A 56341-nucleotide genomic window follows, 5' to 3' on the forward strand; every position below is an offset into this window, starting at 1 on the left:
GCCACCGCCGCAAACCCCGCTCCCGCTCTGCGCGCAACAGCTTCGTCGCCTTTCTCAGCTTTTGTGTCAGTGGCGCGCTCGCCCTGGCGCTGGCGGCGGCGGGTGTCGTGTATTGGGGCAAGACCGAATTCGAAGGCGCAGGTCCCCTTCAACAGGAGGCGACCTATCTCGTCCCCAAGGGCGGCGGCCTTGACACCATCGCGAGCGGGCTGGAGCGCAAAGGCATCATCAGTGATGCGCGCATTTTCGAATATGGTGTGCGCTTCGAGCGGGCGGCGAGCCAGTTGAAGGCCGGTGAATACGCGTTTGCGCCCGGCGCCAGTATGCGCGACGTGATGGATACGATCCGGTCCGGCAATGCGATCCTTCACTCGGTGACCATCCCGGAAGGGTGGACGGTGGCGCAGATCTACGCGCGCCTTGCCGCTGACGATACGCTGGTGGGCGACCTGCCGCCGGTCGCGCCGGAGGGAAGCCTGCTACCCGAAACCTACAAGTTCACGCGTGGTCTCAGCCGCGCCGAGCTCGTCTCACAAATGTCCGCCGCCCAATCGAAGCTGGTCGCCGAAATCTGGAAGGGGCGGCAGGACGGACTTCCGGTCAAGGATATCGGGCAGTTCGTCACACTGGCGTCGATCGTCGAAAAGGAAACGGGCATCGACTCCGAGCGGCCTCATGTCGCCTCCGTCTTCGTAAATCGCCTGCGCAAGAACATGCGTCTGCAATCGGATCCGACGATCATCTACGGCATCTGGGGCGGCGCTGGGAAGCCATCGGACGAGCCGATCCGTCAATCCCATATCGCCAGCGACACGCCTTACAACACCTATATCATCCGTGGTCTGCCGCCCGGCCCGATCGCCAATCCCGGCCGCGCGGCGCTGGAGGCGGTCGCCCATCCGCTGGACACGGACGATCTTTATTTCGTCGCCGACGGCACGGGTGGTCATGCGTTTTCGAAGACGCTGGATGAGCACAATGGCAATGTGCGTCGCCTGCGCGAGATCGAGCGACGCTCTGGCGCTGTACCCGCGAGCGCTTCGACGGAATGATCGCTTCCAATCGCGGCGCAGCCGCTCTCCAGATCGGGAGTTGACGAATGCCCGTCCGAAGCATGACGGGCTTTGCCCGTTTCGAAGGCCTTGCGGACGGCGCGGGTTTCGTCTGGGAGCTGCGCTCGGTCAACGGGAAAGGGCTGGAATTGCGGCTTCGGCTGCCGCAAGGTTTCGAGCGTATCGAAGCGGATGCGCGCCGAATTCTGTCCAGCGCCTTATCGCGCGGCAATTTGCAGATTTCGCTGTCGCTGGATCGACCGGAGAATGCTCTTCCCGCCTTCAGCATCAACCAGACCTTTTTGAACGAAATCCTCCGTCTTTCAGACGAGTTGGTTCGCGCCGGACACGCCACCTCGCCGAGCGCCGACGGCCTGCTCGCGCTCCGCGGTGTGATCGAGGTGACGGACGAAGCGCATCAGCCGGAATGGTTCGAAGCGCGGGGACCCTCTGTTCTCGAGGGACTGAAAGCGGCCGTCGCGGCCCTTGTCGCGGCGCGGGAGCAGGAGGGAGAGGCGCTTCGCACGCTTCTCGTCGCGCGGCTGAACGAGATGGAAGCGCTGGTGGGGCAAGCGCTCGAGGATCCTTCACGCGCTCCCGAGGCGCTGGCCGCACGCCTGCGGCAGCAAGTGATGGACCTCCTCGGCGCAGACGCCTTGCTGGATACCGCGCGTCTCCATCAGGAAGCTGCCGTGATGGCGACCAAGATCGACATTCGAGAAGAGATCGACCGTCTCACGACACATATCGCTGCCGCGCGCGGTCTTCTGGCGGATGGTGGCGCCATTGGTCGCAAACTGGATTTCCTGTCGCAGGAATTTAACCGCGAATCGAATACGATTTGCTCCAAATCTCACGCGGCCTCGCTGACCGCCATCGGTCTGCAACTAAAGGTCGTCATTGATCAGTTTCGCGAACAGGTTCAGAATATCGAATGAAACCGCTTTTGGATGTCGAAACCAGCCCCTCGATCGCTCGGCGCGGTCTGATGCTGGTTATTTCCTCTCCGTCCGGCGCCGGGAAGTCGACGATCGCTCGAACCCTTCTCGATCTCGATCCGAAATTTTCCTTGTCGATCAGCGTGACGACGCGCAAGCGCCGGCCGAGCGAGATCGATGGCGTCCATTACCATTTCATCACGGTAGAAGAGTTCGAGCGACTTCGCTCGTCCGACGCGCTTCTCGAATGGGCCGAGGTCCACGGCAATCTCTACGGCACGCCGCGCGCGTCCGCCGAGAAGGCGATGCGTGAGGGGCGGGACATGCTCTTTGACATCGACTGGCAGGGCGCGCGTCAGTTGCAGGAGCAGGCCAAGACCGACATCGTGTCGATCTTCATCCTGCCGCCCTCGATGGAGGAATTGGCACAGCGTCTGACGCGGCGTGCCGAGGATTCCAAGGAGACCATCGCGATGCGGCTGAAAAACGCCTGCGTCGAGATCGAACGCTGGCGCGACTACGAATATGTCGTGATCAATGACGATCTGGATCGTGCCTTCTCGGCGGTTCTCTCGATCGTCAGCGCGGAGCGTCTGCGCCGCGACCGCCGCCCCGGCCTGTTCGACTTCACCGCGCGTCTTTTGGAAGAAGCCAACCGTGAAGCGGGCAATGAGGCTTGAGGTTTAAACCACGACCCGCTTCGCGTGAGGGGTCGTTCAGGACAGCGCGTTCGCCAGACGAACGAATTCGCTGACATCCAGCGTTTCGGCCCGCCGTGTCGGGTCGATACCCGCGCGCGAGAGAAGCGCCTCGCCGCCGACCGGCTTTAGGCTCTGGCGCAGCATCTTGCGGCGTTGGCCGAAGGCGGCCGCTGTCACCCGTTCTAGAGCCTCCATCGAAACCGGCAGCGGCTCGGCGCGAGGGGTGAGCTGAACGATGGCCGAGGTCACCTTGGGGGGCGGCGTAAACGCTTCGCGCGAGACATCGAACAGAATTTCGGCTTGGGTTCGCCAGCCGGCGAGGACTCCCAAGCGGCCATAATGATCGTCGTCCGCACCTGCGACGATGCGCTCGGCGACTTCCTTTTGAAACATCAAGGTCAGGTCGAGCCAGCGGGGCGGCCAGGTCGGAACCGTGAGCCAGTTCAAAAGGAGCTGCGTGCCGACATTATAGGGCAGGTTGGCGACGATCTTGAACGGCCCATCCGTCAGGCTCGCCGGGTCGACCTCCAACGCATCGCCTTCCACTAGATGGAAGCGGCCGGGATAATGCGCGCCGATGGCCTCCAGGGCCGGGCGACAACGCGGGTCCTTCTCGATGGCGATCACGCGTCCGGCCCCATGGGCGAGGAGCGCGCGCGTCAGGCCGCCGGGGCCGGGACCGATCTCGATGACCGTCTGCCCTTCCAGCGGCCCGGCTTGGCGCGCGATGCGGCCCGTCAGGTTGAGGTCGAGCAGGAAGTTCTGACCGAGCGCCTTGCGCGGATCGATCCCGTGGTCGGCGAGAACCTCGCGCAGCGGCGGCAAACCGTCAAACGCGAGCGTCACGGTTTAGGGGCTTCCATAGCAACGTCAGTTTCGCCGGCGATTTTCGACATGCGCGCCGCCAAACGCAGTGCGGCAATGAAACTGTTCGGCCGCGCCGTGCCGGTGCCTGCGATGTCGCCGGCTGTTCCGTGGTCGGGAGAGGTGCGAATGATGGGCAAGCCCAGCGTCACATTCACCGTCTCGTCGAAGGCCAGCGTCTTGGCCGGGATCAGAGCCTGATCGTGATACATGCACAGCGCCACGTCGTAGCGCCGCCGCGCTTCCGGGTGGAACATCGTATCGCCGGGTAGGGGGCCGACCACATCGAACCCTTCCGTTTGAAGCATCGCAACGGCGGGTCTGATGACGGCTTCGTCTTCGCCGCCGATCGCGCCGCGCTCGCCCGCATGGGGGTTAAGCCCGGAAATGGCGAGTCGCGGCGTCTCAAGACCGAAGCGCTCGCGCAGATCATTGATCACGATCCGCGCCGTGGAAACGATCAGATCCGTCGACAGCGCCGCCGGCACCTCAGCCAGAGGAATATGGATCGTGACGGGGACGCAGGAGAGTTCAGGCCCGGTCAGCAGCATCACTGGCTGCAAAGACGTGTTGGTCAGCGTGCCGCAGAGTTCGGCCAGATATTCCGTATGGCCGGGATGGGCGAAGCCGGCGTCGTAGAGCGCCTTTTTGTCGATCGGATTTGTGACGATCGCGGCGGCGTCTCCCGACAGAACGAGGCGCGTCGCCCGGTCGATAGCCTCGATCGTGCCAGCCGCATTGGCCGGATCGAGGTCGCCGGGCGTGTCGACATGCTTGTTGACGAGCGGAAGCACCGCCATCTCTTCGGCTGGAACCGAAGCGATGTCTGCCAGGCGCGACAGGGTATGGACCGTGACATCAATCCCCAGCCGCGTCGCGCGCGAGCGGATCATCTGTGGATCGGCCAGAAGCACGAACCGGGGAAGATCCAGAAGTTCCCGATCACGGAAGGCGAGCAGGGTGACATCCGGCCCGACGCCGGACGGCTCACCGACAGTGACAAGGAGGATAGGGCTGTCCGGCCCGGCAGTTTTGCTTGGCATAGGGTCCGGATTATCGACGGATGATCGCCGCTTTGTCGCGCAGCTTCTTCAGAAAAGCCTTGTCGGGCTCCTTCTTGCCCATGGCTTCCATTTCGTTAGCCTGGAAGACCATGGCCGCCGTTTGGTCATCCGAGACGGAGCGGCTGTCGCAGATAGCGACGAACTCGACGCCGCGCTCGGTTTGCTGGGCCTTGGTTGTCTTGCCGCGCGCAGCGTTGACGATCTCGTCCTTCCAGCGTGGCGGCAATTCGGGCTGCGGAATGCGGCCGAGATCGCGGACGGTGACGTCCCGCAGCCCCTTGGCGATGTCGTAGGTCGCGGGGCAGCTCGTGAAACGCTGGCGCAGCAGATTGGCTTCGCTCATACGGCGCTCCATCTGCGACCCACGCTTGTCCTGCGGCACGACGAAAATGACCTGCTGAAGCGTATATTCTGTCGTGGTCGGCTTCTTGCCGCCCTGCTGGATCATCCGCTGTACGGCATCCTGCTCGGTGATGCGCTCGGTTTGGCGCACATTGGCGACGACGGCCTGACCCCAACCCATCTGGACGCGAATGTAGTCCTTGAAGCCCTTGGCCGAGAAGCCCGCGCGAGCCAGAACTTCCGAAAGCTGCGCTTCCGTGAGTTTGTTGTCGCGTGCGAAGCGGGCAAAAGCCTCGTCAACGGCCGCATCGGGAATCTGAATGCCGCGCCGACGCATTTCCTGCGTCTTCAGAGCCTCGTCGATCAGCTCATCGGTCGCGGCCTGCGTACCGCCCGGCGCACGGCGCAGCTTCAGGAAGGCGGCGCGCTGCTGGATCTGATAGCTCGTGATCGCCTGCTTGTTGACGATCACCTTGATCTCGGACGCAGCCTGAGCGGGGGCGGCGCTGAGCCCGCAAGCGATTACAAAGGCTGCCAGAGCCGAGCAGAGGGCGAACTGTCGGGCAAGCTTGCGTGCGGTCATCGTATGCCTATCTCCCGCTCCTGAGCGGCCGAACATCGGCCGCCCACGCCGCGCTTATCAGGCGGCTTTGGCGAAACCATGGTCTTTTTAACAGATCAATTGGTCGAGCCAAGTCCATAGCTGTATCCGACCTTTCCAAGGGTGCGGAACGAGAGGGTGAGCATGACGCTCGTCCGAGCTTCGGTCAGTCGATATTGATCGTCGGTGTTTTTGTATTCGGCCAACAGACTGAAGCATTCGTCGGCATAGCCCACGCCGAATGTCTTGCTGATGAACGTCTCGTTCTCGATATCGTAGGCCAGCGAGCCGACCGTCCTGAAGTTCTCGTTGATCTTGTAGGACGCCGACGCCGTAACCTGTTTTCGATCCACGGGCAGACTGTAGATCGGCTGAGCGGCGATCTGTGAATACATCAGCGACGTATCCAGCTTTCCGTAGCTGAAACCGCCCATCAGGTCGGTTCGCTTGACCTCGAAGTTGTCCTTATCGAAGCGGCCCTGTGCGCCCAGGCTGATCCCCAGAGGCGTCGCCAGAACGATGGACGAAACATAGTCGGAGCGATCCGATTCCAGTCCCGATTCGTATCCGACCAGCGCGAGGTCCGGCTGCGCGAACGGGTTCTCGCCCGCCAGATGAAAGGACTGACCGAACACGGCGTCGATCGCGTAGCCCGCGCCGAAGACGCCGCCATACTGGACGCCGAGATTGGCCCGCGTGCCGCCTTCGATCCGGTCGTAGCCCGAAAACTTGTCGGCTTCGAAAAGGTTGGCCGCATTGAAGACGAGGCTCTGCGCGTCTTCGTTCGGCAGGCGGCCGGACTTCATTTCGTCCGGGCGCACGAGCAATTGAGCGATCGGGGTGATGACGTGGGAGGCGGTCGCCGTTTCGATCAGATAGGGGTAGCGCACGTCCAGTCCGGCCGTCGCCATGCCTCTGGCGCCGGATTCATCGACGTCGATACCGCCGAGCCCGAGGCTCGAAGTGGTTGCGGCCGGGATGCCCTGCGCTTCCATATCGGCGCGGTAGAGATCGCCCCGAAGGCTGGCCGACGGCGTGATCTGCAGGCCCTCGTCCGTGGTCAGCGTCCGCTTCCACTTCGCCTCGGTGGTCACGCGACTGTAGTCGCCTTCCAGCACGTTGCGCCGGAAGACATCCGTCCGATACGGAAAGCCCTGCGACGCATTGCAGGCGCCCTTGATGAAGCGCGAGGGGTCGCACAGGAGAAGATAGCCGGGGCTCGTCGCGTCGCGGCGAATATTGGTCAGATTGGCATCGAGTTCCAACTGCCCGCCGAGCACCGGGTTCTCGTTGATATATTGATAGTCGAGCGACGGCAGGACAAAGGGCTGAACCTTGCCGGTCAGCGTGTTTTCGGTCTGAACGTCGAAGCTCTGCCCGCGCAGATCGAAGAAGCTCTGGTCACCCAGACCCGTCAGATAGATCTCGTTGGTGCGATAGATCTGATTGAAATTCTCGATCTGATAGACACGGCTGAAATTGCGATCGCTTTGCGCCAGCAAGTCCCAGCCGAAGGTCCATTGCTCGTTGAGCGCGAAGCGGCCCGTCGTCCCGATCATGCCCCGATCGCGATCGACGCTGATCGGATTGGTGATCGCGTTGTCGGAGCGGAAGTCGCTGAACCGCTCGGGGTTCAGCTGCGAGATTCCCGCCGTCTGGAGCGTGAAGTAGCCGTTCTCGAACGCCTTGCGATATTCGGCCTCGGCGAGGAACCCCTGACGCGTGAAATAGGTGCCCGCGACCGTCGCGTCTGAGCTTTCGTTGATGGCGAAATAATAGGGAACGCGCACGCCCACGCCGAGCTTGGAGTTCGACTTGAAGCTTGGCGGCAGGAGGCCGCTCTGTCGCTTCACCGTCGGATCGGGCGAGGCGAAATAGGGGAGGTAGGCCAGCGGCTTGCCGAACAATTCGAAGCGCGCGCCGTAATAGCGCACGACCTTGTTCTTCTGGTCCCACACGATGCGGCGCGCCTTCACCTGCCAGAGAGGCGCGCGTTCGGGATGCTTTTCACAGGCCTCGCAGGCGGTATAGACGCCGCGCTCGAATGTCGTCGTGTCGCCGTTCTGGCGCACGGCCTGGCCTGCCGCGAAGCGCGTGTTATCCGGCGTCTCGATCCGCAGCGCCTGGATGAAGCCATTGGCGAAATCGTCGGTCACATCGATCGAGTCGGCGTAGACCTTATTGCCCGAGGGCTCCACCAGCTCGACATCGCCGGAAGCAACGAGGCGACGCGACGCCTGATCGTAAACGATGTCGCGGGACACGAGCTTATAGCCGCCATAGTCGATCTGGATCCCGCCCTTGGCGGTGACGACCTGCTTGTCGCTGTCATAGGTAACGGTATCGGCCTCGAGGAACAGCTGCGTTCCCTCGGGTACCGAAACCGAAGCGCCGAGATCGCCGAGCGACGTCTGGGCATGGGCGGCGACGGCTGCGACCATCATGGCCGAAAGCGCGACGCCGGTCAGGAGAGCAGCCTTGAAAACGGGCTGAGCACCCGTCCCCCATCGGCGCGAGATCCCCCTCGCTGTCATTCTAACCATCCTCCTGATGGAGCAGGATTGTCGTCCCGAACAAACCCGCCGCCACGACCGGGAACCAGGCTGCGACCACAGCCGGAATCACGGAGTTGCTTCCCAGCGCTTGGGCCAGGAACGTTATCACGTAAAGCACGAAGCCCGCCGCGACGCCACCGACGATCGTGCCGCTCGATTGTCCCAATCGCGTGTAACGCACAGCCACGGTGGCCGCGACGAGCGTCATGGCCACGAACAGGGCGGGACGCGCGATCAGGGCGTTGAACCGCATGGCGAACGCATCGGCATTGTAGCCGAGGCTCCGCGCCACCTCGATCTTGCCGCCGAGCTCCCAAATGGAGATCGCATCGGGATTGGCGAGGCGCTGTTCGATAAATTCCGGAAGAAGCGTCGTTGGGATAGTGACGCGGGACTCGCGAACGGGCGGTGAGCCGACGCGGGTCACAAGCGGGTCTTCGATCACCCATTCGCCGTTCTCAAGCCGGGCCTGCGCGGCGTCGATCCGTTCCGACACGACGCCCTCCTGGCGCATGATGAAGGCCGTGACGCCGCCGAGCGTCGCACCACCATCGGATACCGCTTTAGCACCGATGATCGATTCCACGCCTTTGCCCGTCTGGCGCAGCCAAGGCGAGCGGTCGTTGCTTTGCGTCACGACGCCGGCCGTCGCCGTTTGCAGCCGCGCCGACTGCGCCTGCGCCGCAGCCGCGATCGGGTTGTAAAGGCCGACCGACAGGACGCCGATCAGAAAGGAACCGAGGGCGAAGGGCGCGATGATCTGCCAGACCGACATGCCGCCGGCGCGCGCGATCACGAGTTCCAGTTTGCGGTTGAGCGAAACCAGCGTGAAGATCGACGAGAACAGGATGATGAAGGGGAAAGCCTGCTCGATGAAAGCCGGAACCCGAAGCGCCGAGATGGTCGCAATCGTGGCGAAGGAGACGTCCTGCGACGCGCCCCGGCGGCTGACCTCGATCATGTCGATAAGATAGGTCAGAGCGAAAACGGCGATCAGCGTCGAGATGAAGCTGACGACGTAGCGCCGCAGAAAATAAAGATTGATCGTCCGCCGGGTCATGCGCGGCCTGCCCCCGAGGTCGAACGGTCCGAGGGAAGAAGTCGCGCCAATTGCCCGCCGACCCAGCGGAAGCCGTCGGTGATGCGGCGCACGATCGGATGCTCGATCACGTTCACGTCCCGCCAGAGAAGCCAGATGTCGAACAGGATCGCGGCGGCGGGGAGGGAATAGATCACGACGGCGTAGCGCGGATTCTTGCTGATGAGCGAAAGCGACACGAAGCCGATCGCCTTCAAGGACAGCGCGCCGGCCAGCCCCAGCGCCATGGCCGGTCCCGGTCCTTGCCGGTTGGTGCGCGGATGGGAGGCGATGACCAGGGCCCACAGAGCAAAGGCGATCGGGAAGAGCCAGTCGGTGCGGCGTTGCGCTAGCTCCTCCACGAACTGGTTGGGATGCAGCTGGAACACCTTATCGTTCGGATCGGGGTTCAGAAGCTCGCGGGTCGAGCGCTCCGACATGCGGATCCAGTCGCCCGTTTCGACCGGCCGCAGATTGGCGAGATCGAACGCATAGGTCTGGAACTCGATGATCGAAACCGTTCCGTTCGTGTTGTTGCGACGATGCAGCTGACCATCGTCCAGAACCAGATAGGACTGACCCTCGCGCTCCACGATCTGTGCTTCGCGGGCGAAATAGGTGAGGTCGAGCGCCGGGTCGCGCGTATCCGATAGGAAGAGGCCGCGCACATTCGAACCGCGCGCCTCGTCGATGCTCATCACCAACCCGTCCTGCACGCGCTCGAAGCGGCCGGGCTGAAGAAACAAGCTGATCGCATCGGCATTGATGGCGCGGATGCCGTTCTGAAACGCGCTCGACGCAGCCGGACCGATGAAGTTGGAATTGATGACGATGATCGCCGCCGCGCCGAAGGCGAGATAGAGAATCGGTTTGAAGATCACCTTGCGCGATCCGCCGGCCGCCGCGATCACCGCGCGTTCGGAATCGGCGTTCAACGAGTTCAGCGCCTGAATCGCGCCGATCAGAAGCGCAAAGGGAATAACGCCGGCCGCAAGATCCGGCATCAGCATGAGGGCGATCCAGATGATGTTGCCGGCGGCGGTCGCGCTGGTGCGCACGATGTCGAGCCGTTGCAGAACCTGGACGATCCAGACGATCATCACGAGCGCGGCCAGCGAACCGACGCTGTAAACGGCGACGCGCTTGAAGATGTAGCGTTCGATAAGCTTCATGCGTTTTGCGGTTCCGGCGATCCCGTTGCGGGCGCCGGGGGCTCGGCGCAGCGTTCGAACCCGATCGTTCGACATATCTGGCTGCGGTAGACTGCTCCAGCTTGGCTAAAGAAGGGCGAACAAAGATGGTTAGCCTTTTCTTAATGCCGTGGCCACCCTTGCAATCGCTTCCTCCACGGCCAAGATGCGCCCTAAGCAACGCCGCTTCGCGCTGCTGTCCGATTTTCCGAGCCCTTGGGCTCTCTGCCTTCTCATCGGGGTCTTCATGTCCAGTCTGCCGACCATCCAATTCGCTGCGCCCGCGCTTCCCTCGTCCGGTGTTCTGGTGCTCGTCACCGGCCGCGACGGCGCGTTGCCGGACGGTCTGCCGGAGGCGGTGAAGAGTGCGGCCGAGCGCGCGGCCTCGCTCGGCAAGTTCAAGGGCAAGGCGCTGGCGAGTGTCGACACGATCGCGCCATCCGAAAGCGGGCTGGATCGCATCCTTTTGATCGGCGGATTGGGCGAGGAGGCTTCGCGCGAGGAAGAATGGCTGAAGCTCGGGGGCGCGATCGCCGCCAAGCTCTCGGGCGCGACAGAGGCGACGATCTGGACAGCGGGCGCCACCACCGTCCCGAACGCACGCGAGGCGGCCTCGATCAGCCTCGGCGTGCTGCTGCGCCTCTACAAGTTCGACCGCTACAAGTCGAAGAAGGTCAAGGAAGGCGAGGACGACGCAGCTGACGCGCCTCTGTCCGTCACCATCGCGGTTTCGGAGCCCGAGGCCGCTAAAGGCGCGTTCGAGGAGCTGGAGGCCGTTGGCGAAGGTGTTCGGCTGGCACGCGATCTCGTCAACGAACCCGCCAACATCCTGACCACCACGGAATATGCGGCTCGCATCGAGGCGCTTCGCGCCACCGGGCTGGAAGTCGAGACGCTCGACGAAGACCAGATGCGCGCGTTGAAGATGTTCGCGCTGCTCGGCGTTTCGCAGGGTTCTCCGACGCCGGCGCGTCTCTGCATCATGCGCTGGAACGGCGGCGCGGAGGGCGAGGCGCCTGTCGCCTTCGTCGGCAAGGGCGTGGTGTTCGATACGGGCGGCGTGTCGATCAAGCCGGCGGCCGGCATGGACGAGATGAAGGGCGACATGGGCGGCTCCGCGGCCGTTGTGGGCCTCATGCGCGCGCTGGCAGGACGCAAGGCGAAGGTCAACGCGATCGGCGTGGTCGGCCTCGTGGAAAACGCCGTTGACGGCATGGCCCAGCGTCCGGGCGACATCGTGACCGCCATGTCGGGCACGACGATCGAGGTGCTGAACACCGACGCCGAAGGCCGTCTCGTTCTGGCCGATGCGCTTTGGTACACGCAGGACCGCTTCAAGCCGCGCTTCATGGTGAACCTCGCGACGCTGACGGGTGCCATCATCGTCGCGCTCGGCAACCAACATGCCGGCCTGTTCTCCAACAATGACGAACTGGCCGAGCGGCTTCATTCGGCAGGGCTGGAGACGGGCGAGAAGGTCTGGCGGATGCCTCTCGGCAAGGACTACGACAAGATGATCGAGGGCAAGTTCGCCGACATCAAGAATGTCGGCAACGGGCGCTCCGCCGGCTCGATCACCGCCGCGCAGTTCCTTCAGCGCTTCGTCAACGACGTTCCCTGGGCTCATCTCGACGTCGCGGGCACCGCGATGGGGTCGCCCTCGAACGAGTACAACCAGTCCTGGGCCTCGGGCTTCGGCGTTCGCTTGCTGAACCGTCTGGTGGAAGAGCATTACGAAGCCCGCTGATTTGGCAGAGGTTCTTTTCTATCACCTGACGGAAAGCCGTCTCGAGGAGGCCCTGCCAGACCTTCTCGAGCGCTCGCTGGCGCGCGGATGGCGCGCGATCGTGCAGACGGTGACGACCGAGCGGCGGGACGCGCTGGACCAGCATCTCTGGGTCTATCGGGAGGATAGCTTCCTGCCGCATGGCACGGATGCCGATAGTTCAGGCGCGCTTCAGCCGATTCTTCTGACCACCGAGCCCGAGCAGCGGGCCAACGATCCGCATGTGCGCTTCATGGTGGAAGGGGCGGTGCCCGCCAGCCTCGACGGCTGCGAGCGCGGCGTCTATCTCTTCGACGGACATGACGGCGAACAGGTGGCTTCCGCCAGAGCGCGCTGGACAGCGGAGAAATCCGCCGGCCATACGGTCACTTACTGGCAACAAACGGAAGATCGTCGTTGGGTAAAGAAAGCGTAGCCTGACGCACGGTCCCGAACTGGATCGGGTCGTGGACGGGCGCGTCATGCTTGTCCACGAAGGCCAGAACCGCTTCGGCATAGCCTTCCGGGTCTTCCAGCGGGGCGGAATGGCCGACATCGGGCAGGACGACCAGGCGCGCGCCGGGAATGGTGCGCGCCAGATATTCCGTGTGCCGGCGGCTGATGGCCTCGTCATGATCCCCGATCACGATTTCCGTGGGAACACGGATCGACCGCAGATCATCCGCCGTGAAGTTCGGCTCGTTGGCCCAGAGCGCTTCGATCTCGTCCGAAATATCGTCATAATGCTTGAGTTCGGGCACAACGGCCGTCGCGGGATCGTAATCCTTCACGCCGTCCGGCGTGGCGTTCGCAGCCTGAATGAAGATGCGCGACAAACGCTCGGGATGCTTCATCGCGAGATCGAGCCCGATAATGCCGCCGTCGCTCCAGCCGACGAGATCGGTGCGCTCGATCCCGAGCGCATCCAGAAGCTCGAGATAGTCCTCCGCCATCAGATCGTAGGTGATGGGATCGCTGGTGCGCGTCGAGCGGCCCTGGCCCCGGCTGTCGGCCAGAATGATCATGTGATGGGCCGACAGAGCTTCGATTTGCGCGCGCCACACACGACTGTCTGACAAGCCGCCATGGATGAGCAGGATCGGCGAGCCGCGTCCATAGACGCGGAAGAACATCTCGATGCCGTTCACCGCCGCATAGCCCGTCTGATTCGGCATCGGTCCGTTGACGAACGGACGCGGCGCGCTCGTGGCCGGAACGGCTGCGACAAACAGGGCGATCGAAAAGGTCGCTATGGATCGAAGCATGGCATAACCCCGAGTCGACCGCGCCACCGAGGCATGTCGTACGGGCGCTGAACGGGAGAATTAAAGGGCGGTTCCCTCCCGCTCAAGCTTTAGCAACCAGAGCTTGCCTTAACTTTTCGCAACTTAGCCCTTGTTAAGGTTTTTACCCATCTGCCATCGCAGCGTCATGTTCGCTCGAAAGCTCGAGCCATTCGCCCTCGCATTTCTCCAGCGTACGCTCGGCATTGGCTTTCTGCTTGGCGAAATCGGCGGCCTTGGCCGGGTCCTTGGTGTAGAGCGCGGGATCGCCCAGCCTGCCGTCGAGCTCGGCAATCGTCTGCTGCAAGCGGCCCATCTGGATTTCCAGAGTGGAGATCTTCTTCTTGAGCGGCTTCAGGGCTTCGCGCTTTTCGGCCGCCGCGCGGCGCTGGTCCACCTTCGAGACGGCGGCTGGCGCATCCACGACGGCGACAGGCTCTCCCTGATTTCCGCCTGCCGTCCGCGCGCCGGAGAGGATCAGCTTCTTGTAGTCTTCCAGATCGCCGTCGTAGCGTGAGACGGTGCCGTCGCCCACGATCCAGAGCCGATCCATCGTCGCCTCGACCATGTGCCGGTCGTGGCTGATGAGGATGACCGCGCCTGAATAGTCGTTCAAGGCGTGAACGAGACTCTCGCGTGCTTCGATGTCCAGGTGGTTGGTCGGCTCGTCCAAAATCAGAAGGTTCGGCGCGTCCATGGTGGCGAGGCCCATGAGGAGGCGGGCCTTCTCGCCGCCCGACAGGCTGTCGGCCACCGTGTCCATCTTCTGCGTCGGCAGGCCCATCTGCGCGACGCGCGCGCGGACCTTGGCTTCGGGCGCATCGGGCATGTGCCGGCGCACATGCTGCACGGCGGTCTCGTTGGGGCGCAGATCGTCGATCTGATGCTGCGCGAACATCGCGATCTTCAGGCCGGGGGCGCGTGTGATCGACCCGCTCTGTTCCCTCAATCGATCGGCGATCAGCTTGGCGAAGGTAGATTTGCCGTTGCCGTTCGCGCCGAGCAGCGCGATCCGGTCGTCCGCGTCGATCCGCAGGTTCAGATTTCGCAGGATCGAGCGCTCGGCCGAATAGCCGACCGAGACGTTCTCCATCCGAATGATCGGGGAGGCGAGGATCTTCTCCGGCTCGGGAAAGACGAAGGGCGTCACATGCTCTTCGACGATCGCTTGTAGCGGCTTCATCCGTTCCAGCGCCTTGAGGCGGGATTGGGCCTGACGCGCCTTCGTCGCCTTGGCGCGGAAGCGCTCCACGAAGGCTTCCATATGCTTGCGGGCCGCGTCCTGCTTGACGATGGCCTTTTGCAGAAGCTCCAGCTTCTCGGCGCGCTGGCGCTCGAAACTGTCGTAATCGCCGCGATAATAGACCAGCTTCTTCTGGTCGAGATGCACGATCGCGTTGACGGCGTTGTTCAGAACGTCGCGATCATGGCTGATGATCAGCACCGAATAGGGATAACGCGAGACGAAATTCTCGAGCCAGAGCGTGCCTTCGAGATCGAGATAGTTGGTGGGCTCGTCCAGAAGCAGAAGGTCGGGCCGCGAGAAGAGAACGGCCGCGAGCGCGACGCGCATCCGCCAGCCGCCCGAAAAGCTCCCCACGGGGCGCGCCTGCGCCTGCGCGTCGAAGCCGAGGCCCGACAGGATGGAGGCGGCGCGCGCTTCGGCCGAATGGCTTTCGATGTCGGCGAGCCGCAGGTGAATGTCGGAGATGCGGTCGGGATCACTGGCCGTCTCGGCCTCGGCCAGAAGCGCCACGCGTTCTTCATCGGCCTTCAGGACAATTTCGAGAAGCGACTCGTGCGTGCCCGGCGCTTCCTGCGCCACCTGGCCGATCCGCGTTCCTCGGGGGATCGAGACGCTGCCCGTCTCGGAGGCGAGTTCGCCGGTGATGACGCGAAACAAGGTCGACTTGCCTGCGCCATTGCGGCCGACGAGCCCCACCTTGGTCCCGCTCGGGATCATCAGGCTGGCATGGTCAATCAGAAGGCGTCCCGCGACGCGGGCGGACAAGTCGTTGATCTGAAGCATGGGGCGCTTTTGCCATGTTTGGCGCCCCGGCGAAAGAGTCCCTCAGTCCCGCCCGGTTTCGCGCAGGAAGGCGATCAGATCAAGGCCGGGCGCCTCCAGCCCAAAGCCGGTGAGAACGGCATGGGCCTGCCCGCGATGATGGGTCTGGTGGTTGAAGAGATGAAACAGCGCCGGGCCGAGCCGGCCGGAGATCTCTACCGGCCGTGTGATCGGCGTGTAGCGGAACTCACCGGCCAGCCGCGCCTCGTCCAGAGAAGCGATATAGCGTTCGATCCTGGCATCTTCGCTCAAGCGCGCTTCGTGCAGCGACTCGAACTTTTCGAAGAGAACCGCGTCGAGCCGATCGGGCGCGTCCCCTTCGCCGGTGAAGCGACGCATCCAGATGCGGTCGGTGGCGAGAAGATGATTGAGCGTCCCCCGCATGGAGCGAAAGAACACGCCACGATCCTCGGCGAAGCGCTCCGGCCCCAGCGCCGCGGCGGCCTCGAACAGGCGCGCATTGGCCCAGCTGTTATAGGCGGCAAACGTCATCAGCTGTTCGTGATACATAGGCTGATCCCATCCCGGAGGCAGGCTATGGTTCTAGCACTTTACGAACTTGTCGGGCGCGATTCGCAGCGGCCCTTCTCCCCTCATTGCTGGAAGGCGCGCCTGGCGCTGGCGCACAAGGGACTGTCGTTCGAGAGCCGCCCTGTGTCGTTCACCGAGGTCGCGTCGGTCGAGAGCGGGACCGGACGCACCGTGCCCGTGCTGCGCGACGGTGACGAGGTGGTGCAGGACAGTTTCGCCATCGCCCTTTATCTCGACCGCGCCTATCCCGACCGTCCGTCGCTGTTCGGCGGCGAAGCCGGCGAGGGCGTGACGCGCTTCGTGGAAAGCTGGTCGCAGCGCACGATCCACCCCTATATCGCCTCGGTCGCCATTCTCGACATTCACGATGTGCTGGACGAGGAGAACCGCGCCTTCTTTCGCGCCAAGCGCGAAGCCGCTTTCGGTCGGCCGCTGGAGGCGGTGCAGGATGGGAGAGAAGCCGAGAAGCTCGCCGCGTTCCGTCGCTCGCTGGAGCCGCTTCGCGCCACGCTCCAGAAGCAGCCCTTTATCGGCGGGGCCGAGCCGCGCTTTGCCGATTACATCGTCTTCAGCGCCTTCCAATGGCTCCGTATCGTTTCGACCTTCCAGGTGCTGGAGGCGGGCGATCCCGTGGCGGACTGGTTCGAGCGCTGCCTCGATCTGCATGGCGGGGAAGGGCGCTCGGTTTCGGCCGCGTGACGGCGCGTCCTTGCCGAGGCGCGGGGCCGCCGCTATAGAGCGGCCGATCCTCCAACTCCCCAGGGAATAGAGCCGATGGCGATCGAACGTACCTTCTCCATGATCAAGCCTGATGCGACCCGTCGCAATCTGACCGGCGCGATCACCAAGATGCTGGAAGAGGGTGGCCTTCGCGTCGTCGCTTCCAAGCGCGTGTGGATGAGCCGCCGCGAGGCGGAAGGCTTCTACGCCGTCCACAAGGAACGCCCCTTCTTCGGCGAGCTGGTCGAGTCCATGTCGGCCGGCCCGACGATCGTGCAGGTGCTGGAAGGCGAGAACGCCATCTCGCGCAATCGCGAGCTGATGGGCGCGACCAACCCGGCCCAGGCTGCCGAGGGCACGATCCGCAAGGTTCATGCGCTGTCGATCGGCGAGAACTCGGTGCATGGTTCGGACGCCGCCGAGACCGCCAAGGAAGAAATCGCCTACTGGTTCTCCGAGACCGAAATCGTCGGCTGATCCAGCCCGAACGATCCGTGTTCAGGACGCCGGCCTTCGGGCCGGCGTTTTCGTTTGCTTCGGTCAGTCGTCAGAGGCGATGCCAGCGGTCGGCGGCGTGGTCGTCGGTGTCCTTTGCCTCGACCCAACCGCCCGTCGTGCCATCCTTCAGATGCTCGCGTTTCCAGAACGGGGCGCGCGTCTTCATGAAGTCCATCACGAAGCTCGCCGCCTCGAAGGCTGCGCCGCGATGGGTCGAGGCGCAGGCGACGAAAACGATCTCCTCGCCGGGGCGAACGAGCCCGAAGCGATGGATGCAGGCGATACGCGACAGGGACCAGCGCTCGCGTGCCTCAGCCGCGATCCGCCCGATCTCGCGTTCGGCCATGCCCGGATAATGTTCGAGTTCGAGAGCGGAGAGGCGTCCCCGCTCATCCCGGCAATAGCCCGTGAAGGTCACGACAGCGCCGGCATCACCATCGGGCGCGAAGGCGGCCATTTCGGCCGCGAGGTCGATTCGCTCCGATCGGACGGAAACCGCGACCGCACTCATCTCAGCCGCCCGTCATGGGCGGGAAGATCGCGACCTCGCTGCATTCGCCGAGCGGTTCGGAATGCTCGGCATGTTCCTGATCGAGCGCCACGCGCACGGTTTCGGGTGCTTGAAGCGCATTGGCGTAGTTTTCGCCGCGCCCTTTGAGCCAGTGCAGAAAATCCTTCACCGTGACCACACCGGCGGGAAGCGCGATCTCCTCCTCGTCGAGACCGACGCGCTCACGAATCCAGGCGAAATAAACGACTTTCATGTCCCATCCTCGTTCTGGCCGCCGGAGGCCGGAAGGGCCTTGGCGAGGGGTTACACGTCGATATGGCGCAGCCCCGCGCGAAAGTAATCGTAGCCGGTGTAGAGCGTGATGATCGCGCTGATCCAGAGAAGCACGATGCCGGATTTGGTGATGAACGGCACCAGCGCGTCGCCTGCGGGGCCGGCCAGCAGGAAGGCAATGGCCACCATCTGCGTCGCGGTCTTCCACTTGGCGAGGCGCGTCACCGGGACGGAGACCTTCAATTCTGCCAGATATTCGCGAAGGCCTGAGACAAGGATTTCGCGGCAGAGAATCACGATCGCCGCCCAGATCGTCCATCCCGCGATCGTGCCGTCGGCGGCCAGCAAGAGGAGGGCGGCCGCCACGAGAAGCTTGTCGGCGATCGGGTCCAGCATCCGGCCGATGGTCGAGGTCTGCTGCCAGGCGCGGGCGAGATAGCCGTCGAGCCAGTCCGTGACGCTTGCGACAACGAAAAGGCCGAGCGCCCACCAACGTGCGGCGTCCGAACCATGCAGCTTTCCTTCCACGAAGAAGCAGAGAACCACGAGCGGCACGGCGACGATTCGCGCGTAGGTCAGGATATTGGGAAGGTTCAGCGCCTTGGAGGCCATGAGTTCGGTCCGGTTCGGATGGGCGGCAGAATGCGAATGCGGCTGCCAGGGGCTTGCTGATCGCCTGTTCAAACGCGGCGGCGGGCCTGCGTCAACATCGCCGCCCGCCTTTTGCGGCTGGATCGGTCGATTCCCGGCCGCGATCCCTCATTGTCGCTCGTGGAAATGATCGTAGATCGTCTTGGCCATGGCCGCCGAAATACCCTCGACCTTCAAGAGATCGTCGAAGGCGGCGCGCGACACGGCCTTGGCGGTTCCGAAATGATGCAGAAGCGCGCGCTTGCGCGAGGGTCCGATGCCGCCGATCTCGTCCAGCGGATTGGCGGTCAGTTCCTTCTTGCGCTTGGCCCGGTGCGTGCCGATGGCGAAGCGATGGGCCTCGTCGCGAAGCCGCTGCACAAAATAGAGAACGGGGTCGCGTGGGGGCAGGGAGAAGGGATCGCGGCCCTGAACGATGAAGCGCTCGCGCCCGGCATCGCGATCGACACCCTTGGCGACGCCGATCGTCGTCACCTTGTCGGCGATGCCGAGTTCGTCCAGAATCTTGCGAACGGCCGAGATCTGCCCCTTGCCGCCGTCCACCAGCACGAGGTCGGGCCAGGCGGGCATCTCGGCGCCGGCCAGCGCTTCTTCCGCGCTTTCGCCCTCACTCGGTTGGGCCGCAGGCGCGGGGCCTGTGTCGCCATGCTCCTTCAGAAGGCGCGAGAAGCGCCGGGTCATGACCTCGCGCATCATGCCGAAATCGTCGCCCGGCGTGATGTCGGTGCCTTTGATGTTGAACTTGCGATACTGATTCTTCGCAAAGCCCTGCGGTCCAGCGACGATCATCGCGCCGACGGCGTTGGTGCCCATGATGTGGGAATTGTCGAAGACCTCGATCCGGCGTGGCACCTGTTCAAGGCCGAATGTCTCCTTCAGGCCCGCCAGAAGCCGCGCCTGAGAGGAGGTCTCGGCGAGCCGTCGGCCCAGCGCCTCGCGCGCATTCGCGGTCGCGTGGTCCACCAGGTCCTTCTTCTCGCCGCGCCGGGGCACGGCGATTTGAACCCGGCGGCCGGCCTTGGTCGCCAGCGCCTCGGCCAGCACCGGGCCATCCTCCACCTCCACCGGCAGAAGAACCAGCGAGGCCGGCGGTTTGTCGTCGTAGAACTGCGACAGAAACGCGCCCAGAACCTCGCCGGGCTCCAGGGTGGAGTCGGCCTTCGGGAAATAGGCCCGGTTGCCCCAGTTCTGGCCGGTGCGGAAGAAGAAGACCTGAATGCAGGTCAGGCCGCCTTCCTGATGAATGGCGAAGACATCGGCTTCCTCGACGCCATGCGGGTTGATGCCCTGATGGCCTTGGATATGGGCCAGCGCCGAGAGACGATCGCGGAACACCGCCGCGCGCTCGAAATCGAGGTCTTCGGCCGCTTCCTGCATCGCGCCGGCAATCGCCTGCTTTACCTGATTGGAGCGCCCCGACAGGAAGCCCTTCGCATCAAGGACAAGGCTCGCATAATCCTCCAGCGAGACTTCGCGGGTGCAGGGGCCGGAGCAGCGCTTGATCTGGTAGAGCAGGCAAGGGCGCGTGCGCGTTTCGTAGACCGAATCCGTGCAGGTGCGCAGGAGAAAAGCGCGCTGGAGCGAGGCCACCGTTCGCCCGACCGCTCCACCCGAGGCGAAGGGTCCGAAATAGCTTCCTTTTCGCGAGCGCGCGCCGCGATGCTTGAAGATGGCCGGCGCCTCGTGATCGTCGGACACGAGGATGTAGGGGAAGGACTTATCGTCCCGCATCAGGACGTTGAAGCGCGGCCGCAGGCGCTTGATCAGATTGGCTTCGAGAAGCAGCGCCTCGGTCTCGGTGCGCGTCGTCACGAATTCCATGTGCCGGGTCGCGCGGATCATCCGCATGATCCGGTTGGTATGGCCGGCCATCCTCGTGTAGCTCGCGACGCGCTTCTTCAGCGACTTCGCCTTGCCGACATAGAGAACCTCATTGGCCTCGTCGAACATGCGATAAACGCCGGGGCTGTTCGGCAACTGCTTCTGGAAGGCCGCGATCAGATCGGCGCCGACCAGCGTCTGATCGACGTCGCGCCCTCCATCGTCCCATTCGATCGCGGCGACGAGGCTGGCGGCCGACGAAGGCTCGGCCGCGATCTCCGCGTCCAGCTCTTCGCCAAAACCGTCCTCGTCGTCGTCGTCGATCTCGGGGGTCAGATCATCCATCATGTCGTCTTCGCTGCCAAAGCGCGGTGCGAGCCCGCGCCCCTTGTGTCGCATGGCGGTGCGCCATCGCCGCCGGGTTCGGCCGTTCGGCACGCCGTCTCCTTATATGATTCCTCGCTTGCCCAATGGGAGGGGTATGATGGCGGCTTGAGGGCGACGAGGGATCCCGTTTGTGGCGACCGTCGTGTCGGATATGCCGGAGAGTGTCACCCCGCTGCAATTGGCGGCAGCGCCGACTCGCGCTTATATCGTCTGGAGCGGTACGGCAGGATGTCAATCGTCCGGCTGCGGCATTTTGGCGAAACGCGAAGTTCGCTGAAACGCGAAGTTTGCTGAAACGCAAAGTTTGCCGGGACGTGAAGTTTGGGAACGCGCCGTTCAAGCAGGCGTTGGCTCAGGCAAGGTCGATCAATCGGTGGCGATGAAGCCGCCTGGGATGGAGTGGGTTCGATGAAGGTGTTCGGCGCCTTTGCGCTTGGCGCGACGCTGATGATCCTGACCCCGGCGGCGCAAGCGGCCGATGCGGTGCTGCCCGAGGCACCGGCGCCCGCCGCGCCGGCTCCTTCCGTCTACACATGGTCCGGTCCTTATGCCGGCGGTTTCGTCGGTTACAATTTTGCCCATTTCGACCAGACCGGCGGCGCAAGCTACAATGGCGAAGGCGCGGTCGGCGGCGTCTATGCCGGCTATAGCCTTCAGACCGAACGCTTCGTCTATGGTCTCGAAGCCGATATCGGTGCATCGGATGTAAACGCGGGCGGTTTCAATGTCGCGACGGGCGTTCCGATTTCGAGCGACTCCACGGCGTTCGGCTCGCTGCGCGCGCAGGTCGGCATCGCCTATGATCCGATCCTGCTTTTCGCGACCGGCGGTCTTGCGGTCTCGAATCAGGAATTGACCCTTCGCGGGCTGACCGACGATCAGACCCATCTGGGATACACGGTCGGCGCGGGTGTCGAGGCCAAGCTCGCCAAGGGTGTCACCTCGCGGGTCGAATATCGCTATTCCGACTTCGGCGAGAAGACCTACGATCTCGGCAACGTTGCGATCTCGTCGGGCTTCGACGAGCACTCGATCCGGGCCGGCCTCGGCGTGAAGTTCTGAAAATCCACGCACTGGAAACGAAAACGGCGCCGAAAGGCGCCGTTCGCATGTCGGGGGTTTCGTAACTCAAGCCGCAGGTTTCATCGCTTCATAGGCCGGGTTCGCGGCGTAGAAGGCTTCGAGCCAGCGCACGAGCCCCGGGTTCTTCTCTTCGAACGCGCCGGGATAGCGAAGCTGAATCCAGCCGAGATCGCTCGCGATCGCGAAATGCGCCAGACTGGGCTCGGCCGGCAGATGGGCGAGGTCGCCCTCCAGAACGTCCAGGGCGCGGTGCGCCCGGCGCCATTGCTTGTCGACCCAGGGCTGATGCCGCTTCTCTTCCGGGCGATAGCGCACTTCATAGAGCGTCGCCATCACGGCTTCGGTCAGCCCGTCCGCCAGCGCCTCGATACGCTTGCACAGCGTCCAGGCTTCCAGCCCTTGCGGAATCAGGAGATTGCCGCTCACCCGGTCGAGATACTCGCAGATCACGCGGCTGTCGTAGAGCGTCGAGCCGTCGTCCAGTTCCAGCGCCGGGATCTTGCCGATCGGATTGGTGCGCAGAAGGTCGTCGCCCTCAGCACTCGTATCCGTCGAGACGCAGTCGAGTTCGATCCCGCACAGATGCGCGGACATGCGAACCTTCGACGAGTAGGGCGAAGGCTTGGAGTAGAGAAGGCGCATGGGAGCTCCCGTTAGAAGCGGCGAAGCGATTCACAATTCGCGCCGTACACCTTCCAGGGGTCGAGGCCAAGGAAGCAACCTTCCGCGCGCCAGCTGACGCCGGCAAAACCCATCGGATGTTCGATGACATAATAGATCGTGCGGCGCTCGCCCGACGAGATCAGCGCCGTGCCCTGGCAGTAGCGGCGCTCGATCAGCTTGTGGCCGCCCTTGGGCTGGTAGGACTTCTCGAACAGATTGGAGAATTCCACGACCTGAAGGGCCGCGTGCACTGTGTTCGGCGTGCCATATTCGAACTGATCTTCGACCTGCGCCAGAACGCTCGGGTCTTCGCAGCTTGGCACGAGCGCCGTCGTCGTCACGACCACGGGGGGCGCTTCGACATAATCGGCAGCCAACGCGGGGGCGACGCCGGATGTGGCGACGGCGAGGCTGAGAGCGGCGGAAAGGCGTCGGCGCATGGTGCGGCTTCCTCGAATGCGGGCGGAGTGGCGCGCGAGAATCATCGTTTGGCCACCATATTGCACCGAATCACTCTTCGGCCAGCACACGGACGCCACATTCCGCTTGTGTCGAGGTTTGCAGGACAGGTTGAAGCAAGCTCATGAGCGCCTTCGCCTCTTCGGCAAAGGTGAAGGGCGGGTTCACCACGACGAATCCGGTACCGACGAGTGGCTCGTCCGGCGCGAAGGGCTCGCGCCAGAAGTCCGCCGCGACGATATTGGGTATGCCGCTGCCCCGCAGCAGATCGTGAAAGCGCCCGTACTGCGCCGGACGCTTCAGCGGATACCAGATGGCGTAGATGCCGCCCGGCCAGCGCGCATGGGCGCGCTGCAACTGCTCGACGATCGTCTCGATCTCGTCCGTCCGCTCGAAGGGCGGATCGATGAGGACGAGCCCGCGCTTTTCTTTCGGCGGCACATGGGCGCCAAGGGCCAGCCAGCCGTCGAGTTCGATCGTCTTCACCTGCACATCGCCTGCGAACTGCTCGGCGAGAGCGGCGGCATCGACCGGGTGAAGCTCGTAGGCGCTGAGCCGGTCTTGCCGACGCAGGAGATGACGCGCGATCAGGGGTGAGCCGGGATAGGCGTCCGGTCCGAACCGCGCCCGCGTGTCCTCCACGGCCGCGCGATAGTCGGCCAGAAGCGGATCGTCCCAGGCGGGCGAGGCGATCAGGCGATCGATTCCCTCCGCCCCTTCGCCGGTGCGCCGCGCCTCGTCGCCCGACAGATCGTAGAGCCCGCGGCCGGCATGGGTGTCCATGACGCGGAAGGGCTTCTCCTTGCGCTGGAGATAGCGGATCAGCGAGCAGAGCAGGGCGTGTTTGACGACATCAGCGAAATTGCCGGCATGAAAGGCGTGGCGGTAGTTCACGTCGATTTCTTTCGCGTTTGAGGACGCTCTGTTCACCCGTTCGATGCCGCGATGCGGAACCCGAACACCTATCTCGCCGTCTGGTACCTGAAACTGCGCTCTGCGCAAAATTCCAGACAAGGAACCGTCGATGGCCCCGTCCAAGATTTTCGAACCCTTCGACCTCGGTCCGCTGCATCTTTCCAACCGCACCGTCATGGCGCCGCTGACCCGCTCGCGCGCCACCTCCGACGGCGTGCCCAAGGAGATGCATGTCGAATATTATCGCCAGCGCGCCGGGGCGGGTCTGATCATTTCCGAGGCGACCAACATCTCCGTCGAGGGCCGCGGCTATGCCTGGACGCCCGGCATCTATTCGGACGAGCAGGTCACGGCCTGGAAGAAGGTGACCGACGCCGTTCATGCCGAGGGCGGCAAGATCGTGCTGCAGCTCTGGCATGTCGGCCGCATCTCGCACCCGGACCTCCAACCGAACGGCCAGCTGCCGGTCGCACCGTCCGCCGTGAAGCCGAGCGGCAAGGCCTTCACGGAGGAGGGCTTTAAGGATCATGTCGAGCCGCGCGCGCTGGAGGAGAGCGAACTCCCGCGCCTGATCCAGGACTACGTGCGCGCCACCCGCAACGCCCGCGCCGCCGGCTTCGACGGGGTCGAGGTGCACTCGGCCAATGGTTATCTGCTGGACCAGTTCCTGCGAGACGGCACCAACACGCGCACGGACCGCTACGGCGGCTCGATCGAGAACCGGATGCGCTTTCCGCTCGAGGTCGTGGACGCCGTGGTGGCGGCTTGGGACAAGGAGCATGTCGGCATCCGCATTTCGCCGGTCACCGTCATGGGCGGCTCCAGCGAGAGCGATCAGCAGGGCCTCTTCAATGCCTATGTCGAGGAACTCGACAAGCGTGGCCTTCTCTATCTCCATGTGATCGAAGGCCAGACCGGCGGCGACCGCGACAAGGACGGCTTCGACTATCACGCCCTGCGCCAGCGCTTTCACGGCACCTATATGGGCAACAACGAGTATGACATCCCGCTCGCCCAACAGCGTCTCGAGGCCGGCGAGATCGATCTCGTGTGCTTCGGAAAGCTGTTCATTTCCAATCCCGATCTCGTCACGCGCATCCGCCTCGGCGCGCCGCTCAACGATTGGGACAAGGACACGTTCTATGGCGGCGACGAGCACGGCTATACGGACTATCCCTCGCTGACCCCCGAGGAACAGGCGCGCTACGGGCAGGCGGCCTGAGGCAGGCTCCGAGGTCGGCCCATGGCGGGCCGGCCTCACGCAGTTTGATGCCTCGCATGTCGAAAATGAATTGGGGCCGGGCTCGGTGCGTGCGATAGGATCGCGCCATGAACCAGCACGTCACGCCCCGCACCGGCTTCACCGCCTGCCCGCACGATTGCCCCTCGACCTGCGCGCTCGAAGTGGAAATCCTCGCCCCCAACCGCATCGGCCGCGTGCGCGGGGCGGAGGGGAACAGCTACACGGCCGGCGTGATCTGCGCCAAGGTCGCCCGCTATGCCGAGCGCGTGCATCATCCCGACCGCCTCCTAAAGCCGCTTCAGCGTGTCGGCGCCAAGGGCGACGGTCAATGGCGCGAGATCGGCTGGGACGACGCGCTCGACCTCGTGGCCGAGAAGTTCTTGGCGGCCGAGGCGCGCTATGGCTCGGAAGCCGTCTGGCCCTATTATTACGCGGGCACGATGGGCCTCGTGCAGCGCGACGGCATCAACCGCCTGCGCCATGCCAAGCGCTATAGTGGCGAATTCGGCTCCATCTGCACCAATCTCGCCTGGACCGGCTTCGTGGCGGGTACGGGTCGGCTCGCGGGCGTCGATCCGCGCGAGATGGCCCAATCCGACTGCGTGGTGATCTGGGGCACCAATGCGGTGGCGACGCAGGTCAACGTCATGACCCACGCCGTTCGCGCCCGAAGGGAGCGCGGCGCGCCCATCGTCGTGATCGACATTTACGACAACCCGACCATGAAACAGGCCGATATGGCGCTGAAGCTGCGGCCCGGCACCGACGGCGCGCTGGCCTGCGCCCTCATGCATATCGGCTTTCGCGACGGCACGGCCGACCGCGCCTACCTCGCGCAGTATGGCGACGATCCGGCCGGGTTGGAAGCGCATCTTCAAAGCCGCACGCCGGAATGGGCGAGCGCCATCACCGGGCTTTCGGTCGAGGAGATCGAGGGTTTCGCCGCCCTGATCGGGCGCACCAAGCGCACGTTCTTCCGGCTCGGCTACGGCTTCTCGCGCCAGCGCAACGGCGCGGTCGCCATGCACGCGGCGCTGTCAGTGCCGACCGTCTATGGCCATTGGCAGCATGAGGGCGGCGGTGCCTTCCACAATAACGGTGCCCTCTGGCGCTTCGATAAGGCGTTGATCGAAGGGTTGGGGGACGAGGACCCGTCCATCCGCTATCTCGACCAGTCCCGCATCGGCGCGGTTCTGACGGGAGACAAGGGCGCGCTGGCCGGCGGGCCGCCGGTGACGGCGATGATCGTGCAGAACACCAATCCGGCCAATGTCGCGCCTGAGCAGCGCGATGTCGTGCGCGGTCTCCTGCGCGAGGATCTCTTCGTCGCCGTCCACGAGCAGTTCATGACGGATACGGCGCGGCTGGCTGATCTCGTGCTGCCGGCGGCGACCTCGATGGAATATGACGACATCTATCGCGGCGGCGGACAGAGCCATATCCTGTTCGGGCCGAAGCTAATCGACGCGCCCGAGACCGTGCGAACAAACCATTTCGTGGTGGAGGAACTCGCCAAGCGCCTCGGCGTCGCGGATCGGCCGGGCTTCGGTATGAGCGAGCGCGAGCTGATCGACGATCTTCTGCGCCGTAGCGGCTATGAGGGGCTGGCGCATCTGGAGGCCGAACGCTGGCTCGACGTGCAGCCGGGCTTCGAGGAGGCGCATTATCTCGCCGGCTTCGCGACCGCCGACCGTCGCTTCCGCTTCCGCGTCGATTGGGCGAGCCTTTCGGCGCCGGACCGCCCGCCGGAGAGCATGGGATTGCTCGGGCCGGTCGAAAAGCTGCCGAGCTTTCCCGACCATGCGGCCTTGATCGAAGAGGCCGACGCGGAGCACCCGTTCCGGCTGGCGACGCCGCCGGCCCGTCAATTCCTGAACTCCACCTTCGCGGAAACGGAAGGCTCGAGAAAGCGCGAGGGCAAACCCGAACTCAAGATCCACCCGGACGACGCCATGCGGCTTGGGCTGGCGGATGGTCAGCGCGTCGAGATCGGCAATCGGCGCGGCGATATCGTGCTTGCGCTCAAGATCGACGCGGCGACCAAGCCCGGCGTTCTGATCCATGAAGGGCTTTGGCCGAACGGGGCTTTCGAGCGCGGCGAAGGGATCAACGTGCTGACCGGAGCGGACCCGGCCGCGCCCTTCGGAGGCGCGGCCTTTCATGACAATCGCGTCTGGCTGCGAGCGCTTTAGACGCTGGGCAAGGTCTTGCGGGCGTCGAGGGCCGACATCAGGAGGCCGACGCCCGACGAGAGAAAGGAAATGCCGAGGAACACACCGATCGCCCAGACGGCCGTTCCCGGCAGACCCAGAACGATCATGAGAGCGAGCGCGACATTGAGAACGCCCGAGGCGATCAGGAGCACATGCCGGCTGGTCGAATCTCTGACAGCGCCGGCGATCGAAAAGCTCGCGATGCTCACCAACAGGAAGTAGAGAGCCAGCACCCACGTCAGCGTGACCGCGCCGGCCATCGGGTTCCAGAGAATGACCCCGCCGAGCAACACCGACAGCGCGGCCAGCAGAATGTGGGACCAGAAGCCCGGCGCGTTGCGGGCGCGGATGGCGGACAGGAGGCCCACCGCGCCGCCCAGCAGCATCAGCCACCCGAAGAAGATCGTCGAAGCCAGCGTCGCGGCCAATGGCACGACGAGCGCGAGGATGCCGACGACACAAAGCAAGCCACCTTGGAAGGCGTAGAACTTCCAGTGATCATGCAGGAAGCGCTGCATCGGCGCGGTGTCCTGGCGGAATGTGCCGGACGAGGAAAAGTCAGGGAGCGAAACCATGTGAACCTCCTTTGTGCGACATCTCGACGCATAAATGGAGTGCCGGCCAAGGAGGTTCCGCCCGGGCTTGTGAAGCTTTGTTAATGCTCCAGCAGAAGGGCTTGGCCGCCGACCGAGAGAAGCGCCGGGGCTTTCGCATCACTGGGCTTCGGCGTGAAGTGCGAACTCGCGCCGTCCATGGAGACGCCGCCTGAGGCGAAGAGCGCGAGGCTCTCGACATAAAGCCGATGCTCGACCGGGATCAGCCGCGCGGCGAGGTCGTCCGGCGTATCGCCGGGTCGCACCGGCACGACGGCCTGCCCGATGATCGGACCTTCATCCATGATTTCGGTGACGAAATGGACGGTGCAGCCATGCAGCCGGGCACCCGCTGCAATGGCGCGCTCATGCGTGTGCAGGCCAGGAAAGAGCGGCAGGAGCGAGGGATGAACGTTGATCATCCGCCCGGCCCAGCGCGCCGTGAAGGCCGGCGTCAGAAGTCGCATATAGCCCGCAAGGCAGATGATGTCCGGCTGCGCGCGCTCCAGCGCGGCGTTGACCTCGGCCTCGTGCGCCTCGCGTGACGAGAAAAGCTTGTGATCGACGGCCACGGCCTCGATGCCCGCCGCGCGAGCGGTCTCCAGCCCTTGCGCCTCGGGGCGGTTCGACAGGACAAGAACGATCTGGGCGGGGTAGTCGGGGCGTCCCGCCGCTTCGAGCAGCGCCTTCATGTTGGAACCGCGTCCTGAGATCAGGACCGCGACCCGCTTGCGAGCCCCTTCGGTCAAAGCGCCAGCCCGCCGTTGAAAGTCACCGGCTTCTCGCTCCCACGTGCCAGAATGCGGCCGAGCGACACGACGCTTTCGCCTTCGCTCTGGAGAATGGCCGCGACCGAGGCGGCTTCCGCCTGCGACACGACGACGATCATGCCGATGCCGCAATTGAAGGTGCGCAGCATCTCGGCTTCGGCAACACCGCCCTGCTGAGCGAGCCAGGCGAAAACGGGCGGAACCGCGACGGCGTGAAGATCGATATCGGCCCGCAGATGATCGGGCAGAACGCGCGGAATGTTCTCCGGGAAGCCGCCGCCGGTGATGTGGGCGAGCGCCTTCACGCCGTTGCCGGCGCGGATGGCCGCAAGCAACGGCTTCACATAGATGCGCGTCGGCTCAAGCAAGGCTTGTGCGAGCGTGCGGCTTGTGTCGAATGGGGCAGGGGCGTCGTAAGCTGCGCCAGCCTTCTCCACGATGCGGCGCACCAGCGAATAGCCATTGGAATGGACGCCGGAGGAGGCGAGGCCGAGAATGACGTCGCCCTCGGTCAGTTCGGCGCTCGGCAGAAGTCGGCCGCGCTCGGCCGCACCCACGGCGAAACCGGCGAGGTCATAGTCCTTCTCGGCATAAAGGCCGGGCATCTCAGCCGTTTCGCCGCCGATCAGCGCGCAGCCGGCCTGACGGCAGCCCTCGGCGATGCCGGCGACGATCGCTTCGCCCTGCGCGGGGTCGAGCTTTCCGGTCGCGAAATAGTCGAGGAAGAAGAGCGGCTCCGCACCCTGAACCACGAGATCGTTGACGCACATGGCCACGAGATCGATGCCGATCGTGTCGTGCAGGCCGGTGTCGATCGCGATCTTCAGCTTGGTGCCGACACCATCATTGGCCGCAACCAGAACCGGATCGGTAAAGCCCGCCGCCTTCAGATCGAATAACCCGCCGAACCCGCCGATTTCGCCGTCGGCGCCTGGACGCCGCGTCGAGCGGACCAGCGGCTTGATGCGCTGAACGAGTTCGTTGCCCGCGTCGATGTCGACGCCGGCTTCGGCATAGGTCAAACCGTTCGTGGTCTCGGCGGTCATGGCAGCGGTTCCCGTTTGGGGCGAGTTCGCACAGTCGCATCGCGCGGGCAAGACTTTCCATGCGCAAGATGGCCACGAATCTCGCCCGAAAGACGCGGTTCGTGCGCGTGGCGGCGAGGGATAGGGTTGAGGAAGGGTGAAGAACTCGTCTGCCGGGGCTGTTACGCCCCACGCATCGTTCGAGTTTTCCCCTTTGTGCACATGCTGTCAGGCAGGGCTTGACCCGTCTTGGAGGGGCTGCCTATCTCGACAGTCGAGCGCGCCCGCCCGCCCTCTCGTCCCCGCGCGCCCCGGAGCTTCGCATCGATGGTTCATGATCGCACCAAGCTCCTGAAACGGCAGGTGCTTTTCTGGGGGCTCTCGGCTCTCGTGCTGGGTATCTGCCTTTGGCTCTTTCGGGGCATTCTTCTGCCCTTCGTCCTCGGAATGGTCATGGCCTATTTCCTGGACCCGATCGCCGATCGGTTGGAGCGCTGGGGTCTGTCGCGGCTCGCCGCGAGCCTCCTGATCCTCGTGGCCTTCGTGATCCTGATCGCGCTCGTGATCCTAATCGTGGTGCCGGTCATCAGTTCGCAGGTCGCGAGTTTCGCCGATCGCCTGCCGCAATATCTCGGACGGCTTCAGGAACTGGCGCTGGAACTGCGCACGGGCTCGCTGTCGCGTTTCTTCAACGGCGACGATCAGACCCTTCGCCAGGATTTCCAGACGCTGGTCCGCCAGCTTTCGGGCTACACGACGGCGCTCGTCGCCTCGCTCTGGTCGTCCAGTCTCGCGGTCGTCAATTTCGTCTCGCTCTTCGTCGTGACCCCCGTCGTCGCCTTCTATTTGCTGCTCGACTGGGACCGGATGATCTCCAAGATCGACGGTCTGGTGCCGCGCCAGCATGTGGCGACCGTGCGCCGTCTGGCGCGCGAGATCGACCGCGCCGTTGCCGGCTTCGTGCGCGGGCAGGGCAGCGTCTGCCTCATCCTCGGCACGTATTATGCAGTGGGCCTGACGCTGGTCGGGCTGAATTTCGGGCTCCTGATCGGCTTCTTCGCCGGCATCATTTCCTTCGTGCCCTATGTCGGCTCGGCCATCGGTCTGATCGTGGCGATCGGCGTCGCGCTCGTTCAGTTCGCGCCGGACTGGATTTGGGTCGCGGCCACGGCGGGCGTTTTCTTCACCGGTCAGTTCGTGGAGGGCAACATTCTCCAGCCCAAGCTGGTGGGCGCCTCGGTCGGGCTGCATCCGGTCTGGCTGATGTTCGCGCTCTTCGCCTTCGGCGCGATCTTCGGTTTCGTCGGGCTGCTCATGGCTGTACCGGCCGCCGCCGCCGTGGGCGTCCTCGTGCGCTTCGCCATCCATAAATATCTCGAGAGCGAAATGTATTTTGGGCGTACGATCGAGATGTCCTCGCCGCGAGAGATCGAAAGCGGCGGCCTCGATCTCGCCCTGAAGAACCAGTTCGATCCGAAAACGGGAAAGTCCGGTTGATCGTGCGTCAGCCTTCACAGATTCCATTCGACCTCACGCCCACGCCCTCGCTCGCGCGGGACGACCTGATTGTCGGCGAGGGAAACGCCCTTGCCGTCGAGGCGATCGACCAATGGCCGCATTGGTCTCATCCGGTGCTGCTCGTGGTCGGCCCCATCGGCTCGGGCAAGACGCATCTGGCGACCGCATGGGCCGAAGCGTCCGGCGCAAGCGTGCTTCGGGCGGGCGAGCCGGCGTCGGACCTCATCAGCCAGGCGCCTTTCGCGGTTCTGGCCGAAGATATCGACCGGGCGGGTTTCGAGGCGGAGGAGCTGTTCGCGCTTCTGAACGCCGCGCGCCTTGGCGGCGGCACCGTTCTGTTGACGTCGCGCAAGCCGGTTTCGGCCATGCCCTTCGCGCTGCCCGATCTCTTGTCGCGCCTACGCGCGGCCACGGTGACGGACCTGAGCGCGCCTGATGAGGCGCTTCTTTCGGGCGTCTTGATGAAACTTGCGGCCGATCGACAGGTCGAGTTCGATCCTCGCCTGATCGACTATGCCGTCGCGCGCATGGAGCGCTCGATGGAGGCGGCGGCCGAGCTGATCCGGAGGCTGGACATGGAAGCGCTGGCGTCGAAGGAGCGGATCACGAAAACGCTGCTGCAACGCATACTCGCGGAAATGGACGTGGAAAGAAGTCGCGCGTCATGAAACAGTCGTGCGCCGCCCCTAGGGCAATCTCCGACACCTCTTTTTGACGACGGCTGACATGAGCGATTCGACCATCTCCGACAAGACCAAGAGCCGGAGCACGGTTCGCTCGCCGCGCCGCCGGAGCCCGGCGGGTGGCGATGCTATTCAGCGCGCAGACCCCGTAGATTCCGACCTCGCGGTTGCCGACGAAAATATGGTCGATGGCGGCTTCGACGACGAGCCCATGCCCGATCAGCCCTTGATGGAGGCGATCGGCATCGTTCCGGTCACGCAACCGGAGGCGCCGTCCGTTCAGAGCGAATTGCCGGCCGACCGCTATGTGAACCGGGAAGTTTCCTGGCTCCAGTTCAACCGCCGCGTTCTGGAAGAAGCGCAGAATCCCGCCCATCCGCTTCTGGAGCGTGTGCGCTTCCTGTCGATCTCGGCCGGCAATCTGGACGAATTCTTCATGGTGCGCGTTGCCGGCTTGGCCGGGCAGGTGCGCGAGAAGGTGGAGGTGCGCAGTGTCGACGGGCTTCTGCCGCAGGAGCAGCTCGACCGGATTCTCGCCGAGGTTATGGCCCTTCAGGAAGAACAGCAGGCGTCTCTGGCCTCGCTGGTCAAGGATATGAAGGCCGAGCGCATCGCAATCGTGGGCGCCGGCGATCTCAAGCGCGACGATCGCGCTTGGCTGGAGCGCCATTTCAACGAGTCGATCTTCCCCGTTCTGACGCCGCTGTCGGTGGACCCGGCGCATCCGTTCCCCTTCATTCCCAATCTCGGTTTCACCATGGCCCTGTCCATGGTGCGCGAGCGCGATTCGCAGGGGATGAACGCGCTTCTGCGCCTGCCCGTCGCGCTGCAGCGCTTTGTCGAGATGCCGCCGACCGAGGCGGGCGAAGCGCGCTTCGTGCCGCTGGAAAGCGTCGTCGCGACCTTCATCTCCAAACTCTTCCCCGGCTATCGGGTGAAGGGGCAGGGCACGTTCCGTATCATCCGAGACTCGGACATCGAAGTCGAGGAAGAGGCCGAAGACCTCGTGCGCCTGTTCGAGACGGCGCTCAAGCGCCGTCGGCGCGGGTCGGTTATCCGCATCGAGTTCGACCATGTGATGCCCGAAAGCTTGCGCAATTTCGTGGCCGGCGAACTCGGCGTCGCGGAAAATCGCATCTCGGTGATGGACGGGCTGCTGGCGCTCGACTCGGTGTCGCAGATCGTCAAGCTGCCGCGCGACGATCTGAAATTCGATCCCTATATCCCGCGCTTCCCCGAGCGCATCCGAGAGCATAATGGCGACTGCTTCGCGGCCATCCGCGAGAAGGACATCGTCATCCACCACCCCTATGAAAGCTTCGACGTGGTGGTGCAGTTCCTGCGCCAAGCTGCGCGCGACCCCGACGTGGTGGCGATCAAGCAGACGCTCTACCGCACCTCGAACGACTCGCCGATCGTGCGCGCCCTGATCGACGCGGCAGAGTCGGGCAAGTCGGTGACGGCGCTGGTGGAGCTCAAGGCACGCTTCGACGAGGAAGCCAACATCCGCTGGGCGCGCGATCTGGAGCGCGCGGGCGTTCAGGTCGTTTTCGGCTTCATCGAGAAGAAGACCCACTCCAAACTTTCGCTCGTGGTGCGTCGCGAGGAGGGCAAGCTGACCTCCTTCGTCCATGTGGGGACGGGCAACTACCACCCGATCACGGCGAAGATCTATACCGATCTCAGCTATTTCACGACCGATTCCGACATCGCCTATGATGTCGCGCATATCTTCAACTACATCACCGGCTATGCCGAGCCGACCGAGCTTCGCAAGCTCGCCATGTCGCCGCTGACGCTGCGCAAGCGCATCATCCAGCATATCGAGGAAGAGATCGAGCACGAGAAGGCGGGTCGTCCGGGCCAGATCTGGATGAAGATGAACTCGCTGGTCGATCCGCAGATCATCGACGCGCTCTACCGGGCGAGCCAGGCGGGCGTCGAGATCGATCTCGTGGTGCGCGGCATCTGCTGCCTCAAGCCACGCGTGCCGGGCCTGTCCGACAATATCCGCGTGAAGTCGATCGTGGGCCGCTTTCTGGAGCACAGCCGCATCTTCTGCTTCGGCGCGGGGCACGGCTTGCCTTCGGAAAAGGCGATCGTCTACATGGGCTCGGCCGACATGATGCCGCGCAACTTGGACCGTCGAGTGGAAACCTTGATTCCGATCACCACGCCGACCGTTCACAGTCAGGTTCTGTCGCAGATCATGCTCGCCAATATTCTCGACAATCAACAAAGCTGGTCGGTTCTGGCCGATGGCACGTCGCGCCGCATCGAGCCGTCGCAAGGCGAGCAGCCGTTCAACGCCCAGCGTTATTTTATGACCAACCCGAGCCTCTCGGGTCGGGGGAAGGCCCTGAAGTCGAATGCACCCAAGCTCATCGCGAGGCAGCGTGCCGAGCACTCACGCTTCGATTGATCTCCTGCATCCGAACGGCCGGATTCCCGGCCGTTCGCCCGTGGCTGTCGTCGATATCGGATCGAACTCGGTTCGCCTCGTGATCTACGAGGGCAATGTTCGCGCCCCCACCACCCTGTTCAACGAGAAAGTGCTGAGCGGTCTCGGGCGCGGCATTGCTCAGACCAACCGCTTGGACGACAAATCGGTCGCCAGCGCCATCAGCGCGCTCAAGCGCTTCCGCGCGCTTTGCGACCAGAGCGGGGTGGAGGAAATCCATCCGATCGCGACGGCCGCCGCGCGCGAGGCGATCAACGGGCCGGACTTCGTGGCCGCCGCCGAAGCGGCCCTGCGTTGTCCCATCACCATCCTGTCGGGCGCGGATGAAGCGCATTATGCGGCCGAGGGCGTCATCGCCGGCTTCCATGCGCCGAACGGCATCGCCGGCGATCTGGGCGGCGGCAGTCTGGAGATCGTCGAAGTCGCCGACGGGCGCATCGGCAAGGGCATCACCATGCCCCTCGGCGGCCTTCGCTTGCAGGACATGTCGGGCAACGACGTGACCAAGGCGCGTGCCATCGCCGAAAACTATGTGGCCGGATCGGACTTCGCAGCGGTCGCCGCCGGCCGCCCCTTCTACGCCGTGGGCGGAACCTGGCGAAACCTCTTCAAGCTGCATATGGAGCAGTCGGGCTATCCCGTTCATGTGATGCATGGCTACCGAGCCAAGGTGGCCGAGATCGAAGTCTTCCTCGCCAATGTCGCCAAAGGCGACCCCGACAAACTGCCCGGCATTGCGACCATCTCGCGCAACCGTCGCTCGCTTCTGGCCTTCGGCGCGGTCGCGATGCAGGCCGTCATCTCGCAGTTGAAGCCGTCCGAGATCGTGCTCTCGGCCTATGGCGTGCGCGAGGGCTACCTCCATTCGCGCTTGTGGGACGAGGAAAAGGCGCAGGATCCGCTTCTGGAATCGGCGCGCGAGCTTTCGTTTCTGCGCTCGCGTTCCCCAATCCACAACGAGGAACTGGTGGATTGGTCGACGCGCACCTTCGAGGCGCTGTCGATCGGCGAAACGCCGTCCGAAGCGCGGCTGCGCAAGGCAGCCTGCCTGCTGACCGATATTTCCTGGCGCGCGCATCCCGATTATCGCGGGCGCCAGAGCCTGTCGATCATTGTCAACGCCAATATCCCGGCGGTGGATCATCCCGGCCGCGTCTATCTCGCGCTCGCCAATTACTATCGCTACGAGGGCGAGTTCGACACGAGCATTCTGGACGGCATGGGCAGCGTTGTGGAGCCGAGGCTTCTCTATCTCGCGCGCGTCCTCGCCTCGCTCTTCCGCGTCAGCTATCTCCTGACCGCCGCTATGCCCGGCGTTCTTGGACGGCTGCAATGGAAGCAGGATCCGCGCGGCGGCTTCTCGCTGGTGATCCCGCGCGATCTGGAGCCGCTTCTGGGCGAGCGTCCGGAGGCGCGCCTTCAGGCCTTTTCCAAGATCGTGGAGCGCACGCTCCGCTTCGACGTCCGCTGACGCTGATTGGTTCACAAAAAAGGCGGCTCCCGGAGCCGCCTTTTTTGTGGGGATCAGAGCGAGACGATCTCGACCTTTCGATTGCGGTAGACGAGAGCCGTCTTGCCGGCCAGAAGTTGAAGCGCGCGTTCGCCGAACAATTCGCGTCGCCAGCCTTGCAGGGCCTGCACATCGGCCTTCTCGCCATCGACCGCGAGCTTTTCCAGATCATCGCTGGAAGCGATGAGGCGCCCCGCGACGCCCCGCTCTTCCGTCACGATCTTCAGGAGAACGCGCAGGAACTCCACCGCCGCCGCCGTGCCTTCGGGCAGGGTCGGGGGCTTCGGAATGGGCGGAAGGGCCGACTTCGGAATCGCATGGGCGCGCGCAACGGCGGCAAGCAACTCGCGGCCCGCGCTGGAACGCTCGAAGCCCTTGGAGACCGTGCGAAGGCGCGAAAGAGCCTGCTCGTCGCGCGGCTGCTGCTGGGCGATCTCGTAGAGCGCGTCGTCCTTCAGGATGCGCGAGCGCGGCTGGTCCTTGGCGCGGGCTTCACGCTCGCGCCAGGCGGCGATCTCCTTGAGAACGGCAAGTTCGATCGGCTTGCGGATGCGCAGCTTCAGACGCTTCCAGGCATCGTCCGGGTGGATATCATAGGTCGCGGGGTCGCCGAGCACGGCCATCTCGTCCGCCAGCCAGTCCTCACGGCCTTCCACCTCGAGCGCCTTGGCGAGAAAGCGGTAGGCATCGCGCAGAAAGGTCACGTCGCCGAGCGCATAATCCAGCTGCTCCTGCGACAGGGGGCGGCGACGCCAGTCGGTGAAGCGGGAGGTCTTGTCGATGCGCCCCTTGGTGGTGCGCGCGACAAGCTGGTCATAGGCGATCGACTCACCGAAGCCGCAGACCATGGCTGCGACCTGCGTGTCGAACAGCGGCTCGGGAATCAGGCCGCCGAGCTTGTGGATGATTTCCACGTCCTGGCGCGCGGCATGGAAGACCTTGAGCACCGAGCGGTCGGCCATCAGTTCGAAGAAGGGCTGAAGGTCCATGCCCTCGGCCAGCGGATCGACCAGAACGGCCAGATCGTCGGAAGCCATCTGGATCAGGCAGAGTTCCGGCCAGAAGGTCGTCTCGCGGATGAACTCCGTATCGACGGTGACGAATTCGGCCTTGGCCAGGGTGCGGCAGGCATCGGAAAGGGCGGCTGTGGTCGTAATCGGCTCCATGCTTCGATCCATAAACGAAGCGGGCGCGCAAAGGAAAGCGCGCGAACCCGCCAAACCTTGACAGGACGGGTGCTTGATGCGCTTTTCCGCGCAAAAATGGGCTGTGCCGTCGGGCGCGGTCCCCCGGCGCCTCGCGGGATCGGAGGCTGATGTAAGGGATCCTCATGCACCGCTATCGTAGCCATACCTGCGCCGCTCTCCGCCCCTCCGAGGTCGGCCAGACCGTTCGCCTGTCGGGCTGGGTCCACCGGGTGCGCGATCATGGCGGCCTGCTCTTCATCGACCTGCGCGATCATTACGGCCTGACGCAGATCGTGGTGGACCCCGAGTCCCCCGCCTTCAAGACGGCCGAGACCGTGCGCTCGGAATGGGTCATCCGCATCGACGGCGAGGTGAAGGCCCGCACGCCCGATACGGTGAACGCCAAGCTGCCGACGGGCGAGGTCGAGATTTTCGCGCGCGAGATCGAAGTGCTGGCGCAGGCACAGGAACTGCCGCTGCCGGTCTTCGGCGATCTGGAATACCCCGAAGACGTGCGCCTCAAGTACCGCTTCCTCGATCTGCGTCGTGACACGCTGCACAAGAACATCGTCAAGCGCACGCAGATCATCGCCGCCATGCGCCGAGAGATGACGGGCGCGGGCTTTGCCGAATACACGACGCCGATCCTGACGGCCTCCTCGCCCGAGGGCGCGCGCGACTTCCTCGTGCCGAGCCGCATCCATCCCGGCAATTTCTACGCGCTGCCGCAGGCCCCGCAGCAATACAAGCAGCTTCTGATGGTGGCGGGCTTCGACCGGTACTTCCAGATCGCGCCCTGCTTCCGCGACGAGGACCCGCGCGCCGACCGCCTGCCGGGTGAGTTCTACCAGCTCGACGTCGAGATGAGCTTCGTCACGCAGGACGACATCTGGACCACCATGACCCCGGTCATGACGCAGATTTTCGAGGAGTTCGCGGACGGCAAGCCCGTCACCAAGGAATGGCCGCGCATTCCCTATGACGTTTCGATCCGCAAGTATGGCTCCGACAAGCCGGACCTGCGTAACCCGATCGAGATGCAGGCCGTGACCGAGCATTTCGCGGGCTCGGGCTTCAAGGTCTTCGCCGGCATGATCGCGTCCAACCCGAAGGTCGAGGTCTGGGCGATCCCGGCCAAGACCGGCGGGTCCAGAGCTTTCTGCGATCGCATGAATGCCTGGGCGCAGGGCCAGGGCCAGCCGGGTCTCGGCTATATTTTCTGGCGCAAGGAAGGCGAGACGCTGGAAGGCGCTGGCCCGCTCGCCAAGAATATCGGCCCCGAGCGCACCGACGCGATCCGCGCGCAGTTGGGTCTCGGCGATGGCGATGCCTGCTTCTTCGTGGCGGGCGAGCCTTCGAAGTTCTACAAGTTCGCGGGCGAGGCGCGCACGCGCGCCGGCGAAGAGTTGAACCTCGTCGATCGCGATCGGTTCGAGTGCTGCTGGATCGTGGATTTCCCCTTCTTCGAATATAACGAAGACGAGAAGCGGATCGACTTCGCGCACAACCCGTTCTCGATGCCGCAGGGCGGTATGGAAGCGCTGGAAAACCAGGACCCGCTGACCATCAAGGCCTATCAGTACGATGCGGTCTGCAACGGGTTCGAGATCGCGTCCGGCTCGATCCGCAACCAGTCGCCCGAGCTGATGGTGAAGGCCTTCGAGATGGTCGGCCTGTCCAAGCAGGATGTGGAGGACCGGTTCGGCGGCATGTATCGCGCCTTCCAGTACGGCGCTCCGCCGCATGGCGGCTGCGCCTTCGGCATCGACCGCGTGGTCATGCTGCTTTGCGGCGCGAAGAACCTGCGTGAGATCACGCTCTTCCCGATGAATCAGCAGGCCTTCGACCTCCTGATGAACGCGCCGTCGCCCGCAACGCCGCAGCAGTTGCGCGATCTCCAGATTCGCCCGATGCCGCAGGCGCCGAAGGCTTGATCGAACCAACTCTCAACGACGGCGAAAGGGCGCTGCGGCGCCCTTTTTCATGTCCGGTCGGACGGGAAGGAAAACTCGGCCGCCAGATCCCAAGGGCCGCCGAGATAGCGCCAGAGAAGAAGGCCGGTGCCGCTGCCCCGGGCGGGTTCGAACCCCGCCTGCAAATGCTGGAGCAGGCTGCGAGCGGCCTCGGGCTCCACCTTGTTCTGAACGGTGACATGCGGGCGGAAGCCCTGCGCGTCCTGCGGCGTCAGCCAAGGCTTCCAGCGTTTGGCGAGATCGCCGCGCAGCGTCAGAAGCGCCGGGCTTTCGATCTCATAGGCGACACCGCGACCCAGAAAGCGAAAGCCGGATACGCACAGCGGCAGAGGCGGCGTCTCGTCCGCCAGCGCGCGGAGATGGCGGATAATGCCGGGTTCTTCGCTCCCCGGCAGCGCATGGAACAGCGTCAGATGCGCGGGGATGAGATTGCGTTTCGGCGGGAAATATTGCCGTCGTTCGTGCTCGAACCGGGCGCCGAGCGCGGCGTCGAAGCGAAGGGTCAGGATCAAGGGGCTCTCATTCATGCGACCCCAACGCAAACGCCGCGCCCAGGGCTCCCGGGGCGCGGCGTCGCAGGTTGCGTGCGGAACGATCGGTCAGTTGCCGGAGCGCACCGACAGATTGAGAATCTGCGGCAGCGTCTGCGGCGCGCCCATGGCTGCGCCCAGGATTTGCGTCGCCGGAACTGGGCTCGGCGGAGCGATGGAAATCGCGATCGAGCGGGGGTTCTGAAGGAAGCTGCGAACGGCGTCCGTCACCTGCGCCTGGAAGGTGGGATTCTGGAGATAGGCCAGCGCAAGCGGCAGGCCGCCGACGAGCTGGTCCACCAGCTGCGGGCGCGTCGTGTTGTTTTCCTTGGCGTAATAGTCGAGCAGCTTGTTGGTCAGCGAGCGGTCGGTGAAGGAGAGCTCGGCCGAGCGCAGATAGAGCTGCGAGATCAGCCCGATCACCGCCATGCCTGCGCCGTCGCTGGCCTGGGGCGAGGCCTGCATCTGCTTGGACAGCTGCGCGAGCGACTGGATGAAGCTCGGCGTGTAGCCGGTGATCGTATAGGAGAAGGACAGAGCGCCCGCATTGTCCACTTCCAACTGAAGCGGATCGAGAGAAAGCGCGCCGGTCTGCGGGTCCCACGCGCCCGAGCCGGTCAGATCGCCGGTCAGCTGCGGATAGCCGAGCGCGACCAGCGGCGGCGTCTCGTTGCCTTCGGCCGTTGCCGTCGCGTCGAACAGGAAGCGGCCGACGCCGAAATTGGAGCGGTAGCCGCCATTGCCGGCCTGAAGATTCTCGATGCGCCCGTTCTCGACCGAGGCGAGCGTCTTGCCGGCGCGCTCCATGGTGGCGCCGCTCATCTGCGCGCGCTCGAAATAGAGCGGCGAAAGCGAGGCGGACTTGTCGTTGGTGCCCTTGATCTGAATCCCTTCGACCTGCACGCCCGACAGCGTGACCCGCGTCTCCTCCTCGGTCTGATCGACATCCGCAACCTGAAGGCGGCCGACGCGCCAGCCGTCCGGCGTCGATCCGGTGACGGTCTCGAAATGCAGATCGCCCAGCGCGACCGGCTGCGCGGCCTCGCCCTTCGCCGTCAGTTGCACGCCCTTCAGCGTGACATTGTCGTCGTCGGTCGCAACGCCGCTGTAGGACAGCGTCGTGTTCTGCTCGCCCAGCACGGCCTTCAACCGATCGGCGAAGGCTTGCCCATCCACGGCGAAGGCGGAGGACGAACCGGCGAGGACAAGAGCCAGGCCCGCCAGAAGGCTGCGGGTGCGCAAAGCGGTCATGAGCGGGAAACCTTTCGAACGGACGGCGAAGCCGGAGCCGGGTTGGCGCGGATTCGGGCGATGCAAGGACGAGTTCCGCGCTAATATGGCGAATTCGGCCGGGAGTGTAAGCCCGCCACCCGCGTTTCTGCGCTTATGGTTGCGAGAGCCGCAAGCGGCGTGTCCTGGTTTTGTTCTTCCCTTGTTCGCGCCCGTCGATTGCGTTATCGAGCCCGCATGGGCAAGCCTGTAGATCCTCCCGCCGGCGGCGGCGACATCGAACCGATCGACCTGAAGACGGCGCTGGAAGAGCGCTATCTGGCCTATGCGCTATCGACCATCATGGGTCGCGCGCTGCCGGATGTGCGGGACGGTCTGAAGCCGGTGCATCGCCGCATCGTCCACGCGATGCGCGCGCTGAAGCTCGACCCCGATCAGGGTTACAAGAAATGCGCCCGCATCGTCGGTGACGTGATGGGCAAGTTCCATCCGCATGGCGACGCCTCGATCTACGACGCGCTGGTGCGCCTCGCGCAGGACTTCTCGATCCGCTATCCGCTGATCGACGGGCAGGGCAATTTCGGCAATATCGACGGGGATAGCGCGGCGGCCATGCGCTACACCGAAGCGCGCATGACGGAGGTCGCGACCCTGATCCTGCGCGGGATCGACGAGAATGCCGTCGATTTCAAGCCGACCTATAACGAGGAAGACGAGGAGCCGGTTGTCCTTCCGGGCGCTTTCCCGAATCTCCTGGCCAATGGCGCCTCGGGCATTGCGGTGGGCATGGCGACGTCGATCCCGCCGCACAACGCGGCCGAGCTGTGCGACGCCGCGCTCAAGCTGATCGAAGACCCTGAGACCTCGCTCGACACGCTTCTGCGCTTCGTGCAGGGGCCGGACTTTCCGACCGGCGGCGTCGTGGTGGACAGCGCGGAAATCATCCGCGAGGCCTATGCGACCGGGCGCGGCTCGTTCCGCGTTCGCGCCAAGTGGGAGAAGGAAGAGCAGGGGCGCGGCGGCTATGTCATCGTCGTCACCGAAATCCCTTTCCAGGTGCAGAAGTCACGGTTGATTGAGAAGATCGCGGACCTTCTGGTCGCCAAGAAGTTGCCGCTGCTCGGCGACATCCGGGACGAGTCCGCCGAGGATGTGCGTGTCGTTCTGGAGCCCAAGGCGCGCACGGTCGATCCCGAGCTTTTGATGGAATCCTTGTTCCGGTTGACCGACCTCGAGTCGCGCATTCCGCTGAACATGAACGTCCTGTCGGGCGGCAAGGTGCCGAAGGTCATGTCGCTCAAGGAGGTTCTCTCCGAGTGGCTGGCGCATCAGCGCGAAGTCCTGGTCCGCCGCTCGCAGTTCCGCCTCGACCAGATCGAACGGCGGCTGGAAATCCTCTCAGGCTATCTCATCGCATTTCTGAATCTCGATGAGGTGATCCGCATCATCCGCGAGGAGGACGAGCCCAAACAGGTCATGATGCGGACCTTCGAGCTGAGTGACCTCCAGGCCGAATCGATTCTCAACATGCGCCTGCGCTCGCTGCGCAAGCTGGAAGAGTTCGAGCTTCGCCGCGAATTCGACCAGTTGTCGGAAGAGAGGGCGGACAAGCAGGCGCTGCTCGCCTCGGGCGAGTTACAATGGCAGCGCGTGGCCGGCGAGGTCCGCGAGGTCCGCGAAACCTTCTCCAAGAAGACCAAGCTCGGCAAACGCCGCACCATCTTCGCAGGCGCTCCCGAGCGCTCGCTGGACGATATCGCGGTGGCCCTGATCGAGAAGGAGCCGGTGACGGTCGTCCTGTCGCAGAAGGGCTTCCTGCGCGCCATGAAGGGCCATGGGGTCGATCTCTCGACGCTGGGTTTCCGCGAGGGCGATGGGCTGAAGATCGCGTTCCCGGCGATGACCACCGATAAGCTCGTATTCCTCTCCACCAATGGCCGGGCCTTCACGCTGAATGCCGACAAGCTGCCGGGCGGGCGCGGGCAGGGCGATCCGATCCGGCTTCTGATCGAGCTGGAAGACGATCAGGACATCGCCCTCGGCTTCGTTGCCGATCCCGCGCAGAAGCGCCTCGTGGCGTCCACCGACGGCAACGGTTTCATCGTGCCGGAAGCCGAACTGATTTCGGGAACGCGCAAGGGTAAGCAGGTGCTGAACGTCGCCGATCCCGCGCGCCTCGCCTGCGCCGAGCGGGTGACCGGCGACAGCGTGGCCGTTGTCGGCGAGAACCGAAAGATGGTCGTGTTCCCCTTGGCGCAGGTGCCCGAGATGCTTCGCGGCAAGGGCGTTCGCCTCCAACGCTATGCCGATGGCGGGCTGCTCGATCTGAAGATCTTCAACCTTGCCGAAGGCCTGACCTGGAACGACACGGCCGGCCGCCAGCATCAGCGCTCGGAAGCCGACCTGTTGGAATGGCGCGGCGACAGGGCTCAGGCCGGGCGGCTGGTGCCGAAGGGCTTCCCCAAGAGCGGACGTTTCACCTGACGAAAAAGCCGGCCCCAAGGGCCGGCTTTTTGATGACATGTGGCCGTGTCACTCGCCTTCGATGGGCGGGACCACGGTCGGTTTGGGCTGATAGCGCTCCCAGCCCTTGGGCATCAGGTGCTCCTGCGGCTGGTAGCGGATCTTGTAATCCATCTTGCGCGAGCCATCGACCCAATAGCCCAAGTAGAGATAGGGCAGGCCGAGGGCGCGCGCGCGCTCGATGTGGTCGAGGATCATATACGTGCCGAGCCCGCGCTGCGGCTCGTCCGGGTCGAAAAAGGAATAGACCATCGACAAGCCGTCGGCCATGACATCGGTCAGCGCGACGGCTTTCAGCGCGCCGTCCGAGCGCGGGGAAAAGGCGGAATCCGGCCCCTTGCGGCGATACTGGATGATCCGCGTATCGACCTGGCTGTCCTCGATCATCATTGCGTAGTCCATGACGGACATTTCCGACATGCCGCCCTGCGTGTGGCGCGCGTCGAGATAGCGGCGGAACAGGGCATATTGCTCGCTGGTCGGCTCGGCCTCGGCCATGCGCCCCACGAGATCGGAATTGGCAGCCCAAGTTCGGCGCATGGATTTGGCGGGCTTGAACTCGTCCACGAGGATGCGGATCGACACGCAGGCCCGGCAGCGCTCGCAGGCGGGGCGATAGGCGATGTTCTGCGAGCGACGAAAGCCGCCCTGCGTCAGAAGATCGAGAAGCTCAGGCGCGCGGTGCCCGACGAGATGCGTGAAGACCTTTCGTTCGAGCTGGCCGGGCAGATAGGGGCAGGTCGAAGGCGAGGTCAGGAAGAATTGCGGAGTCTGGGGATGCGCCGTCATGAGTTCCGACCGCCTCGTCGTGCATCCGCCAGCGAAAGGAGGCCGCTGGCGGGATGTCCCAGTTTGGAACCTGAAGCTTGCGTTGAAAAGACTGCCCGGACGCTTGCCTGCGCCGGGCGCCCGATCAGCTTCGGCGCACGACCACGGTGCCCAGGAGAAGGTCCTGGAGCAGCTGCTTGCGCGGTGTGAAGAGCGCCAGGAGAACGATGAAGCCGGAGGTCAGCGTTCCGGCGACCCAGAACAGGATGCTGTGCGCGGCTCCCATGCCCACATCCACCCGTTCGCCGTCCAAGCGCTCAAGACGAAGGTCGAAGAGACGCATCCCCGGCGTCGCCTGAGCGCTGCCACCCAGCGTGAAGCTCACATAGGGCAAGGCCACCAGCGGAAACAGGATGGCATAGAGCATCCAGCCGAGCCCGAATGTCACAATGCCAAGCAGACCCACCACGAAGAAGGCGGGGATGCAGAGCAGGAGCACGATCGAGTAATCGACTAGAAACGCCATCATGCGCCGCGTGCGCACGCCCGAATAGGCGCGCGGCTGGTCGAGCCAGGAGGCGGCGGGCTGGAAAGGGGCGGTGTTGCTCATCGGCGCGGAGTTCCTTTGTTCTTGTTCGGAAAGATGGGAAGCCCGCGCCCCATTCGCAACGACGTTCAGCGCTGCTGAAGCGCTTCGGCCACGCGCGGCGAGAAATAGCTGAGAACGCCGCTGGCGCCCGCGCGCTTGAAGGCGCGCAAGGTCTCGAACATCGCCTTGTCGCCGTCGATCCAGCCGTTCTGCGCCGCCGCCATGATGACCGAATATTCGCCCGAGGTCTGATAGGCGAAGGTTGGCATCCGAAATTCTTCGACGAGTCTTGCAAGAATGTCGAGATAGGGCAGGCCGGGCTTGACCATAATCATGTCCGCGCCCTCGGCAATGTCCTGCGCGGCCTCGCGGATCGCCTCCGCCGCATTGCCCATGTCCATCTGGTAGGTCCGCTTGTCGCCCTTCAGAGCGCCGGTCGAGCCCACCGCGTCCCGGAATGGCCCGTAGAACGCGGAGGCATATTTGGCGGCATAGGACATGATCATCGTGTCGCGCAGACCCTCTCCATCGAGCGCCGCGCGAATGCAGGACACGCGTCCGTCCATCATGTCGGAGGGGCCGATAATGTCGCAGCCGGCTTGCGCCTGAACCACGGCCTGCCGGCAAAGAAGCTCGACCGACTCGTCGTTGAGAATCCGCCCCTCGCGCACCACCCCGTCATGCCCGTGGCTCGTATAGGGATCGAGCGCGACATCGCAGAGAATACCGATCTCGGGAACCGCGTCCTTGATGGCGCGTGTGGCGCGGCACACGAGATTGTCGGCGTTCAGCGCCTGCGAGCCGGTTTCGTCGCGCAGCTCCGGGTTGGTGAAGGGAAACAGCGCGATCACGGGAATGCCCAGATCGGCCGCCCGCTGCGCCGCCTCGACGCAGCCTTTGACGGAATAGCGGAACACGCCAGGCATGGAGGCCACGGGCTCCGGCGCGCCGTCTCCTTCGCGCACAAAAATCGGCCAGATCAGATCGTTGACGCTGACATCGCTCTCGCGCACGAGTCGGCGCACCCAGTCGTTCTGGCGCAGGCGTCGCAGGCGCGTGCCGCCCGTTACCTGATCGATCGTGCGCGCGAGAGAGCTTTCGTTCTTCATGTCGGGGCCGCTCATGCTGATGGAATCGTGAAAACGCCGTCGAAGCGGGTGGTCGCGGGTCGGCCGCCCATTCCGCCCGCTAGATAGACCCGCGCCCGTCCTGACGAAACCGTGCAGCGGGAAAAAACCATCGCACCCTGCCATCGTGCGATCCGATGCTCTACGTCTGAAACGAGACGGGCCAGCGTGCCGGTTTCTGGCCACGGGACGATGACATGACCGCATTCACCTTCGATCCGCCGAACGCTCCAACAGGGCGCGGCGGGCGTCAGCGATGACGATCGAACTGTTCAAGCCCGACCCGGAAGCGAGCCTCAACCGGGCGTTGACGGCCTGGCTATGCCGAATCGCGGGGCTCGCGTTGTTTGGCATGGGCCTGTTCTACTGGGTGAGGCTGATCGGCATCTTCGACGGTCCGCTCTGGCGATTCGACCTGATGCCCGTCTGGTGGCGCTTCGCGGCGCCCACGCTTGCCGTGCTCTATCCCATCGCCGGCATCGGCCTGTGGATGGTCACGTCCTGGGGCACCGTCATTTGGGTTCTGTTGACCCTGGTCGAGGCACTGATGCATTTCGGCTTTCCCCATCTCTTCGGGGCTGAGCTTCTGGCGGTTGGGCTCAATGCCGGTGGGCTGGCGTTGCTCGCCATGCTGCGGCTCGTCGCCTTCGTCGAGGCGCGGCGCAAGGCTCGTTCGAATTGATTCTTTGATTATGACCAATCGTTAAGCAAAAATAGTAAACGCGGAAGGATAGAATTCGTTAACAGTGACGTTTAAGTCGAATTTTAGGGGCGCCCCGTAGATTGGGTTTCAAGAAAAGGTCCAAAAGAGGCCTTCGCCAAGCAACAACGGAGCCGTTCCCATGTCAACGACGCCCGCCCGCCGCGATATGCAGTCGATGGTCGAGAAGGTCGAACTGAAGTCTCTTTACCTCGAAACGCTCCAGCTGGTGGAGCGGCTTCACCGCCGCCTGCTGGATGTGATCAAGGACGAATTCGACCGCAACGGTCGCACCGATATCAACGCCGTGCAGGCGCTTCTTCTGTTCAATATCGGCGATGCCGTTCTGACCGCGGGCGAGCTGCGCTCGCGCGGTTTCTATCTCGGCTCCAATGTCTCGTACAATCTGAAGAAGCTCGTGGAACTCGGCTTCATCGACCATCAGAAATCCCGCGTCGATCGCCGCGCCGTGCGCGTGTCCTTGACCAAGGCCGGGCGCGAGGTCGCCGAAATCGTCGCCGAGCTGTATGACCGCCACATCGGCTCGATCGACAAGGTCGGGGGACTCGACGAAGGCGAATTCCAGAAGATGAACAAGTCGCTGCAACGCCTCGACCGCTTCTGGAACGACTCCATCATGTATCGTCTCTGAGACGAGCGGGAGGGCGCGTCCTCCAGTCCGCGTTCTTCCATGCCGCCCTGCGACCGTCGTTCCGGTCGCGGGGCGTTTTGCATTTGCGGTGACCCGTGCTCGTATGCGAGCCGCATGAGCATTTCGGCAACAGACGATCGCCCTCTCGCTCGTGTGTCCGCGATGACCGGCCGGGTTCACGCTTTCGCCCTATTTCGATGCGCTTTCAAAGCCATGTCACTCGCGACCCTTGTTCGCGAGATCGTGTGCCGCTCGTTTCACTTTGGTTTACCATGCGTCCTTTATGAAAAGGCAAGCATGAACGAGCGAGAACCATATCGAGAGGGTTTCATGACGAAGAGCGAGACCGACCGGATGCAGAATGGCTTGTCGCGACGCCGTTTTCTGGCGGGTGCGGCGACCGCAGCCGGCGCGGCGGCTTTTGCGGGGGCTGCGCGCGCCCAGAGCGCGCTGGACGGTGTTCTGGCCGCGCCCAATCGCGGAGGCTGGACGGACCAGTTCGACACGCGCGCGGCGAGCGTGCGCAATGTCGCCTCCTATCAGCCGGTCTTTTCGCCTGAAACGCTGAGCTCGATGCAGCAGGCGGCCGGCCATTATCAGGAGATCGTCAACGCGGGCGGCTGGCCGAGCATTCCCGATGGCGGCAAGCTGGCGGTGGGCGCGGAAAGCCCGGCGGTTCCCGCGCTGCGCCAGCGCCTCGCCATCTCCGGCGATCTGGATCGCCAAGCCGGCAACTCGACGGCCTTCGACACCTATGTCGATGCGGCGGTGAAGCGTTTCCAGGCGCGCCACGGTCTGCCGGCCGACGGCACGGTGGGCGAATACACCTGGAAGGCGCTGAACGTGCCGGCCGACGTGCGCCTGAATCAGCTCTACAAGAACATCGACCGTCTCCAGAAGATTCAGCCCGATGTCGGCCGGTTCGTGATGGTCAACATCCCGGCCGCTGCGATCGAAGCGGTCGAGAACGGCCGCGTGGTGCAGCGACATACGGCGGTCGTCGGCAAGATCGACCGTCAGACGCCGATCCTGGACTCGAAGATCACCAATCTGAACCTCAATCCCTACTGGCATGCGCCGGCTTCGATCGTCCGCAAGGACATCATTCCGCTGATGCAGAAGGACCCGACCTACCTCACGCGCAACGACATCATCATCTACGGGCCGGATGGCGGCGTCATTCCGCCCGAATCCATCAACTGGCATTCGGACGAGGCGGTGAAATATCTGTTCCGCCAGAATCCGGGCCGAATGAACGCCATGTCGTCGGTGAAGATCAACTTCCCGAATCCCTATTCGGTCTACATGCACGACACGCCGCAGCAGAGCGTCTTCTCGCAGCTGATGCGCTTCGAATCGTCGGGCTGCGTGCGCGTTCAGAACGTGCGCGACCTCATCGTCTGGCTGGCGAAAGACACGCCGGGCTGGGACCGCGCGGCGATCGAAAAGACGATCGCGGCCCGCACCAGGCAGGACGTGAACTTCCCGAACCCGGTGCCGCTGCACTTCACCTATCTCACGGCCTGGGCGACCGAGCCCACCGTGGTGCAGTTCCGCGACGATATCTACCATCTCGATGGCGACGCGCAGCTGGCGATGAACCGTCTTCAGACCACGGCCTATTCGGTCGGCGAACAGGCGAGCGCCGACCTGCCGTACTGACTTTTTTCGCTGGATTTTTCCTGCTTACGACAAAACAGGTCGGACCTAGTGTCCGGCCTTTTTTCGTTGGACATCATCCGGTTGGCCAAGGCTGCAGAACGTGTTAAGCGCGCGAAACCGGCCGGATATGGATCGTTTCCGGCGGCGATCAGGAGGTTCCCATGTCGCAAGCGCCCGTACTGGACACGTCGCCCCGTCACGACCCGTTCTTCGGCGACGGCATCGCGACTGTCGATCCCGATCTCTTCGCCGCGATGCGCAACGAGTTGCATCGCCAGCAGCATGAGATCGAACTGATCGCCTCCGAAAACATCGTCTCGCGCGCCGTGCTGGAAGCGCAGGGCTCGGTGCTGACGAACAAATATGCCGAGGGCTATCCTGGCCGTCGCTATTACGGCGGCTGCGAGTTCGTGGATGTGGCGGAGCAGCTGGCGATTGATCGCGCCAAGCAGCTGTTCGGCTGCGGCTTCGCCAATGTGCAGCCCAATAGCGGCTCGCAGGCCAATCAGGCCGTTCTCATGGCGCTGTCCAAGCCGGGCGCGACGATCCTGGGCATGAGCCTCGACGCGGGCGGTCATTTGACGCATGGCGCCAAGCCGAATCTGTCGGGCCGCTGGTTCAACGCGGTTCAATATGGGCTCGATCTCGAAACCGGCCTCATCGACTACGATCAGGTCGAGCGTCTGGCCCACGAGCACAAGCCCGACATCATCATCGCGGGCGGATCGGCCTATTCGCGTCAGATCGATTTCGCGCGCTTCCGCCAGATCGCGGACGCGGTCGGCGCGTTCTTCTGGGTGGATATGGCCCATTTCGCCGGCCTCGTGGCGGGTGGTCAGCATCCGAGCCCGTTCCCGCACGCCCATGTCGCGACCTCGACCACGCACAAGACCCTGCGCGGCCCGCGCGGCGGACTCGTGCTGACCAATGACGAGGACATCGCCAAGAAGATCAATTCGGCGATCTTCCCCGGCCTGCAGGGCGGCCCGCTCATGCATGTGATCGCCGGCAAGGCCGTCGCCTTCGGCGAGGCGCTGCAGCCGAGCTACCGCACCTACATCAAGGCCGTGGTGGACAATGCCAAGGCGCTGGCCGCCGTGCTGCGCGATGGCGGTCTCGACATCGTCTCGGGCGGAACCGACACGCATCTGATGCTGGTCGACTTGCGCCCCAAGATGCTGACGGGAAAGGTGTCGGAGGTCGCGCTCGGCCGGGCCGGCATCACCTGCAACAAGAACGGCGTGCCCAACGACCCGGAAAAGCCGACCATCACCTCGGGTATCCGCGTCGGCACACCGGCTGCGACCACCCGCGGCTTCGGCACGGCGGAGTTCGAAGAGGTCGGCCGTCTGATCGTCGAGGTGCTCGACGGCCTGAAGTCGGCCAATTCCGATGAGGGCAATGCCAGCGTCGAGGCGGCTGTGAAGAGCAAGGTCGAGGCCTTGACCGAGCGCTTCCCGATCTACGCCAATCTCGGCTGATCGGCTTTCATGCGCTGTCCCTTTTGCGGCTCGCAGGACAGCCAGGTGAAGGATTCCCGCCCCGCCGAAGACGGCGGGGCGATCCGGCGCCGGCGAATCTGCCCGGACTGCAATGGCCGCTTCACGACTTTCGAGCGCGTGCAATTGCGCGATCTCATGGTGGTGAAGAAGTCGGGGCGGCGCGTGCCCTTCGAGCGCGAGAAGCTCGCGCGCTCGGTTCACACGGCCATGCGCAAGCGGCCCGTCGATCCCGAGCGGGCCGAGCGCATGATTTCCGGCATCGTTCGTCAGCTGGAATCCAGCGGCGAAACGGACGTGCCGTCCGAGCTGGTCGGGCGTCTGGTCATGGACGCGTTGCGTCAGTTGGACGATGTCGCCTATGTCCGCTTTGCTTCGGTCTATCGCGATTTTCGCGAGGCCAAGGATTTCGCATCGGTGATCGAGGAGCTGAAAAGCGATCCGATCGCCGCCTCCGACGATGACCGGGCCTGACATGCAGGCCGATGACGAACGCTGGATGGCCGCCGCGCTTCGCCTGTCGCGTCGCCATGTCGGCCTGACGGCGGACAATCCCTCCGTCGGCGCGCTGATCGTTTCTGGGGATGGGCGCGTGGTAGGGCACGGCGTGACGGCGCATGGCGGGCGGCCCCATGCCGAGCGCGTGGCGCTGGCCGAGGCAGGATCGGCTGCGCGCGGCGCCACGGCCTATGTGACGCTGGAGCCCTGCGCCCATCACGGGCGGACGTCGCCCTGCGCCGACGCGCTGGTGGAAGCGGGCGTGAGGCGGGTCGTGTATGGCGCGGGCGACCCCGATCCGCGCGTGAACGGCAAGGGCGCTGCGATCCTGCGCCGGGCCGGCGTCCTCGTGGATCAGCTTCTTCAACCGAATGGCGAGCGCGCTTTCGAGGGCTTCCTGTCGCGCATCCGGCGCCGCCGGCCCTTCGTCACGCTCAAGATGGCCGTCTCCAGCGAAGGTTTCGTCGGGCGCATGGGTGAGGGGCAGGTGGCGATCTCGGGTGCGATCGCCCGGCGTCAGACCCATCTCCTGCGCGCCGAGACAGACGCGATTCTGGTGGGCGTTGGCACCGCGTTGGCCGACCGCCCGCTTCTGACCTGCCGTCTTCCGGGGCTGGAGGCTCGCTCGCCGCGACGGATCGTGCTCGACCGTCATTTGCGCCTGCCGCTCGATCATCCTCTGATCGACACGGCGGAAAGCGTACCGACCTTCATCGCGACCGATGTCGCGGAGGCGGCGCGTCTCGCGCCCTTCGCAGCTCGCAAGGCGCGGATCATCAGCGCTGGAGCGGGGGACTTATCAGGCTTCCTCATCAGTCTCGTGCCGCTTGGGATCGCGACCCTGCTTCTGGAGGGCGGTCCGATCCTTGCACAAAGCTTCTTGGAAGCCGATCTGGTGGATCGTGTGATCCTTGTCCGCTCGCGGCATGGGATCGGCGGCCCCGGTGTTGCGATGCCGGCAGGGTTGAACGCGTTGTCTGGCTTTATTCGGCAACGCGACGAAGAGTTCGGCGATGATCGCTGGATCGAATGGGAAAGGTCACCCCGCTGATGTTCACGGGTATCGTGTCGGACATAGGCCGTATCGTTTCCACTGAAGCGCTGGACGAGGGACGGCGCTTCCGGGTTGAAACGATCTACGATCCAAACACCATTCTGATCGGCGCATCGATCAGCTGCTCGGGCGTTTGCCTGACGGTGACGAAGCTGCCCGAAAGCGGCACCAACAGCCGCTGGTTCGAGATGGAGGCCTGGGAGGAGGCGCTGCGTCTGACGACGGCCGGTAGCTGGGGCGAGGGCACGCGGCTCAATCTGGAGCGGGCGCTGAAGGTCGGCGACGAGCTGGGCGGGCATCTCGTCTCCGGCCATGTGGACGGGCAAGCCCAGATCGTGGCGCGCGAGGACGAGGGCGAGGCCGTTCGCTTCACGCTCGAAGCGCCGGAGTCGCTCGCCCGCTATATCGCGCCCAAGGGCTCGGTCTGCCTCGATGGTACGTCGCTCACGGTGAATGGCGTGGACGATCGCCGTTTCGATGTTCTCCTGATCCGTCACTCGCTGGAAGTAACCACCTGGGGCGAAAAGAAGGTTGGCGATTCGGTGAACCTTGAGGTCGATCAGATTGCGCGCTATGCGGAGCGTCTGTTCGGTACTGGCCGCGCCGCCTGACGTCGCGTGTTGCCGTATCGGTTGAGTTTCGGGCCGATCGGCTGATGCCGGCCGGCCCTTGCCTTTGTTGAACATCCGCGTGCCGAGCCCGGTCCTCCCTCAGCCGAGCGTCGCCGCTTCGCTTATTGGAAGGTTCCCCGCATGTCGGCGCCGCATATTCTGATCGTAGAAGCTCGTTTCTACGATCATCTCGCAGATTTCCTGCTCGAAGGCGCCAAGGCGCATCTCGACGCCGCCGGCGCGACCTATGAGGTCGTGACCGTTCCTGGTGCTCTGGAGATTCCGGCGGCCATCGCCTTCGCTCTCGCCGGCGCCGAAGAAGGCGGCCGCGAGTATGACGGTTTCGTCGCCCTTGGTTCGGTGCTTCGCGGTGAGACCTATCACTTCGAGGTCGTGTCCAACGAGTCCAGCCGCGCCATCATGGACCTGACGGTGCAGGACGGCGTGGCCATCGGAAACGGCATTCTGACGGTCGAAAACGAGGCGCAGGCGCTGGAGCGCGCGCGGCCCGATCGCAAAAACAAGGGTGCGGCGGCAGCCGAAGCAGCGCTCACCATGATCGCTTTGCGCCAGCGATTTGGGGGCTGAGCCATGTCCGACCTCGATCCGAAAACCGTGCGCCCCGCCAACAAGCGCGGCGCGGCGCGCCTCGCAGCCGTTCAGGCGCTCTATCAGATGGATGTGGGCGGAACGAGCCTTCTCGAAACGGTGGCGGAATACGAATCCTTCCGCCTCGGCCGGGAACTGGACGGGGACATGTATCGCGAGGCCGATGCGGCTTGGTTCCGCGACATCGTCTCCGGCGTCGTGCGCGCGCAGACCACGATCGACCCATTGATCCATTCGGCGCTGACCTCCGACTGGCCGCTGTCGCGCCTCGACACGACGTTGCGCGCCATCCTGCGCGCTGGAGCCTACGAGGTGACGAGCCGCAAGGATGTGCCGACGGCGGTGATCGTCAGCGAATATGTCGATATTGCCAAGGCCTTCTACGGCGACGAAGAACCGCGCCTCGTCAACGCCGTGCTCGACCGCGTCGCGCGCAACGCGCGAGGCGATGCTCGCGGACCAAGCGCCCGCTCTTGAAGCCGACGGCCGATTCTTCACCGGCCTTCTATCTTCAATAAATCAAAGGCCGCTCGGCAATATGCCAGCGGCCTTTCGTTGGCGGGAGTCAGGCCGCAAAAGCGGCCTGCCCCTGATCCGAAACTCAGCGGCCCGGCGAAACGCTGGAGCGGCCCATCTTTTCGAGAATGTCGCCGCCGGACGGTCCCTTGTCGGACAGAATCGAGCCGAGGAAGCTCGTGTCGCGGCCCGAAGTCGGCGTCGTGCGCGAGATGAAGTCGAAGATGCGACCGTTCTCGAGCCCGTAATTGGCGATGCGATCGACCGTGTTGTTCTTGTTGAAATAGATCGCGAGCACGCGCTGATCCACGAGGCGCGGGTTCATGAAGGCGACGGGGCGAACGCGCTTCTGCGAGATATAGTAGAAGACTTCGTTGTCGAAGGTCGCGGTCGTGGAAGGCGTGCCGAGCGCCAGGAGAACCTGCTCGCGGCTGGAGCCGACCGGCACCTGCGCCAGGGTCTGCTCGTCCACGATATAGCCCTGATTATAGACCTGCGAGGTCTGGCACGCGCCAAGAGCCAAGCTGGCGCCGAGGCCTGCCGCCAGGGTCAGGGGACGCAAAACTCGTTTCAGATCGCTCACGCTGGCGCTACTCCCCGAACCTAGACAGCACATGACCGCCGCTTAGGGCCGGACATGGTCGGAAATTGAGGCAAATGCCCTCTAAATAGATGGCGACTTGGTAAAGCACCTTGGGAAGCGTTGCAATCGTACCGCGCCCGTGCGAACCGGATTGGGGATCAAGCAATAGGGTGCGGAATGCTCGAAGCCTTCCGTCGCAGGCGTCGGAACAGGGATATCGTCGAGGCGATCTGGGATCAGGTCGTCGCGCGCGCGCGTCAGCCCGCCCGCTTCGAAGAGGGCGGCCTGCCGGACACGGTGATGGGGCGCTACGAATCGCTCTGCATCGAGGTTTTCCTCGTTTTGCGGCGATGCGGGCGCGACCCGTCGCTGGCGGAGTTCTCGCAGGATCTGGTGGATCGGTTCATGACCGATCTCGACCATTCGCTTCGCGAGCTGGGGATCGGCTATCTGGCGGTGCCCAAGCGCATGCGGGCGCTGGCCGCGCGCTTCTATGCACGCGTCGCCGCCATGGAAGGGCCGCTTTCGGTAGGCGATAGAGCGGCGCTGGCTGACGTGCTGCGGGCTGGCGCCTTTGCGGATGCGCCGGGCGGACGGCCCGATGCGGCCACGCATCTCGCATCCCATATGATGGATGACGCGCGCTGGTACGACAGCCTGTCGGCCGACCGGCTGCTGGCCGGGCGCCTTGAAACAGACCGTGGAACGAAGGCCCGATGAATCGCTCTGAACCGAACCTGGAGCCGGCCCCCCTCAAGCTGGAGTTGGGCGTCGCCAAGCTGCCGCAGAACGGGATGCCGGTTCGCTTCGAGGCGAGCGAGGAGGAGCGCCGCGAGTTGACAGCGCTGCTCGGCATTCTGTCCGTCGACGCGCTGACCGCCGATCTCACGGTTCGCCGCTGGAAGCGCGACGGCGTGGAGGTCGAGGGCCGGCTGCGGGCAAAGGTGACGCAGGCTTGCGTCGTCACGACCGACCCCGTGCCGGAAGCGATGGACGAGCGGATCGAGGTCATCTTCGTGCCGGATGGCTCGAAACTCTCGCGCATCGCGCCGCAGGATGACGGCGAGCTTCATCTCGACCCGGAAGGCGCGGATATCCCTGAGACCTTCACGGGCGATCGGATCGATCTCGGAGCCTATCTCACCGAGGTTGTCGGCCTCGCGCTCGATCCTTACCCGCGCTCGGACGGCGCGGAGTTTCAGGACATGGACACCGATCCCGATCCTCAGGGCGGGCGGGTCTCTCCCTTTGCGGCTCTCAGTCAGCTAAAGACGCGCGACTGACCGATCCGGTCCCCCCAACACCAGTCTTCGATAGGCCGGCCTTCGGCCGGATTGCGGAAAGCGAGCCCATTTTGGATTCCAAAGCCTCTATCACCCTCGCCCTGGATGCCATGGGCGGCGACCACGGCCCTGAGGTGATTCTGGCCGGAGCGCAGATAGCCCTGGAGCGACACCCGGAGATGCGCTTCATTCTCTTCGGGCAGGAGGATGTGGTGCGCCCGGTGCTGGCACGCCTGCCCAAGCTCGCGGCGCGCTCCGTGTTCCATCATTGCCCGGTTTCGGTGCGCATGGACGACAAGCCCTCGCAGGCGCTGCGTCAGGGTCGGCACAAGTCCTCCATGTGGAAGGCGATCGAGGCTGTGAAGACCGGGGAAGCGGATGTCGCCGTCTCGGCCGGCAACACCGGCGCGCTGATGGCGATGGCAAAATTCTGCCTGCGCACCATGGCCAATATCGAACGGCCCGCTATCGCCGCGATCTGGCCGACCCTGCGCGGCGAGAGCATCGTACTTGATGTCGGCGCGACGATCGGGGCCGATTCGCAACAGCTGATCGACTTCTCGGTGATGGGCGCCGCCATGGCTCGCGCGCTGTTCCATATCGAGCGCCCGACCGTTGGCCTCCTCAATATCGGTGTCGAGGAGGTCAAGGGCCAGGACGAGGTCAAGGAAGCCGGGCGTCTTCTCAAGGAAACGCCGATCGCCGGTCTCGATTATCG

General features: G+C 64.3%; 54 protein-coding genes (2 of these 54 only partly in view). 28 read left to right on the forward strand and 26 right to left on the reverse strand.

The genetic code is table 11. The features are described 5' to 3' along the window. The 3 genes in view from mltG to gmk are tightly spaced (at most 47 nt apart) and all read left to right on the forward strand, a layout consistent with a single transcriptional unit that may run on beyond the window. A protein-coding gene (mltG, locus tag AUL28_RS16360; protein ID WP_062234561.1) for an endolytic transglycosylase MltG crosses the window boundary here: on the forward strand, positions 1 to 1052 show its 3' portion. The gene continues 61 nt to the left of window position 1, outside the view; the window shows 1052 of its 1113 coding nt (coding positions 62-1113); its start codon lies off the left edge, out of view; the stop codon is at positions 1050 to 1052. 47 nt (positions 1053 to 1099) lie between these two features. Continuing rightward, positions 1100 to 1990, forward strand: coding sequence for a YicC/YloC family endoribonuclease (locus AUL28_RS16365; RefSeq protein WP_062234564.1), 891 nt, complete (start codon positions 1100 to 1102; stop codon positions 1988 to 1990). Further along, positions 1987 to 2670 (forward strand): guanylate kinase, encoded by a 684-nt coding sequence (gmk, locus tag AUL28_RS16370; RefSeq protein ID WP_058636605.1) that lies wholly within the window; start codon positions 1987 to 1989, stop codon positions 2668 to 2670. The genes AUL28_RS16365 and gmk overlap by 4 nt, the downstream gene beginning before the upstream one ends. Positions 2671 to 2706: 36 nt before the next feature. Here gmk and rsmA read toward each other — a convergent pair whose 3' ends face one another. From rsmA to AUL28_RS16400, 6 genes are all read right to left on the reverse strand, one after another. Beyond that, positions 2707 to 3537, reverse strand: a complete 831-nt coding sequence (rsmA, locus tag AUL28_RS16375; RefSeq protein ID WP_062234567.1) for a 16S rRNA (adenine(1518)-N(6)/adenine(1519)-N(6))-dimethyltransferase RsmA — start codon at positions 3535 to 3537, stop codon at positions 2707 to 2709. Continuing rightward, positions 3534 to 4598 (reverse strand): 4-hydroxythreonine-4-phosphate dehydrogenase PdxA, encoded by a 1065-nt coding sequence (gene pdxA / locus AUL28_RS16380; protein ID WP_062234569.1) that lies wholly within the window; start codon positions 4596 to 4598, stop codon positions 3534 to 3536. The genes rsmA and pdxA overlap by 4 nt, the downstream gene beginning before the upstream one ends. 10 nt (positions 4599 to 4608) lie before the next feature. Next, positions 4609 to 5544: a SurA N-terminal domain-containing protein gene (locus AUL28_RS16385; protein ID WP_062234571.1), complete on the reverse strand. Its 936-nt coding sequence runs from the start codon at positions 5542 to 5544 to the stop codon at positions 4609 to 4611. 95 nt (positions 5545 to 5639) lie between these two features. After that, positions 5640 to 8096, reverse strand: a complete 2457-nt coding sequence (locus AUL28_RS16390) for an LPS-assembly protein LptD (RefSeq protein WP_244493547.1) — start codon at positions 8094 to 8096, stop codon at positions 5640 to 5642. Between the two features lies 1 nt (position 8097). Then, positions 8098 to 9177 (reverse strand): LPS export ABC transporter permease LptG, encoded by a 1080-nt coding sequence (lptG, locus tag AUL28_RS16395; protein WP_062234574.1) that lies wholly within the window; start codon positions 9175 to 9177, stop codon positions 8098 to 8100. Then, positions 9174 to 10367 (reverse strand): LptF/LptG family permease, encoded by a 1194-nt coding sequence (locus AUL28_RS16400; RefSeq protein WP_062234577.1) that lies wholly within the window; start codon positions 10365 to 10367, stop codon positions 9174 to 9176. The genes lptG and AUL28_RS16400 overlap by 4 nt, the downstream gene beginning before the upstream one ends. A 265-nt stretch (positions 10368 to 10632) precedes the next feature. On the opposite strand from AUL28_RS16400, the gene AUL28_RS16405 reads away from it, so the two are divergent. Both AUL28_RS16405 and AUL28_RS16410 read left to right on the forward strand, forming a co-directional pair. After that, on the forward strand, positions 10633 to 12132 hold the full coding sequence (locus AUL28_RS16405; protein ID WP_062234738.1) for a leucyl aminopeptidase: 1500 nt from the start codon (positions 10633 to 10635) through the stop codon (positions 12130 to 12132). A 1-nt stretch (position 12133) separates the two neighbouring features. Then, a complete protein-coding gene (locus tag AUL28_RS16410; protein WP_058599798.1) occupies positions 12134 to 12586 on the forward strand; it encodes a DNA polymerase III subunit chi in 453 nt (150 codons plus the stop codon). Here AUL28_RS16410 and AUL28_RS16415 read toward each other — a convergent pair. The 3 genes from AUL28_RS16415 to AUL28_RS22745 form a co-directional block, all read right to left on the reverse strand. Further along, on the reverse strand, positions 12537 to 13415 hold the full coding sequence (locus AUL28_RS16415) for an alpha/beta fold hydrolase (RefSeq protein ID WP_058599797.1): 879 nt from the start codon (positions 13413 to 13415) through the stop codon (positions 12537 to 12539). The genes AUL28_RS16410 and AUL28_RS16415 overlap by 50 nt on opposite strands. 142 nt (positions 13416 to 13557) lie before the next feature. Then, a complete protein-coding gene (locus AUL28_RS16420) occupies positions 13558 to 15462 on the reverse strand; it encodes an ABC-F family ATP-binding cassette domain-containing protein (protein ID WP_062234580.1) in 1905 nt (634 codons plus the stop codon). Positions 15463 to 15504: 42 nt separating this feature from the next. Further along, positions 15505 to 16011 (reverse strand): DinB family protein, encoded by a 507-nt coding sequence (locus AUL28_RS22745; RefSeq protein WP_156420033.1) that lies wholly within the window; start codon positions 16009 to 16011, stop codon positions 15505 to 15507. A gap of 27 nt (positions 16012 to 16038) precedes the next feature. Between AUL28_RS22745 and AUL28_RS16430 the strand changes: the two genes are divergently transcribed. Together AUL28_RS16430 and ndk are read left to right on the forward strand one after the other, a co-directional pair. After that, entirely contained in the window at positions 16039 to 16731 is a 693-nt protein-coding gene (locus AUL28_RS16430; protein ID WP_062234583.1) for a glutathione S-transferase family protein, read from the forward strand. A 75-nt stretch (positions 16732 to 16806) separates the two neighbouring features. Beyond that, positions 16807 to 17229, forward strand: coding sequence for a nucleoside-diphosphate kinase (gene ndk, locus AUL28_RS16435; RefSeq protein WP_019995658.1), 423 nt, complete (start codon positions 16807 to 16809; stop codon positions 17227 to 17229). 70 nt (positions 17230 to 17299) lie between these two features. On the opposite strand, the gene AUL28_RS16440 is transcribed toward ndk, so the two are convergent. The 4 genes from AUL28_RS16440 to uvrC all read right to left on the reverse strand — a co-directional run bounded on the left by AUL28_RS16440 (position 17300) and on the right by uvrC (position 20854). After that, entirely contained in the window at positions 17300 to 17761 is a 462-nt protein-coding gene (locus AUL28_RS16440; RefSeq protein WP_062234586.1) for a molybdenum cofactor biosynthesis protein MoaE, read from the reverse strand. Between the two features lies 1 nt (position 17762). Beyond that, positions 17763 to 18014 carry a molybdopterin converting factor subunit 1 gene (gene moaD, locus AUL28_RS16445; RefSeq protein ID WP_058636615.1) on the reverse strand — a complete coding sequence of 84 codons (252 nt, stop codon included), beginning with the start codon at positions 18012 to 18014 and terminating at the stop codon, positions 17763 to 17765. A gap of 50 nt (positions 18015 to 18064) precedes the next feature. Beyond that, the gene (gene pgsA / locus AUL28_RS16450) at positions 18065 to 18646 is read right to left on the reverse strand and encodes a CDP-diacylglycerol--glycerol-3-phosphate 3-phosphatidyltransferase (RefSeq protein WP_058599792.1); all 582 of its coding nucleotides are present in this window, start codon (positions 18644 to 18646) and stop codon (positions 18065 to 18067) included. Positions 18647 to 18793: 147 nt separating this feature from the next. After that, positions 18794 to 20854: an excinuclease ABC subunit UvrC gene (gene uvrC, locus AUL28_RS16455; protein ID WP_374701433.1), complete on the reverse strand. Its 2061-nt coding sequence runs from the start codon at positions 20852 to 20854 to the stop codon at positions 18794 to 18796. 447 nt (positions 20855 to 21301) lie between these two features. On the opposite strand from uvrC, the gene AUL28_RS16460 reads away from it, so the two are divergent. Then, positions 21302 to 21955 (forward strand): outer membrane protein, encoded by a 654-nt coding sequence (locus AUL28_RS16460; protein WP_058599790.1) that lies wholly within the window; start codon positions 21302 to 21304, stop codon positions 21953 to 21955. Positions 21956 to 22021: 66 nt separating this feature from the next. Here the strand turns inward: AUL28_RS16460 and AUL28_RS16465 are convergent, their stop codons facing one another. From AUL28_RS16465 to AUL28_RS16475, 3 genes are all read right to left on the reverse strand, one after another. Then, positions 22022 to 22618, reverse strand: a complete 597-nt coding sequence (locus AUL28_RS16465; protein WP_062234593.1) for a glutathione S-transferase family protein — start codon at positions 22616 to 22618, stop codon at positions 22022 to 22024. An 11-nt stretch (positions 22619 to 22629) separates the two neighbouring features. Then, positions 22630 to 23079, reverse strand: coding sequence for a hypothetical protein (locus AUL28_RS16470; RefSeq protein ID WP_244493548.1), 450 nt, complete (start codon positions 23077 to 23079; stop codon positions 22630 to 22632). Between the two features lie 70 nt (positions 23080 to 23149). Beyond that, complete coding sequence (locus AUL28_RS16475; protein WP_062234595.1) at positions 23150 to 23992, reverse strand: 23S rRNA (adenine(2030)-N(6))-methyltransferase RlmJ; 843 nt, start codon at positions 23990 to 23992, stop codon at positions 23150 to 23152. A 130-nt stretch (positions 23993 to 24122) separates the two neighbouring features. Between AUL28_RS16475 and AUL28_RS16480 the strand changes: the two genes are divergently transcribed. Next, entirely contained in the window at positions 24123 to 25235 is a 1113-nt protein-coding gene (locus AUL28_RS16480) for an alkene reductase (RefSeq protein ID WP_062234598.1), read from the forward strand. 107 nt (positions 25236 to 25342) lie between these two features. Further along, complete coding sequence (locus tag AUL28_RS16485) at positions 25343 to 27448, forward strand: molybdopterin-containing oxidoreductase family protein (RefSeq protein ID WP_062234601.1); 2106 nt, start codon at positions 25343 to 25345, stop codon at positions 27446 to 27448. Here the strand turns inward: AUL28_RS16485 and AUL28_RS16490 are convergent. The 3 genes from AUL28_RS16490 to purM all read right to left on the reverse strand — a co-directional run bounded on the left by AUL28_RS16490 (position 27445) and on the right by purM (position 29878). Further along, positions 27445 to 28044: an HdeD family acid-resistance protein gene (locus AUL28_RS16490; protein ID WP_062234604.1), complete on the reverse strand. Its 600-nt coding sequence runs from the start codon at positions 28042 to 28044 to the stop codon at positions 27445 to 27447. The two genes, AUL28_RS16485 and AUL28_RS16490, sit on opposite strands and share 4 nt — an antisense overlap. Positions 28045 to 28124: 80 nt before the next feature. Further along, positions 28125 to 28811 (reverse strand): phosphoribosylglycinamide formyltransferase, encoded by a 687-nt coding sequence (purN, locus tag AUL28_RS16495; protein WP_156420034.1) that lies wholly within the window; start codon positions 28809 to 28811, stop codon positions 28125 to 28127. Beyond that, entirely contained in the window at positions 28808 to 29878 is a 1071-nt protein-coding gene (purM, locus tag AUL28_RS16500; protein ID WP_062234607.1) for a phosphoribosylformylglycinamidine cyclo-ligase, read from the reverse strand. Before purM ends, purN begins: the two co-directional genes overlap by 4 nt. Positions 29879 to 30184: 306 nt before the next feature. Here purM and AUL28_RS16505 point away from each other — a divergent pair, with 306 nt between their 5' ends. The 4 genes from AUL28_RS16505 (at position 30185) to AUL28_RS16520 (ending at position 35990) form a co-directional block, all read left to right on the forward strand. Continuing rightward, the gene (locus AUL28_RS16505; RefSeq protein WP_058599632.1) at positions 30185 to 31354 is read left to right on the forward strand and encodes an AI-2E family transporter; all 1170 of its coding nucleotides are present in this window, start codon (positions 30185 to 30187) and stop codon (positions 31352 to 31354) included. 2 nt (positions 31355 to 31356) lie between these two features. Beyond that, positions 31357 to 32043, forward strand: coding sequence for a hypothetical protein (locus AUL28_RS16510; RefSeq protein WP_244493549.1), 687 nt, complete (start codon positions 31357 to 31359; stop codon positions 32041 to 32043). 244 nt (positions 32044 to 32287) lie between these two features. Beyond that, complete coding sequence (locus AUL28_RS16515; protein ID WP_192843478.1) at positions 32288 to 34480, forward strand: RNA degradosome polyphosphate kinase; 2193 nt, start codon at positions 32288 to 32290, stop codon at positions 34478 to 34480. Next, the gene (locus AUL28_RS16520; protein ID WP_441294090.1) at positions 34455 to 35990 is read left to right on the forward strand and encodes a Ppx/GppA family phosphatase; all 1536 of its coding nucleotides are present in this window, start codon (positions 34455 to 34457) and stop codon (positions 35988 to 35990) included. The genes AUL28_RS16515 and AUL28_RS16520 overlap by 26 nt, the downstream gene beginning before the upstream one ends. A 53-nt stretch (positions 35991 to 36043) precedes the next feature. On the opposite strand, the gene rnd is transcribed toward AUL28_RS16520, so the two are convergent. Then, complete coding sequence (gene rnd / locus AUL28_RS16525) at positions 36044 to 37195, reverse strand: ribonuclease D (RefSeq protein ID WP_062222724.1); 1152 nt, start codon at positions 37193 to 37195, stop codon at positions 36044 to 36046. 164 nt (positions 37196 to 37359) lie between these two features. Here rnd and aspS point away from each other — a divergent pair, with 164 nt between their 5' ends. Continuing rightward, positions 37360 to 39150 (forward strand): aspartate--tRNA ligase, encoded by a 1791-nt coding sequence (gene aspS / locus AUL28_RS16530; RefSeq protein ID WP_062234615.1) that lies wholly within the window; start codon positions 37360 to 37362, stop codon positions 39148 to 39150. Positions 39151 to 39197: 47 nt separating this feature from the next. On the opposite strand, the gene AUL28_RS16535 is transcribed toward aspS, so the two are convergent. Further along, complete coding sequence (locus AUL28_RS16535) at positions 39198 to 39701, reverse strand: 2'-5' RNA ligase family protein (protein WP_306302765.1); 504 nt, start codon at positions 39699 to 39701, stop codon at positions 39198 to 39200. 87 nt (positions 39702 to 39788) lie between these two features. Beyond that, complete coding sequence (locus AUL28_RS16540; RefSeq protein WP_058599626.1) at positions 39789 to 40970, reverse strand: hypothetical protein; 1182 nt, start codon at positions 40968 to 40970, stop codon at positions 39789 to 39791. A 216-nt stretch (positions 40971 to 41186) separates the two neighbouring features. On the opposite strand from AUL28_RS16540, the gene parC reads away from it, so the two are divergent. Beyond that, positions 41187 to 43433 carry a DNA topoisomerase IV subunit A gene (gene parC / locus AUL28_RS16545; RefSeq protein WP_062234623.1) on the forward strand — a complete coding sequence of 749 codons (2247 nt, stop codon included), beginning with the start codon at positions 41187 to 41189 and terminating at the stop codon, positions 43431 to 43433. 48 nt (positions 43434 to 43481) lie between these two features. Here parC and AUL28_RS16550 read toward each other — a convergent pair whose 3' ends face one another. From AUL28_RS16550 to hemB, 3 genes are all read right to left on the reverse strand, one after another. Continuing rightward, positions 43482 to 44261 carry an arginyltransferase gene (locus AUL28_RS16550; RefSeq protein WP_062222734.1) on the reverse strand — a complete coding sequence of 260 codons (780 nt, stop codon included), beginning with the start codon at positions 44259 to 44261 and terminating at the stop codon, positions 43482 to 43484. Positions 44262 to 44385: 124 nt separating this feature from the next. After that, positions 44386 to 44850: an RDD family protein gene (locus AUL28_RS16555; protein ID WP_062222736.1), complete on the reverse strand. Its 465-nt coding sequence runs from the start codon at positions 44848 to 44850 to the stop codon at positions 44386 to 44388. A 65-nt stretch (positions 44851 to 44915) separates the two neighbouring features. Continuing rightward, positions 44916 to 45938, reverse strand: coding sequence for a porphobilinogen synthase (gene hemB, locus AUL28_RS16560; RefSeq protein WP_062234749.1), 1023 nt, complete (start codon positions 45936 to 45938; stop codon positions 44916 to 44918). Positions 45939 to 46212: 274 nt separating this feature from the next. Here hemB and AUL28_RS16565 point away from each other — a divergent pair, with 274 nt between their 5' ends. The 9 genes from AUL28_RS16565 to nusB all read left to right on the forward strand — a co-directional run bounded on the left by AUL28_RS16565 (position 46213) and on the right by nusB (position 53718). Further along, positions 46213 to 46638: a DUF6163 family protein gene (locus tag AUL28_RS16565; RefSeq protein ID WP_058633424.1), complete on the forward strand. Its 426-nt coding sequence runs from the start codon at positions 46213 to 46215 to the stop codon at positions 46636 to 46638. Positions 46639 to 46798: 160 nt separating this feature from the next. Next, positions 46799 to 47308 carry a transcriptional regulator LdtR gene (gene ldtR, locus AUL28_RS16570; protein WP_058599621.1) on the forward strand — a complete coding sequence of 170 codons (510 nt, stop codon included), beginning with the start codon at positions 46799 to 46801 and terminating at the stop codon, positions 47306 to 47308. A gap of 330 nt (positions 47309 to 47638) precedes the next feature. Next, positions 47639 to 48970, forward strand: coding sequence for a L,D-transpeptidase family protein (locus AUL28_RS16575; protein ID WP_058633425.1), 1332 nt, complete (start codon positions 47639 to 47641; stop codon positions 48968 to 48970). A gap of 161 nt (positions 48971 to 49131) precedes the next feature. Then, the gene (glyA, locus tag AUL28_RS16580) at positions 49132 to 50451 is read left to right on the forward strand and encodes a serine hydroxymethyltransferase (RefSeq protein ID WP_058599619.1); all 1320 of its coding nucleotides are present in this window, start codon (positions 49132 to 49134) and stop codon (positions 50449 to 50451) included. A 9-nt stretch (positions 50452 to 50460) separates the two neighbouring features. Then, on the forward strand, positions 50461 to 50943 hold the full coding sequence (nrdR, locus tag AUL28_RS16585; protein WP_062234626.1) for a transcriptional regulator NrdR: 483 nt from the start codon (positions 50461 to 50463) through the stop codon (positions 50941 to 50943). Continuing rightward, positions 50930 to 52018 (forward strand): bifunctional diaminohydroxyphosphoribosylaminopyrimidine deaminase/5-amino-6-(5-phosphoribosylamino)uracil reductase RibD, encoded by a 1089-nt coding sequence (gene ribD / locus AUL28_RS16590; RefSeq protein ID WP_062234629.1) that lies wholly within the window; start codon positions 50930 to 50932, stop codon positions 52016 to 52018. The genes nrdR and ribD overlap by 14 nt, the downstream gene beginning before the upstream one ends. Further along, complete coding sequence (locus AUL28_RS16595; protein WP_058633549.1) at positions 52018 to 52632, forward strand: riboflavin synthase; 615 nt, start codon at positions 52018 to 52020, stop codon at positions 52630 to 52632. The genes ribD and AUL28_RS16595 overlap by 1 nt, the downstream gene beginning before the upstream one ends. A gap of 141 nt (positions 52633 to 52773) precedes the next feature. After that, positions 52774 to 53220 carry a 6,7-dimethyl-8-ribityllumazine synthase gene (locus tag AUL28_RS16600; protein ID WP_062222749.1) on the forward strand — a complete coding sequence of 149 codons (447 nt, stop codon included), beginning with the start codon at positions 52774 to 52776 and terminating at the stop codon, positions 53218 to 53220. Between the two features lie 3 nt (positions 53221 to 53223). Then, entirely contained in the window at positions 53224 to 53718 is a 495-nt protein-coding gene (gene nusB / locus AUL28_RS16605; RefSeq protein WP_062234632.1) for a transcription antitermination factor NusB, read from the forward strand. Positions 53719 to 53842: 124 nt separating this feature from the next. On the opposite strand, the gene AUL28_RS16610 is transcribed toward nusB, so the two are convergent. Then, positions 53843 to 54373, reverse strand: a complete 531-nt coding sequence (locus AUL28_RS16610) for an outer membrane protein assembly factor BamE (RefSeq protein WP_058599614.1) — start codon at positions 54371 to 54373, stop codon at positions 53843 to 53845. Positions 54374 to 54517: 144 nt separating this feature from the next. Here AUL28_RS16610 and AUL28_RS16615 point away from each other — a divergent pair, with 144 nt between their 5' ends. The 3 genes from AUL28_RS16615 to plsX all read left to right on the forward strand — a co-directional run. Next, complete coding sequence (locus tag AUL28_RS16615; protein WP_062234635.1) at positions 54518 to 55060, forward strand: ubiquinol-cytochrome C chaperone family protein; 543 nt, start codon at positions 54518 to 54520, stop codon at positions 55058 to 55060. Then, a complete protein-coding gene (locus AUL28_RS16620) occupies positions 55057 to 55623 on the forward strand; it encodes a YceD family protein (protein WP_062234638.1) in 567 nt (188 codons plus the stop codon). The genes AUL28_RS16615 and AUL28_RS16620 overlap by 4 nt, the downstream gene beginning before the upstream one ends. Positions 55624 to 55694: 71 nt before the next feature. After that, positions 55695 to 56341 carry the 5' portion of a phosphate acyltransferase PlsX gene (gene plsX / locus AUL28_RS16625; RefSeq protein WP_082640520.1) on the forward strand. It continues 445 nt past the right edge of the window, so 647 of the gene's 1092 nt are visible here — the first part of the coding sequence; the start codon lies at positions 55695 to 55697; its stop codon lies off the right edge, out of view.

Source organism: Aureimonas sp. N4 (assembly GCF_001463925.1).
In the GTDB taxonomy this organism is placed as follows: domain Bacteria; phylum Pseudomonadota; class Alphaproteobacteria; order Rhizobiales; family Rhizobiaceae; genus Aureimonas; species Aureimonas ureilytica_A.

Bases quoted from the DNA above. Each gene is read 5' to 3' on its own strand.
- pdxA (WP_062234569.1), bottom strand. From the start codon at position 4,598: ATGCCAAGCAAAACTGCCGGGCCGGACAGCCCTATCCTCCTTGTCACT.
- AUL28_RS16465 (WP_062234593.1), bottom strand. From the start codon at position 22,618: ATGCGCCTTCTCTACTCCAAGCCTTCGCCCTACTCGTCGAAGGTTCGC.
- AUL28_RS16440 (WP_062234586.1), bottom strand. From the start codon at position 17,761: ATGAGTGCGGTCGCGGTTTCCGTCCGATCGGAGCGAATCGACCTCGCG.
- AUL28_RS16610 (WP_058599614.1), bottom strand. From the start codon at position 54,373: ATGTGCTGTCTAGGTTCGGGGAGTAGCGCCAGCGTGAGCGATCTGAAA.
- AUL28_RS16390 (WP_244493547.1), bottom strand. From the start codon at position 8,096: ATGACAGCGAGGGGGATCTCGCGCCGATGGGGGACGGGTGCTCAGCCC.
- AUL28_RS16490 (WP_062234604.1), bottom strand. From the start codon at position 28,044: ATGGTTTCGCTCCCTGACTTTTCCTCGTCCGGCACATTCCGCCAGGAC.
- AUL28_RS16420 (WP_062234580.1), bottom strand. From the start codon at position 15,462: ATGCTTCAGATCAACGACTTGTCCGCCCGCGTCGCGGGACGCCTTCTG.
- AUL28_RS16400 (WP_062234577.1), bottom strand. From the start codon at position 10,367: ATGAAGCTTATCGAACGCTACATCTTCAAGCGCGTCGCCGTTTACAGC.
- AUL28_RS16620 (WP_062234638.1), top strand. From the start codon at position 55,057: ATGAATCGCTCTGAACCGAACCTGGAGCCGGCCCCCCTCAAGCTGGAG.
- nrdR (WP_062234626.1), top strand. From the start codon at position 50,461: ATGCGCTGTCCCTTTTGCGGCTCGCAGGACAGCCAGGTGAAGGATTCC.
- AUL28_RS16480 (WP_062234598.1), top strand. From the start codon at position 24,123: ATGGCCCCGTCCAAGATTTTCGAACCCTTCGACCTCGGTCCGCTGCAT.
- AUL28_RS16565 (WP_058633424.1), top strand. From the start codon at position 46,213: ATGACGATCGAACTGTTCAAGCCCGACCCGGAAGCGAGCCTCAACCGG.
- ribD (WP_062234629.1), top strand. From the start codon at position 50,930: ATGACCGGGCCTGACATGCAGGCCGATGACGAACGCTGGATGGCCGCC.
- gmk (WP_058636605.1), top strand. From the start codon at position 1,987: ATGAAACCGCTTTTGGATGTCGAAACCAGCCCCTCGATCGCTCGGCGC.
- AUL28_RS16485 (WP_062234601.1), top strand. From the start codon at position 25,343: ATGAACCAGCACGTCACGCCCCGCACCGGCTTCACCGCCTGCCCGCAC.
- AUL28_RS16600 (WP_062222749.1), top strand. From the start codon at position 52,774: ATGTCGGCGCCGCATATTCTGATCGTAGAAGCTCGTTTCTACGATCAT.
- lptG (WP_062234574.1), bottom strand. From the start codon at position 9,177: ATGACCCGGCGGACGATCAATCTTTATTTTCTGCGGCGCTACGTCGTC.
- AUL28_RS16415 (WP_058599797.1), bottom strand. From the start codon at position 13,415: ATGCTTCGATCCATAGCGACCTTTTCGATCGCCCTGTTTGTCGCAGCC.
- AUL28_RS16470 (WP_244493548.1), bottom strand. From the start codon at position 23,079: ATGCGCCGACGCCTTTCCGCCGCTCTCAGCCTCGCCGTCGCCACATCC.
- uvrC (WP_374701433.1), bottom strand. From the start codon at position 20,854: ATGATGGATGATCTGACCCCCGAGATCGACGACGACGACGAGGACGGT.
- purM (WP_062234607.1), bottom strand. From the start codon at position 29,878: ATGACCGCCGAGACCACGAACGGTTTGACCTATGCCGAAGCCGGCGTC.
- ndk (WP_019995658.1), top strand. From the start codon at position 16,807: ATGGCGATCGAACGTACCTTCTCCATGATCAAGCCTGATGCGACCCGT.
- AUL28_RS16575 (WP_058633425.1), top strand. From the start codon at position 47,639: ATGACGAAGAGCGAGACCGACCGGATGCAGAATGGCTTGTCGCGACGC.
- aspS (WP_062234615.1), top strand. From the start codon at position 37,360: ATGCACCGCTATCGTAGCCATACCTGCGCCGCTCTCCGCCCCTCCGAG.
- pgsA (WP_058599792.1), bottom strand. From the start codon at position 18,646: ATGGCCTCCAAGGCGCTGAACCTTCCCAATATCCTGACCTACGCGCGA.
- AUL28_RS16540 (WP_058599626.1), bottom strand. From the start codon at position 40,970: ATGACCGCTTTGCGCACCCGCAGCCTTCTGGCGGGCCTGGCTCTTGTC.
- AUL28_RS16505 (WP_058599632.1), top strand. From the start codon at position 30,185: ATGGTTCATGATCGCACCAAGCTCCTGAAACGGCAGGTGCTTTTCTGG.
- AUL28_RS16385 (WP_062234571.1), bottom strand. From the start codon at position 5,544: ATGACCGCACGCAAGCTTGCCCGACAGTTCGCCCTCTGCTCGGCTCTG.
- AUL28_RS16515 (WP_192843478.1), top strand. From the start codon at position 32,288: ATGGAGGCGATCGGCATCGTTCCGGTCACGCAACCGGAGGCGCCGTCC.
- rnd (WP_062222724.1), bottom strand. From the start codon at position 37,195: ATGGAGCCGATTACGACCACAGCCGCCCTTTCCGATGCCTGCCGCACC.
- AUL28_RS16555 (WP_062222736.1), bottom strand. From the start codon at position 44,850: ATGAGCAACACCGCCCCTTTCCAGCCCGCCGCCTCCTGGCTCGACCAG.
- AUL28_RS16615 (WP_062234635.1), top strand. From the start codon at position 54,518: ATGCTCGAAGCCTTCCGTCGCAGGCGTCGGAACAGGGATATCGTCGAG.
- parC (WP_062234623.1), top strand. From the start codon at position 41,187: ATGGGCAAGCCTGTAGATCCTCCCGCCGGCGGCGGCGACATCGAACCG.
- AUL28_RS16595 (WP_058633549.1), top strand. From the start codon at position 52,018: ATGTTCACGGGTATCGTGTCGGACATAGGCCGTATCGTTTCCACTGAA.
- AUL28_RS16460 (WP_058599790.1), top strand. From the start codon at position 21,302: ATGAAGGTGTTCGGCGCCTTTGCGCTTGGCGCGACGCTGATGATCCTG.
- AUL28_RS16405 (WP_062234738.1), top strand. From the start codon at position 10,633: ATGTCCAGTCTGCCGACCATCCAATTCGCTGCGCCCGCGCTTCCCTCG.
- moaD (WP_058636615.1), bottom strand. From the start codon at position 18,014: ATGAAAGTCGTTTATTTCGCCTGGATTCGTGAGCGCGTCGGTCTCGAC.
- AUL28_RS22745 (WP_156420033.1), bottom strand. From the start codon at position 16,011: ATGTATCACGAACAGCTGATGACGTTTGCCGCCTATAACAGCTGGGCC.
- hemB (WP_062234749.1), bottom strand. From the start codon at position 45,938: ATGAAGAACGAAAGCTCTCTCGCGCGCACGATCGATCAGGTAACGGGC.
- glyA (WP_058599619.1), top strand. From the start codon at position 49,132: ATGTCGCAAGCGCCCGTACTGGACACGTCGCCCCGTCACGACCCGTTC.
- AUL28_RS16365 (WP_062234564.1), top strand. From the start codon at position 1,100: ATGCCCGTCCGAAGCATGACGGGCTTTGCCCGTTTCGAAGGCCTTGCG.
- nusB (WP_062234632.1), top strand. From the start codon at position 53,224: ATGTCCGACCTCGATCCGAAAACCGTGCGCCCCGCCAACAAGCGCGGC.
- ldtR (WP_058599621.1), top strand. From the start codon at position 46,799: ATGTCAACGACGCCCGCCCGCCGCGATATGCAGTCGATGGTCGAGAAG.
- AUL28_RS16430 (WP_062234583.1), top strand. From the start codon at position 16,039: ATGGTTCTAGCACTTTACGAACTTGTCGGGCGCGATTCGCAGCGGCCC.
- AUL28_RS16550 (WP_062222734.1), bottom strand. From the start codon at position 44,261: ATGACGGCGCATCCCCAGACTCCGCAATTCTTCCTGACCTCGCCTTCG.